Origin of the sequence: Mycolicibacterium aromaticivorans JS19b1 = JCM 16368 (assembly GCF_000559085.1) — a bacterium.
GTDB lineage: Bacteria > Actinomycetota > Actinomycetes > Mycobacteriales > Mycobacteriaceae > Mycobacterium > Mycobacterium aromaticivorans.
The window spans coordinates 2459686-2516309 of record NZ_JALN02000001.1; the positions used below are offsets into that span (position 1 = coordinate 2459686).

Sequence of the window (56624 nt, forward strand, 5' to 3'; positions counted from 1 at the left end):
CCCCGGCGATGATGACGTTCTGAATGCCCATGTGCGCGGCCGTCATCGCCGCTTCAGCTTGGGCCTGCTCGGCTTCGGCCGATTTCACTTGCGCGGCAAGCTCTTTGGCGTGCTCGAGCAGCGCGGGCCGATCATCGGGGGACGCCGAACCGACCTTCTTGCTGGCGGCCTTCTGCTCGGCGCGCAGTGAATCGGCTCTCGATATCGCCGCGCGGCGCGCAGTGTCGGCATCCAGCAGGGCGTCGACGAGGCCCGGATCCTCACCACGGCTGAGCTGGGACCGCCGTACCGCATCGGGGTCGTCGCGCAGCAGTTTCAGGTCGATCACGCCCTGAACCCTAGCTAGTTGGCCTCAGCGGCGCGTCGGCCCCTCCGGCCGACGACACAGCACAACCCCATAACATTACAACTGCATCACTTGTCACACGCCTCGCCGCGCCTGCCACAATAGAGGGCGATGCTGCAGCTATCCGAGCGGGACGACGTGACGCCTGACCAGCCCGAACCGGGCACATCGAGGCGAACGTTTCTCGGCACGTTCCAGGCCACGTCGACCCGGCGGGCCCTCCTACTGACCGCGCTCGGCGGCCTTCTGATCGCGGGTGTCGTCACCGCATTGCCGATCGGCTACAACAACCGGCTGGCCGGCTACGCCGGCTCCAACCCGCTGTCGGGCACCAAGGGCACGGCGGCCTTCGCCAACGCCAAGTCCGGCAGCTGTTTGACCTGGGACAAGAGTCCCGACGCAGCCACCATCGTCGACTGCAAAGACGACCACAAGTTCGAGGTGGCCGAGTCCGTCGACATGCGCACCTATCCGGGCAGCGAATACGGTCCCAACGCCGCGCCGCCGAGCGCCGCCCGCATTCAGCAGATCAGCCTCGAGCAATGCCAGCCGGCCGTCGAGCGCTACCTGGGCGACAAGTTCGATCCGAACAGCAAGTTCACGATCAGCATGCTGTGGTCGGGCGACAAGGCCTGGAAGCAGGACGGCGAGCGGCGCATGCTGTGCGGTCTGCAACTGCCGGGGACCGACAACCAGCAGGTCGCCTTCAAGGGCCGGGTGGCCGAGGTCGACCAATCGAAGGTCTGGCCCGCGGGCACGTGCCTCGGCATCGATCCGCCCACCAACCAGCCCACCGACATCCCCGTCGACTGCGGCGCGCCGCACGCCATGGAGGTCACCGGTGCGGTGAACCTCGCGGAGAAGTTCTCCGCCGGGCTGCCGTCGGACGCCGACCAGGACGCCTTCATCAAGGACGCGTGCACCCGGATGACCGACGCCTACCTGGCGCCGGTGCAGCTGCGCTCGACCACCCTGACGCTGATCTACAGCACGATCTCGCTGCCCAGCTGGACCGCCGGCAGCCACCAGGTGGCATGCAGCATCGGCGCCACCCTGGGCAACGGCGGCTGGGCCACGCTGATCAACCCCGCCAAAGGTGCACTGCTGATCAACGGCATGCCGCCGGTCCCGCCTCCGGACATTCCGTCCGAGCGCCTGAACCTTCCGTCGATTCCGTTGTTGCCCGACGTCCCGACGACCACGTATTCGCCGTCGGCCACTGACAACAGCAGCCAGTCCAGCCAGTCCACCCAAACCCAGCACCTGCCGCAGCAGTCGACGGCGACCGCGACCCAAACTCAGACGCCCAGCTCGACCGCGGCACCCACCACCCCCGCCGCCGTGCCCCCGCCGGCCGACGGCAACGTGGTCAACGGTGAACCGGTGCCCCCCGCACCACCGCCACCAGCCGACGCCCCGCCCATGGACAGCCCTCCGGCCCCGGCGGCACCCGCGGGGCCGCCGCCCGGGCCCGCCGACGTCCCCGTTCCACCGCCGGCCTAGTGCCCGTCCGGATGGACCCCGCACGGTTCGAGGAATTGGTCGGTGACGCACTGGACCTGATTCCGCCCGGACTGGCCAAGGCGATCGACAACGTCGTGATCATGGTCGAAGATCATCACCCGGACGAGCCGGACCTGCTGGGTCTCTACGAAGGCATCGCGCTGACCGAGCGCGATTCCAGTTACGCCGGATCACTTCCCGACACCGTCACTATCTATCGCGAACCGCTGCTGGACATGTGCGACACCGAAGCAGATGTGGTCGAGGAGGTGGCGATCACCGTAATCCACGAGATCGCACACCATTTCGGCATCGATGATGGCCGACTACACGAATTAGGTTGGGGCTGAAGCACTTCAGCGCGGCGGGTCACCCTGCCAGGCAAAGCTGTTGACGTATTTGCCCATGTCTTGGGCGATCTGCAGATTGGCACCTGACGGGAGGCCGGGGCCGAAATCGGGGCCGAACGCGTGGTACGGGCCGACAGCGCCGGCAACCAGCGCCAGATCGTTCTTGATCGCCACCAGCAGCACGGTGCGCAGGCGGATGTAGCTGTTGGACGTCCCCTGAGGCCAGGTGTCGGCGACTTCGCCGTAACCGGGTTGATAGCCGACCATCGCGTTGGGGATCTCGTAGGCGATCTTGGCGTCGGGGAACTTTTTCTTCAACAGATCACGCGCGACGGTCTGCGGGTCGCGGCCATTCGCCGGCTCGGAAAATAGTTGCAGCACACCGGTATCCCCGCCGGTGAACTTTGCTGTCACGCCGTTGTCGGCGGTGGAGACCTCGTAGGCCGAATTCGCCGTCGGATACGACACCGAGAATGAGCCGTTCGCCGCGGTGAAACGGGGAAGCCCCGTCACGGGCGTGCCCATCGGCGGGGCACCGCATTCAGGCGGGCACATATAGCGCGGGGCCTTCTTGGTGACCGACAACGACACCCCGACCAGAATCAAAGCGACGACGACGATCCCCGCCATCCAGACCCCGACCGTACGACTGAATCTGGGGCGCCGCATTTCCGAGGCGACGTACAGGCCGGCCGGCAGCGCATATCCGACGAACTTCTCCTCGCCGGACGCGGCCGAGGGTATGGTCACGGCCCCTCCGCGGCGACCTGCCGGACCGGGCGCACCTCACGCCGCTCCTGTCGCGACGCGCGCGACGATGCTCTGGTGGCCACCCCGCACGCCGGGCAGAACGCCATGTCGGGAACCACGTGCTGACAGTGGATGCACAACAGCGGCTCGCCCAGCTCGATCGGATCTTTCGCTTCGTGAAGAAGCGCAAGCTGCAACGCGATCCGCAGCAGAACCAGCACCACCAGCGTCATGACGATGTGGACGGTCAGCATCCGAAGCTGTTCCATCCCCATGATGTCGGTGACCGCGCCTCCGGTGTGAGCCAGCAAGACCACGACCGCCAGCGCGAACAGCACAGCACGAATCCGGCCAGGGTGCTCGTGCGGGTTGGAGTTCTGGCCCTTGAACCACAACGCGATACCGATCATCCCGCCGGCCACCGCGGCGGTCAGCGGAATCGTCACGCCACACAACAACGCCTCGACGAGCAAGCCCTTCATCGGACGACCACGTGCCAGCAGTCCGGTGGCGAACTGCGGCGCCAGCCGGGTCAAGGTCGCGCCGGCGGCGAACATCAGAGCGGACAGCGCGCCGACGACGAACCCGTCCAAGGACTCTCGCGAGTTCGGCCGCAGCAGCCGCACCAACACCGTGGGCACCAGCATCAAGATCATGCCGCCGGCGGGGATGATCATGCCTTCGCGCACGAGGTGCTGTAGGGCCATGCCCGCGGCCATCGGGACACCATAGGCGCGAGCCACCATCTGACCCGTCAACAGCGTCCAGCCCACGCCGAGCGCGGCCCCCAAGGTGCCCGCGAGCACCAGCGACCACGAGGACATGTCGCGGTACACCGCCGATTCGGCAAGGTAGAGCACGAACAACAACGGCAGCCCGAGCGCGGCGACGGTGATCAGGGCCGCGGGCATCTTCACGACGGCGAACACGACGAGGCCGACGAGCACCAGTGCCAGCCCCACCCGGAATGGCGTCCGGGATCGCTGCGGCAGATGTGGGAACAGTGAGCTGGCGATCGCCGGGAGTAACACGCTCTCTCCGGGTGACGCGCCGAACGTGTCGCCGCGCAGCCGTCCCAGCCACCGCGGGCCGCGGTGGGGTTCGTCGGACGCGTGTGCCCCGCAGTACCCGCAGAACGCGCCGGCCGGGACCTCGATCTGGCAGACCGAGCATTCCATCGTCGGAACGTCGTCGATGCCGTTCTCCGGCGAACTCATCCGACCACCTTCTGGGTCACAAGGATATTCTGCGCCAGGTTCTCGACATTGGGAGTGCCCAGCCCTGTCACCAGGTCATAGCCCGGCCCGGCGTTGGCCACCGCGTTACCGCCGAGCACGACGTCCCGAAAGGCGGGCAGTGGCGTGCCCTGGGCGATGGCGTAGAGCACCGGGTTGATGTTGCCGATCAGGGAGCCGCCCTTGTCGACGACGAACTGATTCATCAAGGCGGTCAAACCGGCCCAGATGGGCGCCGCCAGCGAGGTGCCGCCGCCGACGATCACCTGCTGGTTGAACACGATCTGCACGCCGGTGAAAGGGTCGGCGACGGCCGCGATGTCGGGGGTCAGCCGTTTGCCGTCACCCTTGGGTGCGCTGAGGTGCTGCTGCCACTCGGGGCGCTCGAAGAGCGCCGACACACCGCCGCCGGTGCCTTGCGACAGTGGCGGGTCGAACCAGGACTGCTCGGCCAGCCAGTCCCCCTTGTCGTCGGTCGACACCGTCGTGCCGCCGACGTCGGTCATCTCCGGCATCGACGCCACGGCGTCCAGACCGATGTCGTTGTCGCTCGGCGGTGACGACCATTCGTCGCCGCCCTTGCAGTCCAGGCCGGCCAGGTCACCGCTGGCATCGAAAGCTGTTGTGCCCGAACGGTGTGCGGCCGACAACGCAGCCCGCACCGGCGCAAGGTCGGCGGCGGTTATCAGCTTGTCGCAACCCCAGCCGATGGAGAAACTCCACACCGCGCCGGGGTAGGTACGTTCGGTATCCTCCATGAGTTTGGCGATCTTCTCGTAGGAGCCGTCACCCTCGACGGTAGACCGCGCATTGACGAGCACTTTCTTGGCGCCGGGGGCGATCGCGTGGATCGCCTCGAGGTCCATCGTCGCCTCGCCTCGCCGTGCCGACGGCATGCCACCCACCACGTCTGGGGTGAACTTCGGCAGGTTGAAGGTCGTCGCGAAGGTGTCGAGGTCGGCTTGGTCGAAGCCGTCGAACGCGAACACCACGACCGTGGTGCCCTTGCCGGTGTAACCCTTGTCGCGCAAGGGCATCGCGTTGTAGGTGCGCAGCAGCGCGCTGGGACTGAGCCCTTGGTCGGGCACCTCCAGCGGCAGCATCCAGACCTTGGACTCGCGGTGCGGCGTGTAGCCGAGGATGCGGCCCAAGCCGGCCACCTCCACGCTGAGCGACTGCGGTACCGACGGCTGCTGGGGTGAGGCGTAGAACACCTGGCCGCGCTTGCCGCGGTAGTCGTGAACATCCACATCGAATGCACCGGAGACCGCGTCGGGCGCACCTTCGAGGATCGCCCAGCTGTCGCCGGGGCGCCACCGCACTGAAAGGTTTTGTTGGACAGCCCATCCCATCAAGAGGTCGGGCCGAGAACCATCACGCAGCGCAGCAGTCAGCTGAACGTGATCGGTGCGCGCCGGACCGAGGTCGACGGAGCTGGCGAGCAGAGACGCGTACGGGCCGCTGATCGCACCGATGTCGGCGGGTGCCGGTGGACGGTGCAGATCAGCGACCAGTACTACGGCGGCGGTCAGCAGCCCAAGCAGCCCCACCGCGGACAGCGCTCGGAGGCGGTTGACCCCGATCACTGTCGGCGGAGGGTGGCTGTGGACGGATGCCGACCGAGCGGCTTAGTTACCGCCGGTGATGACGTTGCCGGGCAGCGCGGTCGGAGCCGGCGGAGCCTTGACCGTCGGCGTGAAGGAGTTGGGGCCACCAGGCGACACAGCCTTCTCCGTGGGCGACGGCGCAGGAGCGCTGGTAGTGGTGGTCGACGTGGTGCTTTCCGGCGCCTTTTCCTTGTTGTTACCGCAAGCGGTCAGCGTGCCCATCCCGACAATCGCGAGGCCGCCAGCAAAAAGCGCAATCTGTCGAGTCAAACGACCTGACATCATGATCAGTCCTTACTTCGTGTTGCCGGGGTTGATCGTCGAGTTGCTGGCTGGCCCGGCAGTTAACCAGCCCACCCCCGAAGGGCCGAGGACACTCAAGATATCTCACCACACCAGCTATTGCATAGCTAATTTCGCGACGGGCGAAAATTAGCTTGCTGGCGTCAGCGTGGCAACCGTGCAGTGTCGGACCGCAGTGCTAGGAACGAACCATGGAATCGAGCTGCCGAGAATGCGCTGCTGGCCTGGCACATTGCCACGGTACCTTGATCGTCCACGACCTGCATCGCGGCGAGTGCACCGAGCCGGATTGCGACGGTCCCGAGCTGGCACTTCACCTGTTGGTAATCGATTGCGACGCGGTCGGGTGTTCCTGCTCTCAGCAAACGAGTCACTCGTTGGCTGTGTGAGGTCTTCTCAGCCCATCGGGTCGACCGATTCGAGCGCATCCTCGACCGGATGTGCATCGGGCTCGGGGTAGAACGGCGGGCTGAGCGATCCCCACTGCACGCAGCTCCACCGCCCGTCGGTGATCGGCGCCAAGACCACCGATTCGGCGTTGGCCAGATGATGGTCGAGCACGAAACTGCTCTCCACTCCCGCAAGGGTCGCCGCGATCAGCCGGATCGCGGCGCCGTGGCTGACCACCACGATGTCCTCGGTCCAGGCGTGGTCGTCGAGGTAGCGCAGCCGCAGATCGGTGATCGGCGGGAGGTACCGCTCCAGCACATCAGTGGCGCTCTCACCGCCGGGCATGGGCACCGTCAGTTCCCCTTGGTGCCAACGCTGGTAGATCGCATTGAACTCCGCGATCGCGTCGTCGTCGTTGCGGTTCTCCAGTTCGCCGGCCTGCACCTCATGGATGCCCTCGAATTCCTCTGCGGACAACCGAAATTGCGCACCGATCTCCTCGGCGGTCTGAGCGGCCCGCCGGGCGACGGAGTGCACCAGGAGCCCCGGACGCCGGCCGCGGGACAAGGCGAATTCGCGCGCCTGCTCACGGCCGAGGTCGGTCAGGTCCGCACCGGGCGGACGGGTGTCGAGGCGGCGCTCGACGTTGCCGTGGGATTGCCCGTGCCGCAACAGGATCAGCCGACCACTCATATCGGGTCCCCGTCCCGGAGCCGGATCAACCAGCGATCCGCCTCGTCCGGCTGCGGCGGTGTCGCGCCGGTCGCTGATTCCGTCGGCCACGATCCCAGGAAGCGCACATCGGCGCAGCGGCGGTGCAGCGCTTTGAGCGCCTCGGCCACCGCAGAGTCGTCGATGTGGCCTACGCAATCCAAGAAGAACACGTAAGTGCCCAATTCGATTCGGGTGGGCCGGGATTCGATCCGGGTCAGATCGATGTCGCGGATGCCGAACTCGGTCATCGCCGACACCAGCGCCCCGGGGGTGTTGTCGATCCGCAACACCACCGACGTGCGGTCGGCGCCGGTGCGTGGCGGTGGCGGGCCGGGCCGGCCGACGAGTACGAAACGGGTCCGGGCGTTGGGCTCGTCGACCACGCCGTCCGCCAAGGTGCCCAATCCGTAACGCTGCGCGGCAAGTGCCGTGCTGACACCCGCGTCGGCGCGGCCGGCGGCCACGTCCTGAGCGGCGGCCGCGTTCGAGTGGGCCGGGACCAGTTCCGCATCGGGCAGATGTTCGCTCAGCCAGCGGCGCACCTGCGCGGCAGCAATCGGAAACGCCGCAACGGTGCGCACCGCGCCGCAGTCCAGGCCGTCACGCATCACGATGCTGAACGCGACGTCGAGAGTGAGTTCGGCGTAGATCTGCAACGGCACACCGGTCGCCAGGCTGTCCAGGGTCGGCAGCACGGTTCCCTCGATCGAGTTTTCGATCGGCACACAAGCGAAATCCGCCGTGCCGGCCCGGACTGCCGCCAGTGCCGCCGGGGTGCTGTCCGTCGGCTCAGGCTGCGCGGCACCGTCACCCGGAACGACACCGGCCGCGCACATTTTGAGCAGTGCCGCTTCGGTGAACGTGCCCTCTGGACCGAGGTAGGCGATGCGGGCCACGGTTCAACCCTATCGGTTCCGTCTCGCGGGAAAGCCTTGCGCGACCACACGTCGATAGTTAACTTAGGCTTACCTCACTAACTGGAAGGTGCGCGATGACCTCAGCGACGCTCACAACACCAACCACCGCCGAACGCGTCCGCAGTGCCTGTGCGCGGGCGACCGGAGCGATGCTGGTCGCCGACGACGTCGCCCCCGCCACCACACCCGTGCACCATCTCCTGCCCGGCGGATCCTTCGCGGTCAGCCTGGATTCCGAGTCGGCGCTGGCAGCTCGCGCCCGCTGCGCCGGTACCGGTGGCATCGCGGCCATGCTCGAGCTCACCGATTACGCCCCGCTGCCGTTGCGAGAGCCGGTGCGGTCCCTGGTGTGGATCCGCGGCCGAGTCCACAGCGTGCCCGGACACGCAGTGCGCGCGATGGTCGACATGATCGCGGCCGACCACCCCAACCCGGCACTGCTGGACATCGGGTCCGGGCAGGCGCTGTTCCTACTGGAAGTGGAGTCCGTGGTCGTCGCCGACGCCGCCGGTGCCGAAACCGTCTGTCTGCACGAACTGCTGACCGCGCAACCAGACCCGTTCTGCGAGTTCGAATCGGCCTGGCTGCGTCATCTGGACAATGACCATCCCGAGGTCCTCGCGCGACTGGCCGGCAAGCTGCCCGCCCAACTGCGGCGCGGGCGGGTGCGCCCGCTCGGCCTGGACCGCTACGGCGTGCGGCTACGCGTCGAGGGCACCGACGGCGATCACGACGTCCGCCTGCCGTTCGCCGCGCCGGTGCAGGACGTCCCCGCTCTGGGTCGCGCGATCCGGCTGCTGATGGGCTGCCCGTTCGTCAACGGGCTGCGCGCCCGTCGCATGTAGGGCCGTTACCGTGTCGGGGTGACCGCGCCCCGCGACGACTTCCTCGCCACCGACCGGCGCGGGCTGCGAATCGAAATCGGCGTCATGCTCGCCGTCACCTTCGGTGTCAGCGCGGTCACCGCGATCCTGCAGTTGCTCGACGGTGTCCTGTCCGGACTAGCCGGACGCCGAGTTCGGTTGAATCCCAACCTGTCTCGCTACGACCTGATCAACCTCGGCCTGAACCTGGCCTCCGTCGCGCAGCTGGTGGCCTGGGGCGCTCTCGGCCTGTATCTGTTGTGGCGCAGCGGAACCAGCCCGGCACGGCTCGGGCTCGGCCGGCTGCGCTGGCGTTCGGACATTCTGGGCGGTCTGGGCCTGGCGGCGCTGATCGGCCTTCCCGGCCTGCTGCTGTATCTCGCCGCGCGATGGCTGGGGATGAACGCCCAGGTCGAGCCGTCGGCGCTGCACGACACCTGGTGGCGCATCCCGGTACTGATCTTCTCCGCGTTCGCCAACGGCTTCGCCGAGGAAGTGGTGGTGGTCGGGTACCTGATCACCCGGCTGAAGCAACTGGGGCTCAGCCAGAACCGCGCGATCCTGATATCCAGTGTTCTGCGCGGGATGTACCACCTCTATCAGGGGTTCGGAGCGGGTCTCGGCAACCTGGTGATGGGCCTGGTCTTCGGCTACGCCTGGTGCCGGACGGGGCGGCTGTGGCCGTTGGTGATAGCACATGGGGTCATCGACACCGTCGCGTTCGTGGGTTACGTCGCACTCGCCGGTCATGTTGGCTGGCTCACGTGAGTCCGGCACGTAAATTGACCTGGTGAGCGACGACTGGCGACGGCGCCCCGCGCCGGATCCGCCGACCGAGCGGATACCGCGTGCCACACCGCCGCGCCGCGAGCCCTCCGAGGTGATCCGCCGCGATCCCGGCTATCGGCCACCACCACCGCCGTCGCGCCAGGCGCCGCCGCCTGCGCCCCCGCCCCGTCAACCACCTCAGCGCCAGGCCACGCCCCCGCCGCCCTCACCTCGGCGACCTCCGCCGCCACCACCACCGCCGCCAGCGCGGCCACCGGTTCCACCACCGGCGGCAAAGGCGCCACCGAAACGCAAGAAGCGCTGGGGCCGAAGGATTTTCGCCACGCTGATCGTCGTCGTCCTCCTCCTGGTCGGCGGACTCGTCGGCGGTGCCGTCTGGATCGACACCTCACTGCACCGGGTCACTGTGTTCGACTACGCCGACCGGCCGGCAGTGGGTTCGGGCACCACGTGGCTGCTGGTCGGGTCCGACAGCCGGGCCGGTCTGACTCCCGAGCAACAAGCCCAGCTGGCCACCGGCGGGGACGTCGGCAACGGGCGGACCGACACGATCCTCGTGGTTCACATCCCGGCGTTGGGCTCCGGCGGACCGACGACGATGGTGTCGCTGCCGCGGGACTCCTACGTGAACATTCCCGGCCACGGCAAGGACAAGATCAACGCCGCCTTCGCCGAGGGCGGCGCGCCGCTGCTGGCGCAGACCGTCGAAGAAGCGACGGGGCTGCACCTCGACCACTACGCCGAAGTGGGTTTCGACGGTTTCGCCGTGTTGGTCGACGCGCTCGGCGGTGTCGACGTGTGCCCGGCCAACCCGATCGATGATCCGCTGGCCGGGATCACGTTGCCCGCAGGCTGCCAGACCCTCGACGGGAGCAAGGCGCTGGGCTATGTACGCACCCGCGCGACGCCACGTGCCGACCTGGACCGGATGGTCCATCAGCGCGAGTTCATGGCTGCAGTGATGCACCGGGCGAGCAGTCCTCTGGTGTGGCTCAATCCGTGGCGCTGGTACTCGGTGCCGGACGCCGCGGTCGGGTCGCTGACTGTCGACACCGGTGACCACGTCTGGGATCTGGCTCAGCTGGGCTGGGCGCTGCACGGCTCGACCACCGCGATCACGGTGCCGATCGGTGAGTTCACCGGAAACGAAGTCGGCTCGGTGGTGGTGTGGGATTCCGACGCCGCCGGCCAGCTGTTCCAGGCGTTGCGCACCGATTCGGCCATCCCGAAATCGGTGCTCGACAGTCAGCCCTAGTCGCCGGGCACTGCCAGCGGGTTCTGCAGCCAGGCTTTGGTCCGCCCTGGATGGTTCGTGGCGATCCAGCCGACGCCGAGGTCGCGACAGTACCCGACGTCCTCGTAGTGGTCGACGGTCCAGCAGTACATGGCCCGGCCCTGGGCGGCCGCGCGGTCGACGAGTTCGGGATGCTCGCGCAGCGTGGTGATGGACGGGCCGACGGCGGTGGCCCCGACTGTCGTGGCGGCGCTGCCGCCCAGATAACGCGACGTCTCCCCCAGCAGCACCGTCGGTAGCAGCGGTGCGGCACGGCGGATCCGCCAGACCGCCGCGGCCGAGAACGACATCACCACCGCGCGGGACAGATCGGCGGAGGCCGGGGCGGCGATGCCATAGCGATGCAGCAGCGCCAGCACCTTGCTCTCCACCAAACCGCCATAACGCACCGGATGTTTGGTCTCGATGAACATCTTCACCGGCCGGTTCCAGTCCAGAACCAGCCGGACCAGGTCATCGAGGGTGAGCAGCCCGGTTCCCTCCGGCGGGTTCTCGGCGACGGCGCTGCTGTGCCAGGCACCCCAGTCCAGCCGTTTGAGTTCAGCGAGTGTCATCTCGCTGACCAGGCCGGTACCGGTCGAGGTGCGATCCACCCGGCGGTCGTGCACGCAGACCAGATGACCGTCGCGAGTCAGGCGGACGTCGCACTCGACTCCGTCGGCACCTTCGGCCAGGGCGAGTTCATAGGCGGCCAAGGTGTGCTCGGGACAATCGGCCGACGCGCCCCGGTGGGCCACCACGAACGGGTGCCCGCCGTGCGGATCGCCGGCCGAGTGCATACGCCTATGCTGCCGGTTCCCGTTGGTCGGACTCAACCGCTGGGGACATTTCCGATTCGACGGGCCCCGGCTGATCGGTGCTTGGCTGTCCTTGTCCGACCATCACCCACCGGTGCAGCGGCCGTTCGACGGGCTTGCGCACGAACGCGTTGAACACCTGCCACAACAACACCAGCACCGCTGCACCCAGCAGATAGGCGATGACGACCGTCACGGTGTTGTCGGCGATTCCCTGCGGCTTGGTGGTGAAACTGGTGGCGATGCCGAAGATCGATACCGCGGTCGACAGCACCCACGTGATCCACCACGCCGCGATCGGTCCACGCAGCCGAGCCTCCGACTGTTCGGCGTGGGCAAGTTCGATGACGTACACCGGCGCCCACACCAGATTGACGATCGGCACCAGGGTGCCGACCCACAGCGCCCAGGCCGGCCGCGGGTCGTCCTGCCCCAGGTGGGTATAGACCGCCGCGCGGCGGGTGATCAACCACCACGCCAGGACAGCCGCGGTCAGGATCACCGACACGATGGCGGCCAGACTGAGCAACACGCCGAGCCACAGCGCCGCGCCGGCAACCAGCGGGGGCAGCAGCGTCGTCCGATTGATCAACAGCAACACGTAACGGACGATGTGGATCGCGGCGGCCAGGCCGAAGATGGCGATCGCCGACAGGAGCGCGGCGCGGACGGTGAGGAGTGCCGGCCCCTCTTTCGCGGTGGACTCGCCTTCCAGGGGGGCCTGCGCAAGGTTGTCGGCGAGACTCCAGCGCGGGATGTAGGCGTACCGGGGCGTCGGTCCGAGGTGGCGACGACGACGGCGCGGGGGCGGGGGCGGCCCGGGCCGGACCGCTATCCAGCGGAATCCTGACGGCAGACGCGACGCACCGGTCTGTGGTGCGGGACTGCGCGTCGGCGGATGTGCGGTGGCGCCCGGGCTCCAGCGAGGATCCGGCGGACCGGTCGGTGCCATCAGGGCGCCATTGCAGCGTGGGCACCAGGCGCGCTGGCGGTCGCGCACGTTCCACCGCGTTCCGCATTGGGAGCACACCTGAATCACGCGGACCAGCCTAGCGAGCGCGAGCGCAAGTCGGAGCGACCGGCGGGCCGTCGCCGAGCCGGAATTGTGGCACGCAGTGCAGGTACGGCCTTTCGGGACGTGCAGCAATGATCGGCTATCCACAGTTTCCACAGGTTTATCCACAGCGCTCTACCCCGGTTAATGGGCGTTGAGCGCACCTTCTCGCCATGGAGACGGGCAGTATCTGTGGATAACAGCGCGGTCGTAGAGCGCCCTGATCAACAACTTGGTTACGCGCGAGCGAAATCGGTTGGCACGCTAACCGTCCGATGAAGGGCCGCGACGCGCCGAACGACACGCCGACACCTTCGCGCTGACTGTGATCTTCAATACCCCGCGCCGCGAAACCGTAAACCAAAAATTTCTGCGCGCTGGTCAAGGCGGTGGGCCAATTTTCCTACAGCTACAGATGGGGTTATGATCGCGCTCACAGTTAACCTGTGACGATTTTCACTAGGGGCGGTAGTTGAACATGCTGGTCAGGACGGTGTGATGGCATATCAGCAGCCATTCCGGGCTCAGTCCGGGTCGCAGCAGTCGCATTGGTACGCCCCGTCTGCGACCTGTAACCGCTCGTACATGCTGGCCGCGTTGCGGGCCGGAGTCATCGCTCTCGTGCTGCTGGGCATCCTCGCCCTCATCGTTCTGTTCTGAGCCCGCGCCCGGGCGTTTGCATCCCGCGGCGATTTCTCTCGTTAGCACTCGTGTCCGCTTGCGTGCCAACCGTGACGTACCGCATCCTGAATCGAACCGACCCACTGTCGAGTCGCACTGGCATACCGAGTGTCGCGGAGGCGAGATGGAAAATGGTTCCGGGCGTTCGGTCGAAGTCGCCCCATTTCATTCCCGTGGTGCCCTCAAGGGGTTTGTGGTTTCCGGCCGCTGGCCCAACTCCACCAAGGAGTGGGCCCAGCTTCTGATGGTCGCGGTCCGCGTCGCCTCTCTGCCCGGATTGCTCTCCACGACAACGATTTTCGGCGTCAGGGAGGAGCTCCCCGACAAGCCGCAGCCGGGCACCGTCGGCCTGGTGCTCGCCGAGGGCACAGTGGTCGGTGAATCCGCCGTTCCGCCAGGACATTTCGCTGAACGTCAGCCGCCGGCACTGCTGATGCTGCATCCTCCCTCGGAGACCACGCCGTCGCTACCGGAATGCACGGGTGCAGCGTCGGGGTGCGTTCTGCTGCCTGGCATTCCGCATCTGGGGTTGGAACACCGCGCCGCCTGGGTGGAGGCGGAATCCGACGGCACGATCACCGGCATGGTCAGCCGCGTCGGCGTAGACCCGATCAGCCATCCGGACACGGCGATCCTGGCGATGTTGCTGGCCGCTTAGAGTTGTGAGGGTACCCGAACTTTCCGGCACGGTGCCCCAAATTTATTGCTGCGGTTGGGCTTTCGCGAAACACGAGTTGCGGGTGGTGCGTCGCTGCACGTAGAGTTGGCGCCAGCGAAGGGGAGTAGCCCCCAATCGGACAATCGACATACTGGCCTGGCGCACATCGCGGGCCCGGTTGTCCGGCCGGCGTACGTTTCCGGTGGGCGAGACCTTCGGCCGTTAGACCGTTAGTGGTTGTCGGCCGGAGGCATCTGTACCGCCCCTGACGACAGCCACCCGACCGAGGAGTCTCGGGTGCTTGCCGCTCTGATCCTGAGTTTCGCCGTCATCTTCGTCGCCGAGTTGGGCGACAAGTCGCAGTTGATGGCTATGACGTTCGCACTGCGCCATCGCTGGTGGGTGGTGCTGTCCGGCATCACCGTGGCGACCACAGCGGTGCACCTGATCTCGGTCGCCGTCGGACACTACCTGGGCGCGGCCCTGCCGACGCACCTGCTGGGCATCCTCGCCGGCGTCGCCTTCGTCTTGTTCGGCCTGTGGACGCTGCGTGGCGACAAGCTCTCCGAGGACGAGGCCAGCAAGGCCCAACGCAACAGCGCACCGGCTTTCTTCGCCGTGACGTCCGCGTTCCTGCTGGCCGAGCTCGGCGACAAGACGATGCTCGCGACGATCACCCTCGCCGCCGACAACGACTGGGTCGGCGTCTGGATCGGATCCACTATCGGCATGGTGGCCGCCGACGCGCTGGCAATCCTGGTCGGCGCCCTGGCCGGCAAGCACCTTCCCGAGCGGTTGATCCAGCTCGGCGCGGCAGCGCTGTTCCTCGTGTTCGGCGTGTCGATGCTGATCGAGGGCGCGTTCCCGGCGGCATCCGGCATCGTCATCGGCGCGATATCAGTCGCGGTGGTCGCGCTGGCCGCAGCCGCACTGCGGGCGCTACCGCCCCGTCTGCGCCCCGCCGCCCTGCGGCCGGCACCCCAGGTGGCACCGGCTCCTGAGGACGCCCCCGAGTCGGCGCCGTCGTCGGTGGGCGGTGACGGTGGCCGGGCAGCGGCGCCGAAGCCTTCCGACGAGCCTGCATAACCGCACTTACAGCAAAGCGGTTTTCGGCAACTGCCCACTCCAGGCGCAGTTGCTCAGGGTACTCTCAGGTTCTTGACTGAGCGATTACCGATCACGCGCTGTGCCAAAATGCGCCCAACCTTGCGTTTCTTTGCCTAACGCCCCGCTCCGAGTACGCGCTCACCACGCGAAACTCCGGCGTAGATGTTTGCCGCATCTCGGAAAAACCACGCGTGCGTCAATTATCTAGTAGTTTGCACTTGGTTGTCGGCGGATGTGTCGCTACGATGATCAGCAAATAAGCCAACGGAAACGACAGCTCCTGGCGCATGTGGAGGTCAAGAAGATGAGCACGACGTTCTCGGCGCGACTGAATCGCCTGTTCGACACGGTGTATCCGCCCGGCCGGGGTCCGCATACCTCCGCGGAAGTCATCGCCGCACTGAAGTCCGAGGGCATCACGATGTCGGCTCCCTACCTGTCTCAGCTGCGTTCAGGCAACCGGACTAACCCGTCGTCCACCACAATGACGGCGCTTGCCAACTTCTTCCGTATCAAGCCGGCCTACTTCACCGACGACGAGTACTACGAGAAGCTCGACAAGGAACTGACCTGGCTGGCCAACATGCGTGACGAGGGTGTGCGTCGCATTGCCGCGCGTACCGTCGGGCTGTCTCCGGAGGCCCAGCAGGACATCGTGACCAAGGTCGACGAGCTGCGTCGCCGGGAACACCTCGACGATTAGCCCGCTGCTCCCTGAACGGGATAGTCGGCAACGTTAGATTTCTTTCACAGCTCAACAGTTGGCTTGCGCTGCTCCAGCGCGCGGTACTGCCGTGCGATTTCGAGGATCCATTCCCTGTCCGAATAGCTTTCGGGCTGCCCGAGCCAGCTCATTCCGGGGAATTTCCCTTGACCCGCGGGCCGCGCCACGCGCGGTGTGCGTCGGCCGGCGTGGATCCATTTCGCGATCGCCATCGCCTGCGCGTCGGGACTGACGCCGGTGCGCTGGACATCAGCAAGCACGTCCACCGTCGCGGCGTCCGGCCCACCGGCGCGCAGGTGCTCGGCCATGGTGGCTTCCATGTACAGCGCGTCGGAGATCAGCGACAACCGCTCGGCCACCCGGAAAACCAGTGGCCCGCGCGGCCGTTCACCGATCCCGACTTCTGGCTGCCGCCGCTCCAGTTCGGTCAGCAGGGGGTCGATGAGACGTAGTTCGCGCCGCCCACCGAACCAGTCCTCGATCGCGGGCAACAGCGACCCGGCCGCCACGATCGCCATTGCCGCGCCCAGCAGCGTCGCCGCGGTGCCCACGCTGACCAGCCGCGAGGTGCCCACCGCGCGGATGAGGAAGAACGCGGTAGCCGCCACCAGCAGTGCGATGCCGAGGGTGAAGACGAACAGTGCTCGACCGCGGCGGGTCCTATTCGAGTGGCGCATGCCCGCCCACAGCACGAGCGTGAAGGCCAGCATCACGTACAGCAGCGGCAACAGCCACGGCAACGAGGTGTTGGTCGACCCGAGATTGCGCCCGAGATACTCCTCCGGCGACATCTCCGGCTGCTGCCCGGACAGGAAGAACAGCACCAGGCTGGCGACACCGATCACCGCGGCCACGGCGTACTGGACGGCGGCGATCCGGCGGACGGCGGCGGGGCTGCGCGTCGACGCGACGCTGGTGATCATCACGCAGCTGCCGGCCGCGCAGCCGATCAGGGCCAGCTGGCTCAACCCGATGGAGATGTTGGACCAGTGCAGGGCGCTGTCGATCAATAGCGTCAGCGGTGGCCAGTTCAACGCGGCGACCGCAGCCAGGCTGCCCAGGGCGAGGATCATCGCGGAGCTCACCACCGACTGCTTGTTGACCAGTGCCCACCCGATGCGCAGGCCGGTTGCCATCCCGAGCAGACCGGCGATCAACCAAACGATCAACCAAACGCCTCTCCGAGGCGAACTTGCACGATCGACGACCGATCCGACGGCGACCGGCCCAGTCGGTACAACAGCAGAGCGGCGAAATCCTCGGCCTCCTGCTCGATGTCCTCTCCCCCGGGCCCCATGCACCCCGTGCGCTGGTTGAGCATGTAGCCGATGAGATCGTCGCTGGCCAGCTCGGCGACGTCGCGGGCGGCTTCGGTGACCGGTATGCCGTAGTGCCCGAGCACGAGATGGCCGAGTTCGTGGGCCAGCGTGCGGTCCCAGGTCGGCAGCCCGTTCTGGATCATGAACACGTCGTGATCGGCGTATTGGCGCCACTGACCGCACACCCCGGGCGGCAGGTCGGCCATCGTGACCTCGATGGGACGGCCCCGGTCGGCGCTGACGGCTGCCACCAGCCGGGTCAGGGATATCTCCCCCCGGCGGGGCGCGAGGTCAAGGACGTCGTTGACCGCAGTCGTGACGCGGCGACTGGCCGACATCTCGTCCCCTTCCCCGACGGCGGGTTGCGATGCGAACTGCGCTATTGCATGAACCGCGTCGTCCCGGCGGCCCGTACGAGATGGCCGGCCTTCGCTTGGCGGTATCCGAGAAATCCGCCGAGTCCGGTGAGAGCGAGGAGCCCGGCGAAACCGGGTAAGGCTACCGCCGCGACCTCGCCGATCTTGGCATCTTGGAGGTATTTCGGATAGCCAACCCTAGACGACGGCGGCGCTTCTGTACCGGCTCCCGCAGACGTGGCGGGTGGCCGCTCACGCGGTGACGAGGTATCCCTCCCGGGGCCGCTTCGCGGGCCTGGCTCGGAACCCGGACCGACCGGACGCAGCGGCACCTCGAGCACCGGAGGCAGTCCGATCAGCGGCGGCATCGTGATGGGTGGCGGTGTCAATCCGCTCGCTCCCGCCGCGCCGCTCTCGGCGCTGACCACAGGCGGCTCACCCGGCTGACCCGGCTCCGAGGGCGGCGGAATCGTCCGCGGCGCGGCGTCGATCAGGCCCCCGCTGCCGCCACCGCCGCCACCGGCCTCGGGCGGCGGTGCGATCCGCGCACTCGGCGGCGCCGCGACGCCGACCCCGTCTCCAATCGCAGCCCGAGGCCAATGCAACGGCGGCAGCGGGGGTAGCGGGGGTAGCGGCGGCAGCACGATCGGCGGGAAATGCGGTAGCGGCAGACACGGCCAGCTCGACGGCCCACCGGGATCGCCGGGATGCCAACTGCCGCCGGGGATTTGACCGGCCGGGATGAGGACCCGGCGGGGGCCGGACGCGAGGCTGCCGGTCGTCCGGTCGATGCCGCTGCCGCGTGGTTTGTGCGGCCCGTTGTGTCGACGGCCGCTGTCCGGCCTGCCGTTCGGCGAGATGTTGCTGTCCGGGCCGGGCTGCGTCCCTTGCTCGCCGTCGCTGCTACCGACCGTGCTCGGGCTGCCGGCGGCCGGCGTCGCCGCGAGCATGGACCCGCCACCGCAGAGCAAACCGCAGGCGATCACCCAGCTAATAGCTGCGGCACCCTTCGGCGAGCGGTTCACGACGTTCCTCGAGTTAGCGGTGCAGGTCGGCGCCGCGTCGGACGGTTCGCGATCATTGTGGCATATCCGCAGGTCGTGATAGGCCCCGTTGAGCCGGGCGATAGGGTTAGCTGACCCGATCGCGAGCGCGTCTCGCCGATCGCCGACGACCTACTCGGGAGGCATCAGGTATGGGCCTGTTCACCAAGCGCAAAAGCCGTGCGACGCGCCGCGCGGAGGCTCGTGCGATCAAGGCCCGCGCCAAGCTCGAGGCCAAGCTGTCGGCGCGCAACGAGGTCCGCCGCATCAAAGCCGCCGAGCGCTCCGAGAACAAGGTGCTCAAGGCGCAGCTGAAGGCCGCCCGCGACTCCGATCGTGCGGCGGTGAAAGTGGCCGAGGCGCAACTAAAGGCGGTCCGCGAGGGCAAACTTCTGTCGCCCACCCGGGTACGGCGGGCGCTGACGGTGTCCCGGCTGCTGGCCCCGGTCATCGTCCCGGTGGCCTACCGCGCCGCGATCGCGGCCCGCGGTGTCATCGATGAGCGGCGCGCCGACCGGCTCGGCGTCCCGCTGAGCCAGCTCGGACAGTTCTCCGGTCAGGGCGGCCAGTTGTCGGCCCGCATCGCCGGGGCGGAGAACTCACTGCGGATGGTTGCCGAGAAGAAGCCGAAGGACGCCGAGACCAAACAGTTCGTCGCGGCGATGACCGAACGGCTCAATGCCCTGTCGGCGGCCATCCCGGCCGCGGAGAACATGCCGGGGCAACGCCGCCGCGATGCACACGCCGCGATCGCCGAACAGCTCGACGGAATCGACGCCGATCTGATGGCGCGCCTCGGCGTGCTGTGATGGCGCGCCATCGGGTGGTGACCCGTGCGCTGGCCCTGGCCGCCCTTCTGACCCTGAGCTCGTGGACGGTCGCCGCGACGGCCGGCGCGCACGTCCATGTCACCGCCGATCACGCCGTGCGCGGCGACTACGCGCTGGTGACCTTCCAGGTTCCCAACGAGTCCGAAAAAGGCGTTCCGACAACGAAAGTCACGATCACGCTGCCCGGGGTCGCATCAGCGAGCACCGATGTGATGGCGGGCTGGACCGCCACCCTGGACCGCGACCCGGCCAGCGGTGCGTATCGATCCGTGACGTTCACCGCGGCGCCCAACGCGGGTATCGGCGCCAGCCAGTTCGAACTGTTTCCGCTGTCGATCAAACTGCCAGACGCCGATTCGGTGTCGTTCCCCGTGGCTCAGACCTACGCCGACGGCACGCAAGTGAACTGGGACCAGCCGCCACTGCCCGGCGGCGGCGAGCCCGACTATCCCGCTCCGGTCTTGCCGCTGGCCGCCGGCCCGCACGAGCCGGCGGAGCATCACGCGACCCCAACGGGGACCGCGAGTCCTTCGGTGAGCGCCGCTCCCGCGGCCGACGCGCAGGCCCCGAGGCAGGGTGGTGCCGACAACACCGCGCGCGCATTGGCCGGCGGAGCGCTACTGGTGGCCGCGATCGGCGTCGGCGTCGCACTGGCCCGCCGGCGGACATGACCGCGCTGCGGCGGTTGGTCGCCACGGCGTTGCTGATCACCGCGATGGCGATGGGCGGAACGGCGGTGGCCTGGGCGCACGCCGTGCGGGTGTCCGCCGACCCGGCACCGGACGCGACGCTGGCCACGGCACCGACGCGCATCACCGCCACCTTCAACGAACGGCTGCAGGGCGATTTCGCCGCGATGACCGTCGTGGGCCCCGACGGCAACCTGTGGTCCGACGGGACCCCGCAGGTGCAGGGCGCCACGGTCAGCGTCGGGGTGCGTCCACTCGGCCCGGCCGGGTCCTACACCGTGAACTACCGAGTGACCTCGGCCGACGGCCACGTGGTGTCCGGTTCCTGGGCGTTCACCATGACCGTCGCGGGCAGCGGCTCACCGGGCCCATCGGCGACGGCGTCGACACCATCTGCGGACCGCGCGCTGCCGGTCTGGCCGTTCATCGTCGGTGCCGTGGCGGTCATCGCCCTCGGGGTGATCTGGTCGCGGCTTCGCCGAACCTGACCCTGGCATGATGGGTGCCACTGCCGGCCACGAGTGATTGAAGAGGAGCGCACCTGATGGCAGACGCGCAGGACCTGCCCGACGAGGGTCGCGGCCCCACGCCGCCGGGACCGCAGCCTCCGGAATCGGCCGCCGCCAAGAAGCAGCCGGCCAAAAAGGCGCCTGCCAAGAAGGCGGTGAAGAAGGCCCCGGCGAAGAAGGCGCCCGCGAAGGCTGCCGCGCCGGCCAAGAAGGCCCCGGCGAAGAAGGTGGCCCCACCGCCACCACCGCCGGTTGCCGAACCAGCCACGACCGTCGGGGGGAACGGCTCCGCGCCGCTTACCGAGGGCGCACGGGCCGCGGCGTACAGCGCCAAGTCGTCCGTCGAGCAGGCCACCGACCCGGTTTCCACCCCGGCCATCGTGCCGGCACCGGAATCCTCGCGCTCGCCGCTGCCGTTCGCGGTGGCCTTCGCCGCGACGGTGCTGATCGCCCTGCTGGTGCGCAGGTTGCGCCAGCGGAACGCGGAGTGAGCGTGGCGGTAACCTTCCGTCCGACCGCCGATCTGGTCGACGACATCGGCCCGGACGTCCGCAGCTGCGACGTGCAGTTCCGGCAGTTCGGCGCTTGTACCGAATTCGCCGGGCCGATCAGCACGGTGCGCTGCTTCGAAGACAACGCGCTGCTGAAGTCGGTGCTCTCCGAACCCGGCGACGGTCGGGTCCTGGTGATCGACGGTAAAGCCTCGGTGCACACCGCCCTCGTCGGGGACGTGATCGCCGAGCTGGGTCGCTCCAACGGCTGGGCCGGTCTCATCGTGCACGGTGCGGTCCGCGACGCATCTACGCTGCGAACCCTCGAGATCGGCATCAAGGCACTGGGCACCAATCCGCGCAAGAGCACCAAAACCGGCGACGGTGAGCGTGATGTTCCGGTCAGCTTCGGGGGCGTCACCTTCACCCCCGGCGAGATCGCCTACAGCGACGACGACGGGATCGTCGTCACCTCCGCCGCGGACTAAACACTGACTGCGACAAGGTTTTTGGTGAAGCTCAGCGCTTCGTCGGCGACTTTGCCGTGCCGGATCAGTCGCAGGTCCAGCAGGTAGTTCTGCTTGAGCCGCCAGGGTGCGCGGGAGCCCGCCTTGGGCAACCGATCCAGCGCCCGCAAGACGTAGCCCGGCGTGAAGTCCATCAGCGGCCGTTCCTCGATATCGGCCGACGGCTGACTCGGAGCCACCCGGTCGTATCCGTTGGCATCCATGTAATTGAGGACACGGCAGACGAATTCGGACACCAGATCGGCCTTGAGCGTCCACGACGCATTGGTGTAGCCGATGGTGAACGCCATGTTGGGCACGCCGGAGAGCATCATGCCCTTGTACGCCATCGTGGTGTTCAGATCCAGCGCCTCACCGTCCATGGCGATCTCGGCGCCGCCGAACAACTGGAGGTTCAAACCCGTTGCGGTGACAATGATGTCGGCCGCCAGCTCCTGGCCGGACGCAAGCATGATCCCCGTCGGCGTGAATCGCTCGATGGTATCGGTCACCACCTCGGCCCGGCCCTTGCGGATCGTGCGGAACAGATCGCCGTTGGGCGCCAGGCACAGTCGCTCGTCCCACACTCTGTAACTCGGGCCGAAATGCTTGTTCACGTCGTAGTTTTCGGGCAACCGGCGCTTCGCCATCGTCATCAACTGCTTGCGCATGAAGTTGGGGAATCGCCGCGCCAGCCGGTATTGCATGGACTGGAACACAATGCTCTTCCACCGGTTGGCCACGTAGGCGGGTTTGGCGGGCAGCAGCTTGTTCATCCGTACCGCGAACGGGTCGATGTCGGGCAGCGACCCGATGTAGGTGGGTGAACGCTGCAGCATCGTGACGTGTTCGGCTCCCGAATTGGCAAGGGCAGGAATGAGAGTCACGGCAGTGGCACCGCTGCCGATGACGACGATCCGCTTGCCGGTGTAATTCAGATTTTCCGGCCAGTGCTGGGGGTGAACAATCGTGCCGGTGAACTCGTCGGCGCCGGGGAACTGCGGCGAGTAGCCCTCGTCGTAGTTGTAGTAGCCGCTGCACGCGAACAGGAACGAGCAGGTGATGTCCTTCTGTTCGCCATCGGCTTCCACCCGGACCGTCCACAGGTTGTCGGCGCTGGACCACTCGGCGCGCTCCACCCGGTTGCGAAAGCGGATGTGCTTGTCGATGCCGTACTCGTGCACCGTCTCCTTCAGATACGACATGATCGACGGCCCGTCGGCGATCGACTTCTCCGATGTCCACGGCTTGAACCGGAAGCCCAGGGTGAACATGTCGGAGTCCGACCGGATCCCGGGGTACTTGAACAGATCCCACGTGCCGCCCAGATTCTCGCGGCGCTCCAGAATCAGAAAGCTCGTGCCGGGGCAGCGGTCCTTCAGATGCCAGGCGGCGCTGATGCCGGAGATGCCGGCTCCCACGATCACCACATCGACGTGTTCAGTCATGGCGGCGACGTTATCAACACGGTGTTGAATAGGTCAACAGTCTGTCGAGAAAATCAACACGCTGTAAAGTAGAGCTCGTGCCAGCTGTCCGCCCGGCCCGCATTCGCGGGCGCCGCGCCGCCCGCCCATCCGGTGACGATCGCGAAGCGGCCATCCTGCGCACGCTCGAGGAGATGCTGACCGAGCGGCCGTTCGCCGAGATCTCGGTGGACGAACTCGCCAAGGGCGCCGGCCTGTCCCGACCGACGTTCTACTTCTACTTCGCGTCCAAGGACGCGGTGCTCGTGCGGCTGTTCACCCGGGCGATCACCGCTTCCGGCGCCGAACAGCAGCAGAGCGCCGACGTCCCCGGGCAGCCGCAGCAGGCCTGGCGTGACGGTATCTACGCCTTTTTCGATTCCCTGCGCCCGAACCGGGCGGTGGTGCTTGCCGGGCTCGGCGTCATGGCCACCAACACCGAACTCCGTGAGGTGTGGGCGAGCTTCATGACCGGCTGGATCGACTACACGGCAGCACTGATCACGCGGGAACGGGAGCGCGGCGCCGCACCCGACACCATCCCGGCGCGGGATCTCGCCACGGCGCTAAACCTGATGAACGAGCGGGTCGTGGTCGCCGCCCAGGGCACCCAACAGCCGACGCTGGCCGAGGACGCCGCCCTGGAAACCGTCGTCCACATCTGGATCACCAGCATTTACGGCGGGGCCCCGGACTCGGTTTGATTCCGGCTTCGCATATTCGAATTCACCGCCGAAGTGGCTGGCCCTAGTCTGGCGGCATGTCGGAGCCACACCCATCGAGGGGTGCCACCGTTGGCAAGCTCGCGTTGTACTGCGTGCTGGCCGGTGTGTTGGTGGCGGCCATGTTGTTTCCACTGGCCGGTGGCGCGGGCATCGTGGTGAACCACGCCTCCGACGTGGCGGCGCAGGATTCCGCGCAGTTAATGCAGGGCGAGGTGCCCACGGTCTCGACGATGGTGGACGCCGCCGGGAACCCGATCGCCTGGATCTATGCCCAACGCCGGTGGCCGGTGCCCAGCGACCGGATCGCCGACACGATGAAGCTGGCGATCGTTTCGATCGAAGACAAGCGCTTCGCCGACCACAACGGCGTCGACGTCCAGGGCACCCTGACCGGTCTGGTCGGCTATCTGAGGGGCGACCTCGACACCCGAGGTGGGTCGACGATCGAGCAGCAGTACATCAAGAACTACAACCTCTTGGTCAACGCGCAGACCGACGCCGAGCGGCGGGCGGCCGTCGAGACCACGCCGGCGCGCAAGTTGCGCGAGATCCGGATGGCGCTGGCCCTGGACCGGGCGATCTCCAAGCCCGAGATCCTGACCAGGTACCTGAACCTGGTCTACTTCGGCAATGGCGCCTACGGGGTGCAGGATGCGGCCAAGACGTATTTCGGGATCAACTCGGCAGACCTGGACTGGCAGCAGGCCGCGCTGCTGGCCGGCATCGTGCAGTCGACCAACGCGCTGAATCCCTACACCAACCCCGAGGCGGCGCTGGCCCGCCGCAACGTGGTTCTCGACACGATGATCGAGAACCTGCCGGACCGGGCCAAGGAGTTGCGCGCGGCCCGTGAGGCGCCGCTGGGCGTCTTGCCGCAGCCGAACTCACTACCGCAGGGCTGCATCGCCGCCGGCGACCGCGGGTTCTTTTGCGACTACGTGCTGCAGTATCTCGCGCGAGCGGGTCTGTCCAAGGACGACGTGGCCCGCAACGGCTACCTGATACGCACCACCTTGGACCCGAAGGTCCAGAACAGCGTGAAGAAGGCGATCGACACCGTCGCCAGCCCGCAACTCGACGGGGTGGCCAGCGTGATGTCGGTGATCCAGCCGGGCAAGACCAGTCACAAGGTGCTCGCAATGGGCGACAACCGCAACTACGGTCTGCAGCTCGACGCCGGTCAGACGGTCCAGCCGCAGCCGTTCTCACTGGCCGGTGACGGCGCCGGATCGATCTTCAAGATCTTCACCACCGCCGCCGCCCTGGATATGGGCATGGGGACCAACGCCCAGCTGGAAGTTCCGGCGCAGTTTCAGGGGAAAGGCCTGGGCAGCAGTAACACCCCGGGTTGTCCCAAGGAGACCTGGTGTGTGAAGAACGCAGGCAACTACCGCAGCCCGATGAGTGTGACGGACGCGCTGGCGCAGTCACCCAACACCGCGTTCGCGCGATTGATCGGCCAGATCGGCGTGCAGCGCGCGGTGGACATGGCGGTCAAGCTGGGGTTGCGCTCCTACGCCGAGCCGGGCACGGCGCGCGCCTACCAGCCGGACAGCAACGAGAGTCTGGCCGACTTCATCAAGCGCCAGAACCTCGGCTCGTTCACGCTTGGGCCGTTCGAGCTCAATGCCCTCGAATTGTCCAATGTGGCAGCCACATTGGCATCGGGTGGCACGTGGTGCCCGCCCAGCCCGGTGGACAAGATCTTCGATCGGCACGGCCGCGAGGTCGCCGTCGAGACGCAGGCCTGCGAGCAGGCTGTTCCTGAGGGCTTGGCCAACACGCTGGCCAACGCCCTGTCGAAGGACGCCACCGGCGGTACCGCGGCCGGTTCGGCAGGTTCGGTCGGCTGGAGCCTGCCGGTGTCAGGCAAGACCGGCACCACCGAATCACACCGCTCCTCGGGCTTTCTCGGCTTCACCAATCATTACGCCGCCGCCAACTACGTCTTCGACGACAGCACCAATCCCGGTGGACTGTGCTCGTTTCCGTTGCGCAAGTGCGGATCCGGCAACCTGTACGGCGGCAATGAGCCCGCGCGCACCTGGTTCCTGGCGATGAAGCCGGTCGCCGAGGACTTCGGCCCGATCGCGCTGCCGCCCACGGACAAGCGGTACGTCGAGGGCGGACCGGGTAGCACGGTGCCGAGCGTGAGCAGCCTGAGCTTTGAAGAGGCGCGGAAGCGCCTGCGGGAAGCCGGTTTTCAGGTCTCCGATCTCCCCACCCCGGTCAACAGCTTCTCGTCGCGGGGCACGGTCGTGGGGACCACCCCGTCAGGCAAGACCATCCCGGGCTCGATCATCACGATCAATACCAGCAACGGGATACCGCCCGCGCCACCGCCGGATCTGGCGCCGCCGCCTCCTCCCCCACCGCCGGACTCCCCGCCGCCGGACGTCAACGTCATCAACATTCCGGGCCTGCCGCCGATCACGCTGCCGATGTGGCCGCCACCGGCACCGCCGCCACCCCCGGCGCCGGAACCCCCGCCACCGCCGCCCCGCCGCCCGCACCTGAACCGCCGCCCCCGCCGCCGGCCGGCGGCCCCGGACCGCCGTAGGCAATTGTCGTACCGGCATGCGAACATATGTTCGTGTCCGGCGGCCGGGCGACCATCCTGCACGCTGATCTCGACTCGTTCTACGCCTCGGTCGAGCAGCGCGATGACCCGACGCTGCGCGGTCGTCCGGTGATCGTCGGCGGCGGCGTCGTGCTGGCCGCCAGCTATGAGGCCAAGGCATACGGGGTGCGCACCGCGATGGGCGGCCACCAGGCCCGCCGGCTATGCCCCGCAGCCGTGGTCGTCCCGCCCCGGATGTCGGCCTACAGCCAGGCCAGCGACGACGTCTTCGCGGTGTTCCACGACACCACACCGCTGGTGGAACCGCTCTCGGTGGACGAGGCCTTCCTCGACGTCGCCGGGCTGCAGCGGCTGTCCGGCGATCCGGTGCAGATCGGGGCGCGGTTGCGGGAAGAAGTTCGCGACCGCGTAGGGCTACCGATCACGGTGGGTATCGCGCGCACCAAGTTCCTGGCCAAGGTGGCCAGCCAGGAAGCCAAACCCGACGGGCTGCTGCTGGTGCCACCCGAGCGTGAGCTGGAATTCCTGCGCCCGCTGCCGGTGCGCAGGCTGTGGGGGGTGGGACCCAAGACGGCCGACAAGTTGCACGCGTACGGCATCGAGACCGTCGCCCAGGTCGCCGAGCTCGGGGAGCCGATGCTGGCGTCGATGGTCGGGCCGGCAATGGGCAGGCAGCTGTATTCGTTGTCGCGCAACATTGATCGGCGCCGGGTGGACACCGGCCGGCGTCGCCGCTCGGTGGGCGCCCAGCGCGCGCTGGGCCGGCGCCGGATCAGCCCTGGCGAGCTGGACGCCGTGGTGATCGGCTTGGTGGACCGGATCACCCGCCGGATGCGCTCAGCGCAGCGCACCGGCCGAACAGTGGTGCTGCGCTTGCGTTTTGACGACTTCGCCCGAATCACGCGGTCGCACACCATGGCCAGGGCCACCGGGTCCACCGCGCCGATCCTGGCCGCTGCCCGTGACCTGGTCGCTGCCGCCGAGCCGCTGATCGCCGAGCGCGGCATCACGCTGATCGGCTTTGCCGTCAGCAATATCGATCCCAGTGGCGCTCAGCAGCTGGAGCTTCCGTTCGACGGCGGGCGCCCCGAGACGCTGGACCTCGACGCGGCCGTCGACCGTGTCCGGCGGCGGTATGGCAACGCGGTACTGACTCGCGGTGTCCTGGTGGGGCGGGATCCGGATCTGGAGATGCCGCACCTGCCGGATTAGCGCGGCAATCAGCTTGCGGCCCAAGCCAACAGCTTCTCAACGGGCCAGGTGTTGACGATCCGTTCGACCGGGACCTCGCTGTCGACGGCGCGCTGCGCACCATAGCCGAGGAAATCCAGCTGGCCCGGGGCGTGGGCGTCGGTGTCGATCGAGAAATCGCAGCCGATACCCAAGGCCAGTTTCAGCAGCCGGGTCGGCGGGTCGCGACGCTCGGGCCGCGAATTGATCTCCACCGCGGTGTTGTTGTCCCGGCACGCGGCGAACACTTTCTCTGCGTCGAACTTCGACTCCGGCCGCAGGCCGCGATTGCCGGTGACCAGCCGGCCCGTGCAGTGGCCGAGGACGTTGACCCGCGAGTTGGTCACGGCGCGAACCATCCGCCTCGTCATCGATGGTTCATCCATGGCCAGCTTCGAGTGCACGCTGGCGACGACGACGTCGAGGCGGTCCAGCAACTCGGGCTCCTGGTCCAGCGTCCCGTCGTCGAGGATGTCGACCTCGATGCCGGTGAGGATCCGGAACGGAGCCATCTTGTCTCGCAGCTCGTCGATGACGTCGAGCTGATGGCGCAGCCGGTCCGGCGAGAGCCCGTTGGCGATGGTCAGTCGCGGCGAATGGTCGGTCAGCACGCAGTACTCGTGGCCGAGCGCGGCCGCCGCGGCCATCATCTCGGGAATCGGCGCCGACCCGTCCGACCAATTGGAATGCAGGTGCAGATCGCCCCGCAGCGCCGCACGGATATCACCGCCGCCGAGGTCCTCAGCCGAGGCGCGCAATTCGACCAGTACATCGGGTTCCTGGCCGGCCCAGGCCTGCGCGATCACCTTCGCCGTCTTCGGTCCGATGCCGGGCAGGCTCTGCCAGCTGTTGGCCCGGCCGTGCCGGTCGCGGGTCTGCTCGTCCAGCGCCTCGACGATGTCGGCGGCCTTGCGGTAGGCCATCACCCGCCGGGAGTCTTCGCGCGCGCGGTCCTTGAAGTACGCGATCTCGCGCAGCGCGGCCACCGGGTCCATGACTCCAGTGTGCCCCGCGCGTGTGATGGCGTTTTGGCGCCGGGGCGCAGCCGCGCTACGCTGATTGCGATTTTGTTCAATCCATCAAGTCATCAATTCGAGGCGCATGGTGCCCACCAATTTTCCCGGCGGCGACGAGCGGCCGCTCTACGAGATCAAAGCCAACCTCTTCAAGGCGCTGGCGCACCCCGCGCGTATCCGCGTGCTCGAGATCCTGTCGGCCAATGACCGGCCGACCCCGGTCAGCGAGATTCTCACGGCCACCGAGATCGAACCGACGCTGCTGTCGCAGCACCTGGCTGTCCTCAAACGCCATCACGTCGTGTCGGCGGAGCGAACCCGCAATACCGTGCACTACGAGCTTGCCCACCCGTCGATCCGGGATCTGCTCGTGTCTGCGCGCGGCTTCCTTGCCGACACCCTCAGAGCCCGCCACGAACAGCTCTCGGCCTTCGACTCGTTGCCTCCGGTGGGGAATCCGCAGTGATCACCAAGGCCGCCGGTCAGCTGTCGCGGCTGCTTCCTCGGCTGAGTGACTACGCGGACCTGCCCCGGTCGTGGCGTCGCGACATCCTCGCCGGGATCACGGTGGGTGTGGTGGCCTTGCCGCTGGCGTTGGCGTTCGGTATCAGCTCGGGAGTCGGGGCGGGCGCCGGTTTGGTCACTGCGGTGATCGCGGGGGTGGTCGCCGCGATCTTCGGCGGGTCCCATGTCCAGGTATCGGGGCCGACGGGAGCCATGGCGGTGGTGCTCGCGCCGATCGTGGCACAGCACGGCATCGGCAGCATCGCGCTGGTCACGGTCCTGGCGGGGGCGATCGTGCTGGCCGCAGGCATCACCGGCCTCGGCCGCGCGGTCACGTTCATTCCCTGGCCGGTGATCGAGGGCTTCACGCTCGGCATCGCGGCGATCATCTTCCTGCAGCAGGTGCCCGCGGCGTTCGGCGTCGAGGCCCCCAGCGGTCGACGCACGCCGGTCGCCGCCTGGACGGTCGTCGCCGGCGCCGAGTGGTCGTCGGCATGGCGCACCCTCGCCGTCGTGGTGTTCGTCGCCGCGGTCATGGTCGGCCTCCCGCGCGTGCACCGGGCAATTCCCGAGTCGCTGACAGCGGTCGTCGTCAGTACCCTGCTCGTCGTCGCCTTCCACTTCCCGGTGGGCACGATCGGGACCCTGCCTGCGCATCTGCCCGCGCCGCTGGTGCCGCACGCCGATCCCGCCGCGCTGCGCACACTGCTCGGCGCCGCGGTGGCCATCGCCGCGCTCGCCGCCATCGAATCGCTGCTATCGGCGCGGGTGGCGGCAGCCATGTCGCCGACCGGCCCCTACGATCCGGACCGCGAACTCGTCGGCCAGGGTCTGGCCTCGATGGCCTCCGGCCTTTTCGGCGGCATGCCGGCCACCGGCGCGATCGCCCGCACCGCGGTCAACGTGCGGTCAGGAGCTCGCACCCGGCTGTCGGCCATCGTGCACTCGCTGCTGTTGCTCGGCGTCGTCTATCTCGCCACCGGCCCGGTCGCGGCGATTCCGTTGTCCGCGTTGGCCGGTGTTCTGATGGTGACGTCGTTTCGGATGATCTCGCTGAGCACCGTCGCCAAGATCGTCGGCTCCACCCGCTCGGACGCGCTGGCATTCACCCTCACCGCAGTCGTCACGGTGTGCTTCGACCTGATCGAGGCGGTCGAAATCGGCATCCTGATCGCCGCGTTCTTCGCGCTGCGGACGGTCGCGCGGCGCAGCAGCGTGGTCCGCGAGGATCTGCCCGGCCCGGCTCAGCCCGGCGACGAGCGCATCGCGCTGCTGCGACTGGATGGCGCAATGTTCTTCGGCGCCGCGGAACGACTCTCCACCGCGATCACCAACTATCCCGACGTGTCGGTGGTCATCATCCGGATGTCCCAGCTGGGAATGCTGGACGCAACCGGGGCGCACACCCTCGCCGAGATCGCCGAAGACCTCGAGGCGCGGGGCGTCACCGTCATCATCAAGGGAGTGCGACCCGAGCACATGGCGTTGCTGGCCAACATCGGAATCGTCGACGCGCTGCGCCACGAGAATCACCTGATCGATTCCCTCGACGACGCGATCGCCCACGCCCGCTCCCACGTGGCCCGCGCGGTTTATCCCTGAAAGCGATCGGGTACAAATTTGCCATGTCAGCTCTGCAGTGGGTGGTCGCGTACATGTGCGCCGCTGCTGTCGTCGCGGGTGGTGCGATGGTATTTGCCGCCTGGTCGCGCCAGAGCCGACTGACCACACCCGCCGTGACGATCGGTCCGGCCCTGCTCGCCGGCGCGCTCTGGCCCCTGGTGATCGCCGGTCTGGGTCAGTGGCTTCTGGTCCACGTCCTCGGCAAGGCCCTACGCCGTGAGCCCGTGCGTCGCAGCGAACTGACCAGCATGGACGCCGCCTGACAGGTGCCGGTCATTTAACCGGACTAGGCTCGGCACAGTGCAATTCGCCTTCAAAACCTCACCCCAAAACACCACGTGGGCCGATATGTTGGCCGTCTGGCAGGTCGCCGATGACATCGACGTCTTCCACTCCGGCTGGACCTTCGACCACTTCTATCCGATCTTCTCGGACTCCAGCGGCCCCTGTCTGGAGGGCTGGACCACGCTGACCGCCCTGGCCCAGGCCACCACCCGACTACGGCTCGGGAACCTGGTCAGCGGCATCCACTACCGCCATCCTGCGGTGCTGGCCAACATGGCGTCCGCCGTCGACATCATCTCCGGCGGTCGCCTCGAACTCGGCATCGGTGCCGGCTGGAACGAAGAGGAATCCGGCGCGTACGGCATCGAGCTGGGCAGCGTCAAAGAGCGGCTGGACCGCTTCGAAGAAGCCTGCCAGGTGTTGATCGGCCTGCTGAGCCAGGACACCACCAACTTCGACGGGGCCTACTACCAACTCAAGGACGCGCGCAACGAGCCCAAGGGGCCGCAGCGGCCCCACCCGCCGATCTGCATCGGCGGCAGCGGCGAGAAGCGCACGCTTCGCATCGTGGCGAAATACGCCCAGCACTGGAACTTCGCCGGCGGCACCCCTGAGGAGTTCGCCCACAAACGCAGCGTTCTGGCATCGCATTGTGCGGACATCGGTCGCGACCCGAGCGAGATCATGACCTCCGCTCACGTCCGGCTGAGCGAGGACCACGACTACGCCAAGGCGATCGACGAGGCCGCGGCGCTGGCGGCCGAGGGCCTGGACCTGGCGATCGTGTACCTGCCGCCGCCGCACACGCCGGCCGTGCTCGAGCCGCTGGCCGAAGCGATCCGGAGTTCAGGGCTCTAGATAACAGCCTGGTAACGGCCGGCAAAGCTGCGCCTGCGTCAACTATTGCCGCAATCAGTTGCTAGAAACCGAAGCGGACGAGCTCGTCGGCCGTGACCAGGCGCTCGTGCTTGGCTGGCCACTCGCGGCTTCTTACCGGGTGGCGGAAGAAGGACCAGGCAATACGCCCGACCCGGAAACGAGATATCGGGTTGAGGTACACAAGGATCACTCCTGTGGTCGGATCTCAGCTCAGGCGGAGCCCCACGTTACCGCAACGCTCACTCCAGCAATTAGACACAGATCACACGGCAAACGGCAAGAGGCGCGCCGCCGATTAATCCGATGATTCTAATGGGGCTGGAGTTACCAGTGTGCCCGAGTTGGTCAGCGCTGCGGGGCCGCGGTCGGCTTGATCGGTGCGGGCAACGCGGAGTGACCCATCAGGTAGCGGTCCACACCCTTGGCGGCGGCGCGGCCTTCCGCGATGGCCCAGACGATCAGGGACTGGCCACGGCCCATGTCGCCGGCGACGAAGACACCGGGCACGGAGGTGCCGAACTCGTTGTCGCGGGCGACATTGCCCCGATCAGTGAGGTCCACACCCAGGTCGGTGAGCAAGCCGGGCTTCTCCGGTCCGACAAAGCCCATCGCCAGCAGCACCAGATCCGCCTCGAGCTCGAAGTCGGTGCCGTCCACCTTCTCGAACTTCCCGCCCTTCATCACCACTTCATGCGCGCGAAGACCGGTGACCTTGCCCTCGTGGCCGACGAACTTCTCGGTGTTGACCGAGAACACCCGCTCGCCGCCCTCTTCATGAGCCGAGGACACCCGGAACATCAGGGGGTAGGTCGGCCAGGGGGTCGAGTCCGCCCGGGTCTCGGGCGGCCGCGGCATGATCTCGAACTGGTGGATGCTGGCCGCGCCCTGCCGATGGGCGGTACCCAGGCAGTCGGCGCCCGTGTCGCCGCCGCCGATGATGACGACCTTCTTGCCCTTGGCGGTGATCGGCGGCTGACCGTTCTCGTCGAGTACCGGATCGCCGTGGGTGGCCTTGTTGGCCCACGGCAGGTACTCCATGGCCTGATACACGCCTTCGAACTGGCGGCCCGGAATCGGCAGATCCCGCCAGTCGGTGGCACCGCCGGCGAGGACGACGGCGTCGAAGTCGGCGCGCAGCTGGTCGGCGCTGATGTCGACCCCGACGTTGACGCCGGCGCGGAACTTGGTGCCCTCGGCTTCCATCTGAGCCAGGCGCCGATCGATGTGGCGCTTTTCCATCTTGAATTCGGGGATCCCGTAGCGCAGCAGTCCACCGATGCGGTCGGCCCGCTCGAAGACGGTGACGTCGTGCCCGGCGCGGGTCAGCTGCTGGGCAGCCGCCAGCCCGGCGGGGCCGGAGCCGACGACGGCGACCTTCTTGCCGGTAATGACGTGCGGCGGCATCGGGACGACCCAGCCCTCGTCGAAGGCGTTGTCGATGATCTCGACCTCGACCTGCTTGATGGTCACCGGATCCTGATTGATGCCCAGCACGCAGGAGGCCTCACACGGCGCCGGGCACAGCCGGCCGGTGAACTCCGGGAAGTTGTTGGTGGCGTGCAGCCGCTCGATCGCATCACGCCACCGATCCCGGTACACCAGGTCGTTCCACTCCGGGATGAGGTTTCCCAGCGGGCAGCCGTTGTGGCAGAACGGAATTCCGCAGTCCATGCAGCGCGAGGCCTGCTTCTCCAAAGTGTCCTGGGAGAAGTCCTCGTAGACCTCTTTCCAGTCTTTGAGTCGCAGATCCACCGGTCGGCGCACCGGCGTCTCACGCGCGGTGATCTTCAGGAAGCCACTCGGGTCACCCATGAGCGGCCGCCATGATCGCCTTGTCGACATCATCGCCGGCAGCCTCGGCGTCGGCGATGGCCTGCAGCACGGCCTTGTAGTCGCGCGGCATCACTTTCACGAAATTACCTACCTGTCCGGACCAGTCAGCCAAGATTCGCTGGCCCACAACCGAATCGGTGGCGTCCACATGCGCGACGATGATGTCACGCAGCCACTCGACGTCGGCGTCGTCGAACTCGTCGATATCGACCATCTCGGTGTTGAGGTTGGCCGGCAGCTTGCCGTCGGGGTCGTGGACATAGGCGATGCCACCGGACATGCCCGCCGCGAAGTTGCGGCCGGTCTCGCCTAGAATGACCACCCGTCCACCGGTCATGTACTCGCAGCCATGGTCACCGACGCCCTCGACAACGGCGTGCGCACCGGAGTTGCGCACCGCGAACCGCTCGCCCACCGTGCCGCGGATGAACGCGGTACCACTGGTGGCGCCGAAGAGGATCACATTGCCGCCGATGATGTTGGCTTCGGCCACATAGTCTTCCGGCGCCTTCTCCGAAGGCCGTAGCACGAGCCGACCGCCCGAAAGACCCTTGCCGACGTAATCGTTGGCGTCGCCGTAGACCCGAAGCGTCACACCCTTGGGCACGAACGCACCGAAGCTGTTGCCCGCCGAACCGTCGAACGTGATATCGATCGTGCCGTCCGGAAGTCCATTGGCGCCATAGGCTTTGGTCAGCTCGTGGCCGAGCATCGTGCCGACGGTGCGGTTGGTGTTGGCGATCGTCGTCGAGAAGCGAACCGGAGTGCCGGAATCCAGCGCCTCGCGGCTCATCACGATCAGCTGCTGATCCAGCGCCTTGTCCAGGCCGTGGTCTTGGCGTGAGCTGCAGTACAGATCCTGATTCATGAACGCCGAATCCGGCTCGTGCAGAACCGGAGTCAGGTCCAGCTTGTGTGCCCGCCAGTGCTCGGCGGCCTCGGCGGTGTCCAGCGCGTTGACCTGGCCGACCATCTCGTTGACGGTGCGGAAGCCCAGCTGAGCCATCAGCTCGCGAACCTCTTCGGCGATGAACATGAAGAAGTTCTCGACGAATTCCGGCTTGCCGTCGAAACGTTGGCGCAACACCGGGTTCTGCGTGGCAACACCGACCGGGCAGGTGTCGAGGTGGCAGACCCGCATCATGATGCAGCCCGACACCACCAGCGGCGCGGTCGCGAAGCCGAACTCCTCGGCACCCAGCAGAGCGGCGACCACCACGTCGCGGCCGGTCTTGAGCTGGCCGTCGACCTGCACCACGATCCGGTCACGTAATCCGTTGAGCAGCAGCGTCTGCTGGGTCTCGGCCAGGCCGAGCTCCCACGGTGCGCCCGCGTGCTTCTGGGACGTCAGCGGCGTCGCGCCGGTGCCTCCGTCGTGGCCGGAGATCAGCACCACGTCGGCGTGCGCCTTGGACACACCGGCCGCGACCGTGCCGACTCCGTTCTCGCTCACCAGCTTCACGTGCACGCGGGCCTGCGGGTTGGCGTTCTTCAGATCGTGGATCAGCTGTGCCAGATCCTCGATCGAATAGATGTCGTGGTGCGGCGGCGGCGAGATCAGGCCGACCCCGGGCGTGGAATGCCGCACCTCGGCCACCCACGGGTAGACCTTGTGGCCCGGAAGTTGGCCGCCCTCACCTGGTTTGGCACCCTGGGCCATCTTGATCTGGATGTCGGTGCAGTTCGTCAGGTAGTGCGACGTCACACCGAAGCGACCGGAGGCCACCTGCTTGATGGCGCTACGGCGCCAGTCGCCGTTGGGCTCGCGGTCGAAACGGCTGACCGCCTCGCCACCCTCGCCTGAGTTCGACCGCCCGCCCAGGCGGTTCATCGCGATCGCCAGGGTTTCGTGCGCCTCGGCCGAGATCGAGCCGTAGCTCATTGCCCCGGTGGAGAACCGCTTGACGATCTCGCTGACCGGCTCGACTTCCTCGATCGGGATCGACGGACGCACACCATCTTTGAACTTCAGCAGACCGCGCAGCGAGGCCATACGCTCACTCTGATCGTCGACCAGCTGGGTGTACTCCTTGAACACCTTGTACTGCCCGGTGCGGGTGGAGTGCTGCAGCTTGAACACCGTGTCCGGGTTGAACAGGTGGTATTCACCCTCGCGGCGCCACTGGTATTCGCCGCCGACCTCGAGCTCGCGGTGTGCGCGCTCGTCGGGGCGGTCCAGGTAAGCCAGCTGATGGCGGGTGGCGACGTCGGCGGCGATGTCGTCCAGATCGATCCCGCCGACCGGGCAGTGCAGCCCGGTGAAGTACTCGTCGAGCACCTGCTGGGAGATGCCGATGGCCTGGTAGAGCTGCGAGCCGGTATAAGAGGCCAGGGTGGAGATGCCCATCTTGGACATCACCTTCAGCACGCCCTTGCCTGCGGCCTTGATGTAGTTCTGCAGCGCCTTCTCACGGCTGATGCCCTCGATCACCCCACGGCCGATCATGTCGTCGATCGACTCGAACGCCATGTACGGGTTGATCGCGGCGGCCCCGAAGCTGACCAGGGCGGCCATGTGGTGCACCTCGCGGGCGTCGCCGGCCTCCACGACCAGGCCGACCTGGGTGCGGGTCCGGGTGCGAACGAGGTGGTGGTGAATGGCCGCGACCGAGAGCAGCGACGGGATCGGCGCCAGGTTCTCGTTCGACTCGCGGTCGGAAATGATCAGGATCCGGGCGCCGTCGGCGATGGCCTTCGACGCCGCATCACGAATGTCGTCGAGCGCACGGCGCAAGCCCTCGCCGCCCTTGGCGACGGGATATAGACATCGGATGACGGCAGAGCGCATGCCGTGCTTGCGGCCGCGAACGGTGTCGTCCGGGTTGAGGTTGATCAGCTTGGCCAGTTCGTGGTTGCGCAGGATCGGTTGACGAAGCCCGATTTGATGGCACGACTCCGGCTGCGGGTTGAGCAGGTCGCCTTCCGGGCCGACGGTGCCCTGCAGGCTGGTCACGACTTCTTCGCGGATGGCGTCCAGCGGCGGGTTGGTCACCTGGGCGAACAGCTGCTGGAAGTAGTCGAACAGCATCCGTGGCCGCGACGAGAGCACGGCGATCGGGGTGTCGGTGCCCATCGAGCCCAGCGGCTCCGCCCCGGTCCGCGCCATCGGCGCGACCAGCAGGTTGAGCTCCTCGTAGGTGTAGCCGAAGGCCTGCTGGCGCAGCACCACGCGGTGGTGTGGCATCCGCACGTACGGGCCCTGGGGTAGATTGTCGAGGTGGAACTGCTGGTCGTCCAGCCATTCCTGGTAGGGCTCGCCGGAGGCCAGTTCGGCCTTGATCTCCTCGTCGGAGACGATGCGGCCCTGGGCGGTGTCGACCAGGAACATCCGGCCGGGCTGCAGGCGCATGCGTTTGACCACGGTGGCCGGGTCCAGATCGAGCACGCCGGCCTCCGAGGCCATCACCACGAGGCCGTCCTCGGTGACCCAGATGCGCGACGGACGCAGGCCGTTGCGGTCGAGCACCGCGCCGACGACCGTGCCGTCGGAGAAGCACACCGAGGCCGGTCCGTCCCACGGCTCCATCAACGAGCTGTGGTACTGGTAGAACGCCCGCCGGGCGGGGTCCATCGACTCGTTGCGCTCCCAGGCCTCCGGGATCATCATCAGCACCGAGTGCGCGAGACTGCGCCCACCGAGGTGCAGCAGTTCGAGTACCTCGTCGAAGCGGGCGGTATCCGAGGCGCCGGGGGTGCAGACCGGGAAGATCTTCTCGACGTCGGTGCCGAATATGTCGGTCTTGATGAGCGCCTCACGGGCGCGCATCCAGTTCTCGTTGCCGGTGACGGTGTTGATCTCGCCGTTGTGGGCGACCCGCCGGAACGGGTGGGCCAGTGGCCACGACGGGAACGTGTTGGTGGAGAACCGCGAGTGCACGATTCCCAGCGCGCTTTCCAGCCGGTCGTCCTGCAGATCGAGGTAGAAGGCCTTGAGCTGCGGGGTGGTCAGCATGCCTTTGTAGACGAAGGTCTGACCGGAAAGGCTTGGGAAATAAACGGTTTCGCGACCCGGACCATCCTGGCCGGGGCCCTTGGAACCAAGCTCGTGCTCGGCACGCTTACGGATCACGTAGGCCTTGCGCTCCAACTCGATACCGGACGCACCGCCGATGAACACCTGGCGGAAGGTCGGCATCGCGTCCCGGGACAGCGCACCCAGCGACGAGTCGTCGGTGGGGACGTCGCGCCAGCCTATGACGTCGAGGCCCTCGGCCTCGACGATCTTCTCCACGCCCTCGCAGGCGGTGGCCGCGTCGCGGGACGACTGCGGCAGGAAGGCGATGCCGGTGGCGTAGGAGCCTTCGGCGGGAAGGTCGAAGTCGACCACGGCACGCAGGAACGCGTCGGGAACCTGAAGCAGGATGCCTGCGCCGTCACCGCTGTGCGGCTCGGCGCCTGCCGCGCCGCGGTGCTCGAGATTGAGCAGCGCGGTGATCGCCTTGTCCACGATGTCGCGGCTGCGACGGCCGTGCATGTCCACCACCATGGCGACGCCACATGAGTCGTGCTCATATGCGGGGTTGTACAGCCCGACACTCCTGGGCATTCGCACCTGACCCTTCACAAGCTTTTGCGCGCGGTGGTTCGTCGACGTCACCGCGCCCCGCCAGGGATTCCTCCGTGCGTCACTGAACGGGGCTCCACTGTGGTGTCAACAAGTCGTAAAACGATATGTCAAACCCCGCCTGACATGCCAACTTAGTCTAGGCTTACTTGGTTGCTCTGCCGCGGGAATCGAAGACGCGATCGCGGGGGCCATTTGGCTGCGGAATCCGTTGTCCACGACCCCTTTTGATGGCTAGATGCCCGGTTCCCGCACCAGAGGACCGACGGGGAGCTCCGTTCGCCGTGGCGATGGTTGTTTGCTGAGGGCGTAGGGCGCTCGCCTGGCGGCTGCGGTGTACCTCACATCAGCCGTCGTCACCGGCACCACGAGGCAGCTGGCGCTCCGGCGCGAGACTTTGCGCAAACTCTGGTCGGATTCTTAGCTTTGCCTCGTCCAAACCGACAGATCGCCGAGAAAGCCCCGGTGAAGCCCGGCAAAACGTCGATCTCGACCGACCAGCGATACTGAATACGATGACCGACCGCGACGACTACCGCGAGCGATACCGGCAGGCTCCGCCTTCGCCGGAGTACGGCGGCCCGCCCACCGAGCGGCTGCCCCGTATCGAGGTGCCACCCACGCGCCCGATGCCGCCGATGCCGCGGGCGCCGTACCCGCCGGTGCCGACGCCGTCGCCGGTCCGGCGGGCCAAGCCCAAGCCGACCCGGGGTTGGCGCCGCGGCGTCCATGCCGCGACGTTCGGGCTGGTGAACCCCGGTCCGTCGCGCGAGGACAAGCGTCAGGCCGCGATGGAGGCCATGGTGGCCGCCCCGTTGCGTGGCCATTACAAGATCGGCGTGCTGGGCAAGGGTGGTGTCGGTAAGACGACGGTGTCGGCCAGCGTGGGGTGTGTGCTGGCCGAGTTGCGTCGCGGGGACCGGGTGGTGGCGGTGGACGCCGACACCGCGTTCGGCCGGCTCGGCAGCCGGATCGACCCGCGCGCCGACGGCTCCTACTGGGAGCTCGCCAAGAACAAGAACCTGCGCTCGTTCGCCGAGGTGCTCACCCGGATGGGCAGCAACTCGTCGGGATTGTTCGTGCTGGCCGGGGAGAACGGCAGCCGCCGCGGGATTCTGGACCCGGCGATCTATCGCGAGGCCACCATGCGGCTCGACCGGCACTTCACGATCTCCATCGTCGACTGCGGTTCGACGATGGACGCTCCGGTCACCCAGGAGGCGATGCGCGACATGGACGCGCTGATCGTGGTCTCCTCGCCCTGGCCGGACGGGGCGTCAGCGGCCGCGCAGACCATGGAATGGCTTGCCGCCCATGGCAAGACCGGCCTGATGCAGCGCTCGGTGATCGTGCTCAACGATTCCGACGGGCACTCCGACAAGAAGACGCGCGGGGTGCTGGCCGACCAGTTCCGCTCCCGGCGGCAGGCGGTGGTGGAGGTGCCGTTCGATCCGAGCCTTCGCCCGGGAGGTGTCATCAACAGCACCGCCGAGATGTCGGCGCCGACCCGCCGGGCGTTCGTCGAAGTGGCAGCAGTCATTTCGCAGTTCTTCGCGACCATTCCGCCCCGTGGACCTCGGTAGTATCGGCGGCTACGTCGTCGAATCCGTGCTGGGCACAGGCGCTGCGGGCACCGTGTACCTGGCACACGATTCAGGCCGGCGCGTCGCGCTCAAGGTTAGTGCATCCGGCGCACCCCCGACTCTTGTCCATCCCAATATCGTGCCGGTGTACGCCCACGGCACCGCCCAGGACGGAAAGCACTGGCTGGCAATGCAGTACGTGGCCGATGGGGATGCCGACCGCGAACTGCGGGCCGGTCGGATGTCACCCGATCGGGCGGCGCACATCATCGCCGACATCGCTCGCGCGCTGGACTTCGCGCACCAGCACGGAGTCGTGCACGGCGACGTGAAGCCGTCGAATTTCCTTCTGGCTGAGAATGACCGCGCGCTGCTGGCCGATTTTGGGTCGAGGCCGTTCGCGGCAGCCGGAATGGTGCTGACGTCGGCAGCGTACGCGTCGCCGGAGATGTTGCGAGGCCACGAGGTCGACGGGCATGCCGACGTGTACTCGTTGGGCTGCTCGCTGTTCCGGCTGCTGACCGGTAAGCCGCCGTTCTTCGACGCCGAATCCAAGGACGAGGTGGTGCACGCACACCTGTACCGCGAGCCGCCTCAGGTCACCCGGTTCGCACCGTGGTTGCCTTCGGCGATGGACGACGTCATTGCCGCGGCGATGGCGAAGGATCCGGATGCGCGTTACCCGAGCGCGGGTGCGCTTGCGCGCGCAGCTGATGCGGCGCTACCCATCAAAGACTAATGGGTACATGCTTTTCCGCGCATGCATCGGCCACCGCGGCCATCAGGTCCTGGGTTCGCAGTGTCTCGAGGTCCTCGACCGTCACCGAGCCGCGGCTGGTGCGATTCTGGGCGGCCACCCGTGAGTCACGGAGCCGCTCCGCCCGCTCCACGACGTTGCGGGCGAACCGGCCATTCTGCATGACGTCGATACCGTGGGTGCCGTCCGGAGCGAGGTAGGCCCGCAACTTGCGGCAGGCCGCGTTCAGCGCGTCCTGCGCGGCGGGTTCGATCACGGTGGCGCGCGGCCCGCCGTAGCGGACGGCGATCTGCACCAGCTCGTCGGGGCTATACGACTCGAACCGCAGCTTGCGGTTGAAGCGTCCCGCCAAACCGGGGTTCACGGTGAGGAATTCGTCGACTTCCTTCTCGTAACCGGCGCCGATGAAACAGAAGTCGAAGCGATGCACCTCCAAGGCGACCAGCAACTGGTTCACCGCCTCCATGCCAATCATGTCGGGGCGCCCGTCGTGATGACGCTCCACCAGGGAATAGAACTCCCAGCGCTCGGCAGCCTCGCTCAGCTCCTTCAAGACCGCGTCGACAAGATCTCTGTCGCTAAGCTCGCGACCGCTGCCCGATCCCGCCACGTCACAAGTATGTCGACCGTCGCTACCTGCGTCAATTCACTTTTACAGCATCGACGATATCCGGTGGTGAATATCGCTCCAGCAACCTCGCACCATAGGTTGAGTTATGGCGCGGTGCCCCACTGGCTGGCCGGCGGGGCGCTGAGCGCCTCGAACCAGCCGAAGTGATAATTCGCAGAGACCTCGTCGCTCAGGACGATCGCCTCGGTCGCTGCCAACAGCAGGCAGTTGCTCAGCAGGGCCGCATCGACGTCTGGATACTGGGCCATCAGCTGGTAGCGCGCGGTGTCGGAATGCACTCGCAGGACGTCGACCTCGGCGTCGAGCACACCGGTGCGGGCCGCGCCGGCCTTCGCCAGGGTGTGCACGATTCGGGGCAGTCCGTCCCGCCAGTGGGTGGCCTCCACCAACTTCCAGCCCAGGTCGTGGACGCGGGGCAGTTCGCGGGCCTCGAGCGAAGTCGCCGTAGCGGTGCGCCCGCCGCCGAATGGGTCACCGGGGTGATACACCGCGGATCGGACGACGTCACCGAGCAGTTCGCCGACCCGCCCACCGCGCCTGGCCGGCGGCAGCAGACCGACACCGGCGGGCACTGCGACGCCGGGCGGGATCCAGCCGTGCGCGAGATCGGTGACCAGCACAATGGTCCCGTCCGCGCGCTCCCCGACCGCCCACCTCAATCCCGGCTCCTGGCGGGCGACGAACTCGAGCACGGACTCCAGCCGCCGATCGACGGGTGGCGGTTCGGGTGCGCGTACCAATTCGGGTTCGGGTTTGATCTCGACGGGTTCGACCACCGGCGTCGGGATCACGTCCACCTCGCGCACCTGCTCAGGTGTGATCTTCGGAATCGCCGGGTCGGTATCGAAATCATCTTTCGCAGAACGCAATAGACGAATCGTCGACGCGACGCGCTGCACCGCATAGGTTCTGGCCGTCTCGATGATCCGGACTTCCTCGGCCCGCCGCGCGAAGTCGGGGACATCGGCGTGACGCAGCGCGTGCAACCGCTCGTTGGCCGAGTCCGCGATGCGCTGCAGGTCGTTCTTGAGGTGCGCGGCGACGGCGGCGGTCCCCAGCGTGACAGTCGCCAGCTCCGCCGGCCACAGCCCCCCGATCACCCACGGCGTGGCGTCCGGCGGCGTGTCAAAGGTCGGCGCGGAGAGCGCTTGCCGCGTCGCCCTCTTCAGGCGCTGGCGCGCCGTGTTCCGACCGAAGATCGCCACTTTGAGGAGCCTACCGCCGATCCGTGCGCTGTCAGTTCGGCGGTGGACCGCTCACCAGGGCCGTTCAGCTCAGCGGCTGATTCCGTCGGACCCCTTTGTAAATGCCGCGGCGCACGATCCACGGCATCAACACCCGGTCGATCGACCAGGCCGGGAATCGGTAGGCGGTGCCGTTGGGAGCGAACACTTCGAGCCCGTCGGCCTGGATCCCCACGATCGAACCCCACCGGCGCCGCGGTGCGCGGTACTTCTTCAACGGCCGGTCGGTCAGCGTCGCGCGGATGTTTTGCGCCAGTAGCGAGTCGGCCCGCGCGCGAGCCGAGGCGCGCAGCGGGTCGGTGGCGGCCACGTCCCCGATCGCGAAGACGTGGTGGTGACCGCACAGCTGCAATTCTGGGGTGACCTTGACGAAGCCCTGCTGGTCGAGCAGCTCCGGCGGCAGCCACTCGGTATTGGGCTTGACCCGTCCGATCGCCCACAGCACCGCGTCGGCCGTCGACTCCGGCTGCCCGGTGCTCCACTGCACCGCGCCATCGGTGATCTCGTCACCGTCGAACCCGTCGGGCAGCACCGCACGGTGCCCGGGATGCACGCCGACGCCCAAACCGATCAGCTTGTCGTGCAACCGCTCCCAGGCCCGGTGGTGATGCTCGGTGAGTGCCCGCTCACCCGGGAAGTACAGATCCACCGTCTTGCCCGGCCATGCGGTGGCGACGTTGGCGGCGGCACTGACCGCCGCGGCCCCACCCCCGATGATCATCACCGACTCGGCGGCCGCCAGGCGTTCGTGCGTGGCGGTCAGATCCGCCGCGATCTCCTCGGGGGTCTGCAGCGTGGGTTGACGCCAGAAGCCGTTGCGCACTCCGGTCGAAATCACAAGCACGTCATAGGTTTCGGTGACCGGCGAGCCGTCGGGAGCGCTGCCCAGCACGGTGCGGTTCTCCAGATCCAGACCGGTGAGCGTGGCCTGCACGGTGCGCACCGGGTCCAGACCCCGGTACTTGTCGAACGAGATCCAGTTGTCGCGGGCCCAGTCCTTCGGCCGGGCCAGCCGCAGCCCGAGCTCCTGACCGCTGACCAGAGCCGGCTTGACCGAGATGCCGACGACGTCCGCATGACGGGCCAGCTTGATCGCGGTGAGCAGACCACTGTCACCCAAGCCGGCGATCACGACGCGGGGCTTGCGGCTCATACATCTCCTCCTACGCTGGCCTTTCGGGGCGGGCGGGGAATCAGCATGGGCACTCTGTCGATGACGTCCTGGTACTGCGGGCGGCGAGCCAGGCTGCGCTTCTCCATCATGGGGATGCTGGCGCCGAGGAACATCGCGACCATGGCCACCACCCCGACGAACAACCACCAGGCGTCGGCGGGCGCGGCGGCGACGCCGAACAACGCCATCGCGAACCAGAAGCCGATCTCGCCGAGATAGTTCGGGTGCCGCGACCAGGCCCACAACCCGCGGTCCATCACCGCGCCGGGCTTCTTGTCACGGACGAAGCGGTGCATCTGGGTATCGGCCACCAGCTCGAGAGTCACCGCACCGACGCCCACAGCGAATGCGACCCAGCTCAGCCAGACCACGCCGTCGCCCGGTCGGGTCACCGCGACGTAGACGGGCAGCATGCCCAAGAACACCTGCACGGTCGGGATCAGGTGGATGCCGAAGAGGTCGGCCACAAATTCCCACCGGCCCGCCCCGGCACGCAGCTGCGGGTACCGCCAATCCTCGTGGTGCAGGCCGGGGAAGCTATACACCCAGTTGCCGGTCAAGCGGATCGCCCAGTACATGACGACGATCGCGACCAGCCAGCACCGTACCGAATCCAGGCCGAGCGGCCCGGCGGCCCACCAGTAGATCAGCAGCAGCGGCGGGATCACGCTCCAGAAGGCGTCGTAGAAGCTGGAGTTGCGATACGCCCGGCTGAACACGAACACCACCAGGGTGGCGATGACGTCGGCGATGAACGCATCTAGCCACAACCGCCCGGTCGCCGGCGGGCCGTACAACAACCAGCCCGCGCCGGCCGCGACCGCGACGACGTAGGCCGCAGTGACCAACCACAGCGATTTTGCTTTGCTTCGGTCCACCATTTTCCAGCCTCCTACCGCGGCCGAACTGTAACACGTTCTAGTTGCCTGGCGACTGGGCGATCTCACGTCCGGACCCACAACTTGACACCTGCCAACAACGGCCGGCACGGGGTTCCTTATCGTGTCGGAATGAGCACCGTCGCTGATGCCGAGCGGGTCGAAGACCTGGCCCGGCGGGTCGTGGCAGACCACGACCCGAAGAAAGTCCCGATTCCGGAATTCCTCGGCGCCTGTTACGACGCCGGCCTGTCCTGGGTGCACTTCCCTGAAGGTCTCGGCGGGCTCGGCCTGTCGCGCGGCCTGCAGGCAGTCGCCGACCGGATCCTGCAGGGCGCCGGCGGACCGGTGCCGCTGGGCCTCAACCCGATGGGCTACGGCATGGCCGCGCCGACCGTGCGTGAACACGCCCAGTCCGACGACCTCAAGAGGGCGCTGCTGCGGCCGCTGGCCACCACCGACGACATCTGGTGCCAGCTGTTCTCGGAGCCGGGCGCGGGCTCGGACCTGGCCGGCCTGGCCACCACGGCGGTGCCCGACGGCGACGAATGGGTGATCAACGGCCAGAAGGTGTGGACCAGTCTGGCGCACCGCGCCCGGTGGGGTCTGCTGCTGGCCCGGACCAATCCCGACATCGCCAAGCACAAGGGCCTGACCTACTTCGTGCTCGACATGCACGCCTCCGGCGTGGAGACCCGTCCGCTGCGCCAGATGACCGGGCAGGCGGAGTTCAACGAGGTCTACATGACCGACGCCCGCATCCCCGACAGCCACCGCCTCGGCGCGGTCGGCAACGGCTGGAACGTCGCGATGACCACCCTGATGAACGAGCGCAGCGCCCTGGGCGCCAGCGGCAGCCGCCGCGGCAGCGGCACCATCAAAGAAGCCACCTCGTTGTGGGCTTCGCGTCCCGACCTGCAGACCCCGGTGCTACGAGACCGACTGTCGCAGTTGTGGTTACGGTCCGAAGCTCAGCGGTTGACCTCCGAGCGCTCCCGCGCCTCGGCCACCGCAGGCGGCCCGGGCCCGGAGGCTTCGGTCGGCAAGCTGGTGGGCGCCTTGCTCAATCAGCACATCTACGAATGGTGCATGGATCTGCTTGGGCCCGAAGGCATTCTGTACGACCGCTACGCATTGGCCGATGACGCCGGTGACGCGGGCGACTGGCGCGGGCCGATTCAGCAGCGCTACCTGCGCAGCCGCGCCAACACCATCGAGGGCGGCACCACCGAGGTGATGCGCAACATCCTCGGCGAGCGGGTGCTGGGCCTGCCCGGTGATCTGCGTGCCGACGCCGGCATGCCCTGGAAGGAGATCCCCCGTGGCTGAATTTTCGTTCACCGAGGAACAGCAGCAGCTGCGCGCAGCGGTGCGGAAGTTCTGCGCCGACAACTTCGACGAGTCGACCGTGCGCCGGTTGATGGAGTCCGAGGTGCCCTTCGACGCCAAGGTGTGGAACCGTCTGGGCGCCGAGCTCGGCGTGCTCGGGCTCTCGGTTCCCGAGGACGACGGCGGTGTCGGCGGCTCGCTGGTCGATCAGGCCGTCGCGGTCGAGGAATTCGGTGCGACGCTGGCCTGCGGACCGCTGTTCGGGACCGTCTACCTCGCCGTGCCGGCGCTGGTCGCCAGTTCCGCCGGCTCGGCGCGTGACGAATTGCTGGCCCAGTTGGTGGAGGGCACCGCCACCGCGGCCTTCGCCGTCACCGACAAGGCAGGCGCGTTCGACGCCGCCGCGGTGACCGTGACAGTCGCCGGTGACACCGTCTCCGGCACCGTCAAGCGCGTTGTCGACGGTGCCGCCGCCGACGTAATCCTGGTCGCGGCAACAGGTTCCGATGGCGTCGGGCTGTACGCAGTGGACGCACAAGACGTTGTGCGCACCCCGTTGTCGACCCTGGATCTGACCCGGCCGCAGGCCAACATCACCTTCTCCGACTCGCCCGCCCGGCTGCTGGCCGGCCCGGAGGATGCCGAGCGGGTGATCACTCACGCACTGCAGGTGGGTTCGGCGCTGCTGGCAGTCGAGCAGGTCGGCGCAGCACAGCACCTTCTGGATCTGTCTGTCGAGTACGCCAAGTCCCGCCTGCAGTTCGGCCGCCAGATCGGCTCGTTCCAGGCGATCAAGCACAAGTTGGCCGACATGCTCGTCGATGTCGAGCATGCCCGCTCGGCCGCCTACCACGCGGTGTGGGCGTTGACCGACGGCTCCGATGATCCGGCGCTGGCGACCAGCATCGCTCAGGCCGCGGCGTCAGCCGCGCTCAGCCACGTCGCCGCCGACACCATCCAGGTGCACGGCGGGATCGGCTTCACCTGGGAGCACCAGGCGCACTTGTACTTCAAGCGCGCAGCCACTGTTGCTGCGCTGCTCGGCAATGCCGAACAGCACCGGGCCAGGATCGCCGACATCGTGCTGGACGAGGCCAGTGCCGAGGACGCCACCCGGGTGGCCGACGGCCTGCCTGTCTGAGGCCTGGATACGAGAGTTCGGGTGCGAGAAGTGCTGAGAACTTCTCGCACCCGAACTATTTCGTGGTGCGCCCGGCTCGTCAGCCGCGATGGCGATTCCACTGGTGATGGTGATGGATCGAGGTCCCCGGCTGGGGCTGATTGGTCTGATGCGGGAACGCCGGGTGCGGCGCCGGGTGGCTCATGTTGGGGCCGCCTGCGTCGGCGAAGCTCGCAGGTGCCGCGCCCAGGGCGGCCAGCGCGGAGCCGGTGGCCAGGATCGCGCTTGCGGCGATGCGCTTGAACCAGATCGTGGTCGAGGTGTTGGTGGTCGTGATGGTCATGTCGTCATGCTCGTTCTCTTCGTGCTTCACCCGGTTTGCCGGGTAAGACAAGAATCGCGCACGACAACCCCGATGTCTGTCGGCTGACCAGCCCCAAGCAGGGGTGAAACCGGTGTCCACCGATCGGGGGACGACGACCGCTTCAGCGGCCTGCCGGCCGTCTGCCGTCAGATGCCGGCCGCTTCGCGCAATTGCTCGTAAGCAGCGTCGATGCGGCTGGCCAACCCGGCGATGTCGGGCAACGCAGTCGGATCGGTACACAGACCGATCCCCATGTCGCCTGCGCACGAGATCGCCGAAATCCGCAGCGCGTGATGAGCGGCCGGTTCCGAGGACGAGAACAGGTGCGCAACGCGGCGCCCCGCAACGTGAACCGGGTCGCGGGGTCCGGGAACGTTGGAAATCGACAGGCAGAATTCCTCTGCGCTGCCGGCCAGTCGGCGGACCGCGGATTCCAGGCGCGGGACACAGCCCAGGGCATGGAACAGGTCGTACATCTCGTCGGCGTCATCGAGGCGCTTGCGCTCACGCGTCTGCGCACTGATCCGGTCCAGCCTGGTCAGCGAATCCGCTTCCGCCAGCGGCAGATCGATGTTCAGGAACGAGTCGCGGTTGCCCAGACCGGTTTCGCCGCGATGATGCAGACTCACCGGGATCTGGGCGCGGAGATCCCGCACCCGCGATTCGCCCAACCAGCGCCGGAGACCACCGGCGATCACCGCCAGCAGGACGTCGTTGACGGTTGCCGGGTTGGGCCGTGATGCACCGATGGCCTTGAATTCGGCCAGCGGAGCAACGGAGAAGGCCAACTCCCGCGCAACGGTGACGGGTAGGTCGAACGGCGAACCGCCGGTGGGATGACCCAGCTCGCGCACCAGCGCCGAGGGCATTCGCCAGGCTTCTTCCAGCGGCGTCAAGCTGGGTGAATCATGTTGTCCAGGAGTCCTTCCCGGCGTATCTCTGTCGCGGTGAACATCGAACAACACCGAGTCCAGAAACCGCACACCGGCGATGCCGTCGGCCATCGCGTGGTGGATGCGTGCTGCGATCGCTTCTCGACCGTCAGCCAGCGGCCCGATGACGTCGAAGGTCCACAGCGGCCTGCTGCGATCGAGGTGCTCCGCCATCAGCGCGCTGACGATGCGCCACAGGTCCTGCCGGCCGACACAGTTGCTGTCTGTTCGGAGCCGGACATGGTCGGCGATCTCGAAGTCGGGGGCAGGTACCCATCGTGGATCGGGTCCCGAGGTGTCCACGCGGTGGGTGGCACGCGGCTGACTCGGCAGGCGCGCGGCCACTGAGGCGCGCAACGCGTCGATGTCGAGCGCTCCCGCACCGGGCTCCAAAACGATCAGTTTCAGCGTGTGGCCGGTGATCGCCGCGGATTCCATGCGCAGAATGCGCGCGTCATCAGCGGAGAGAGATTCGGCGTCGTCGGGCCCCACGAGTGCCAGCCTAAGACCGGAACCGTTCGAGGTAGGCGTGCTCGTCCCAGGTCGACAGGAACGTCGTGGCCGCCTCGTAGCCCTCGGTGTAGAGAGCATCGATCTGCGGCTTTTTGATCTCGAAATCGAGCACACCGACATCGGTCGCATCCACCCGAATGGTCCTGGCACTGACCCAGGGCAGGTTGAGGTAGGCCTGGTCGCGGCCGACGAGGATCGTGGTGATCACGTCCTCGAGCAGGCTCGGGCCGCCGAACAATTGCAGCGGAGCCAGCGCCGGGATCACCTTGTGGTTGTTCTCCGGCAGGTCGGGCAGCAACGTCACCCCGAGCGTCGGCCACCGGGGTCTCTTCCCGTCGCAGCGGTCCAGCGAGTCGATCGGGTAGTTCGACAGCAGCCCGCCGTCGACGAGGGTCGATTCCCGCCCGGTCACGCTGGTGAGGGTCACCGGTCGGAAGACGAACGGAATCGACATCGACGCACGCACCGCGTCGGCGACCGGTTGCTCGTCCGGGTCGAGGCCGTAGAGCCGGTGGTAGTCCCACGGCAGGCGAACCAACTGGCCCGTCGTCACGTCGGCCGCGGTCACCACCAGCCGATAGCGCTGTTCCGGGGGCAGCTCGTCATCGTCGAGCCGCAAGTCACCGAAGGTGCTGACGCCGAGGTCGCGGAGCTGGTGGGCGATGAAATCGTGCGCGTAGTCGCCCCGGTAGACGCCGGTGCCCTGCAGGATCGCCCATCCTGCGCCGAGCAGCGGCACCCGCTCGACCGGGCCGGGATCCAGGAACTTGCGGTAGTCGATACTCAGGGCGAGATCCCGGAAATTGTCGGGGGTCAGCTGGTCGTTCTTCGCGGCCGCGGCCACGATAGAGCCGACGATCGATCCGGCCGAGGAGCCGGCGACTCGGTGGGCCCGGTAGCCGGCCTCCATCAGCCTGACGACGGCACCGGCCAGACCGATACCTTTCACCCCGCCGCCGGCCAGGACCAGGTCGACGGGCTTCGTCACGATGGGGGCCATCGCCCCATGCTAGGAGCGACCCGCTAGCTGTACTCGGCTTAGACATTGGTGACGGATCGCTATTGCTGTAGGGAGGACCTCCGGGCTTAGTGGAGATGTCTGACGTCTTCACCAGTCCACGGAGGTCCTCGTGTCCCACGCTAATGCCCGTTTGACCGTTCATGGTCGTCTGCTGCTCGTTGAGCGGATCGTTAAGGGACACCGACCGGTGTCTCATGTCGCTGCCGAATTAGGAGTGTCGCGCCAGTGCGCTCACCGATGGGTGCGCCGGTTTCGCGATGAAGGCGTTGCCGGGTTGTCGGATCGCTCCTCACGACCACACCGCTGCCCGCGCCGCACATCAGCTGTCATTGAAGATGCGGTCCTCGAACTGCGCCGCGCCAGTAGGCGGGGCCAGGACTGGATCGGCGCCGAACTCGGTCTGCCGGCCCGCACGATCTCGGCGATCTTGCGCCGCCACCAGCTGCCGTATCTGAGGGACTGCGACCCGCTGACCGGTGACGTGATCCGGTCATCGAAAGCGACCGCGGTCCGCTACGAACGGGCACGCCCCGGAGAACTAATTCATATGGATGTCAAGAAGATTGGCCGCATCCCTGACGGAGGCGGATGGAAGGCTCACGGCCGAGCCAAGAGCAGATCTGCTGCACAGAGGAACGCGCGCATCGGGTTCGACTACGTGCACTCCGTCGTTGACGACCATTCGCGGCTGGCCTACTCAGAGATCCTGCCCGATGAAAAGGGAGCGACGTGCGGTGAGTTTTTAGCCAGGGCCGCCGAGTACTTCCGCGCCCACGGCATCCCGACCATCGAGAGACTCATCACCGACAACCACTGGAGTTATCGACGCTCCGCCGATGTCGCGGCTGTCATCGCAGGCCTGGGCGCCAAGCACGTCTTCATCAAGCCGCATTGCCCCTGGCAGAACGGGAAAGTGGAGCGCTACAACCGCACCCTGCAGACCGAGTGGGCCTACCAGCAGATATTCACCACCAACGACGCTCGCAGCGCTGCCCTTGCACCCTGGCTCGAGGACTACAACAATCGACGACGCCACTCAGCCCTCGGAGGCCAACCCCCGATTAGCAGACTGACGCCAACGTCCTAGCCGAGTACAGCTAGCCGGCGTGGTTCCACTGGTGATGGTGGTGCTCGGCGGAGCCGGGCACCGGCTGGTTGTGCTGGCCGGGGAAGGTCTGGTGGTGGCCGGGCTGGTTCATGTGCGGGCCACCATTGAAGGAACCGAAGGAGCCGCTCTCGGCGAGGGCGTCGGTGGCGGAGCCGAAGGCGAACAGTGCAGAGCCGGCGGCGAGGGCGCTACCGGCGGCGAATCGCTTCATCCAGGTCATGGTGCTCATCTCAGGGTTTTCCTCTTCGTCGTCATCAACTGTGTTTGTGTCGGCCTTCGCGTTTCGCCAGTGCCTAAACGGTCTCGCATCCTGGCAACGTTGTCTGTCGGGCAGCCGGCGGATAGCAGGGGGGAATAAGTTGTCCCCCGATCGGCGGACACCGCTCAATTTCTGCCAACCGGCGATCATCTGCTGCCAGTGGAATTACCGCGCCCTAACGCGGCGTTAACACAGTCAGCGCACCGGAATCCCCCACTGACGGGCGCAGAGGAAGAGGGAAAGAAAAATGAGGAAGTACGCAATCACCACAGCGATCGCAGGCGCGATGACCGCAGCCGTTCTCGGCCTCGCCGGACCCGCCCAGGCCGACCTCGGTCACAACGACTGGGTCAACAACATCGGCCCGACGGCGACCGCGCCCCATGTAGACACAACTGTGCATGGAAGTCGTTGATCGACCACGAACTCCATGGGAGGGGCACCCTAGTCGGGTGCCCCTCTTTCGTTGTCATGCCAGTATCGCGTCGATGGCGCGGTAGATCCGTTGCTCACTGACCGGCCGGGAGGTGCCCAACTGCTGCGCCCACAGGCTGACCCGTAACTCCTCGATCTGCCACCCGATGTCGCGAACGTCGGAGGCGGCGGCGCGGGTGGGCGAGAGCGCCTGCAGCAGCTCGGTGTAGGCGTCTTCGACGGCGTGCACACGGTGCATCCGCTCGCGGTCGGCCTGCGGCGCCTGGGCCAGCCGGTCCAGGCGGCGAACGATCGCCGTCAGATAACGGGTCAGATCGGCCAGGCGCGCGGCCCCGGCGCTGGTGACGAAGGGCGTGGCGACCAATCCGGCGAGCTGCGCGCGGATGTCGGCGACGGCATCGGCTTGCGCCGCAGGCGGATTGTCGGGAAGGGCCAGATGCACCTCCTGCAAAGCGGCAAGCACCTTTTGCACCCGGGTCACAAGTTCTTTGGTGGTCGAGGGCAGTGCTTCGGCCACCCGGTCCCGCAGCGCGGCGAAATCTACTCTGGTCCATACCGGCTTGGCGGCCAAGACATCGACCGCGGCGTCGGCACAGTCGTCCAGGAGCGCGGTCAAGGACCCATCGGGGTTGGCGCCCAGCACCAGTCGCGTACGCGGGTCCAGTCCTTTCTCCACCGCCTTCACCGGAGATGGCACCGCCAGGCGCAGCAGCCGCCTGGTGCCCCCGCGCATCGCTGCCTCGCGTTCGGCCTCGGTGGCGAAGACCTTTACGTCGACGCCCTTGCCGGCATCGACCAACGCCGGATAGCCGCGGACGATGTGGCCCCCGACAGTGCGTTCGACGCGACGCGGCAACTCTTCGAGGTCGTCGGGCCACGCACGCAGGCCCGTTCGTTCCCAGTCACCGGCCACCGCGTCGGCCACCGCCTTGCGGGCCGAGCCTGCGAGCTTGCGCTGCAGCATGTCGAGGTCCTTACCGCGGGCCACCTCGGTTCCGTCCGGCCCTTCGACGGCGAAGGTCACCCGCAGGTGAGCGGGCAGCTTGTCCAGATCGAACGCTGTGATCGGCACGAGAATGCCGCTGCGCCGGTGCAATTCACGCTGGAGAGCCTCTAGAAGCGGTTCGCTTCCGACCTGAATACCGGCAAGTACCGCCCGTGCCGTATCGGGGGCGGGAACAAAGTTGCGCCGCAGGTCTTTCGGCAATGACTTGATCAGCGCGGTCACCAGTTCCTCGCGCAGCGCGGGTACCTGCCAGCCGAATTCATCGCCGCCGAGCCGGGCGAGCACGTCGACTGGTATGTGCACGGTGACGCCGTCGTCGGCGGCGCCGGGCTCGAATCGGTAGGTGAGTGGCAGAGACAAGTCGCCGGCCTGCCAGCTGTCCGGCCGTTCGGCGTCCTCGTCGTCGACACGCAACAGGTCGTCACGCGTGAACGTCAGCAGATCCGGGGTGCGATGCCGCTGCTTTTTCCACCAGCCGTCGAAATGCCTGCCGGAGACCACCTGGGGCGGAATCCTGCTGTCGAACCAGGCGTAGATCTCGTCGTCACCGACGAGCATGTCGCGACGGCGTGCGCGCTCCTCCAGTTCGGCCAATTCGGTTCGCAGCCGCGCATTGTTGGCGACGAAGTGGTGGCGGCTCTGCCACTCGCCCTGCACCAGTGCGTGCTCGATGAACAGCTCGCGCGACACGACCGGGTCGACGGCGGCGTATCCCACCCGCCGGCGCGGAACGAGCGGAAGCCCGTAGAGCGTGACCCGCTCGAAGGCCATCACCGCACCGCGCTTGGCGTCCCAGTGCGGTTCGCTGTAGCTGCGCTGCACCAGGTGTCCGGCCACCCGCTCGACCATCTCGGGTTCGACGCGAGCCGCGATGCGGCCGTACAGCCGGCTGGTCTCCACCAGGTCGGCCACCACGAGCCAGCGCGGCGGACGCTTGGTCAACACCGATCCCGGGGCTAGTACGAACCGGGTGTTGCGCGCACCGGTGTATTCCCGCGAATCCCCTTCTCGCAGTCCGATATGCGAGAGCAACCCGGCGACCAGGGCAGCGTGCACACGCGCCGGATCGGCCGGCTCGGGGTCGTCGGATTCCCGAATGCCGATGTCTCGGGCGATGCTGCGTAACTGCCCGGTCAGGTCCTGCCACTCCCGGATCCTCAGATAGTGCAGGAACTCCTCGCGGCACATGCGCCGGAAAGCGCTGCCGGAACGGGCCTTCCGCTCATCGCGCAGATACTGCCAAAGATTCAGGAAGGACACGAAGTCCGAGTGCTCGTCGGCGAACCGGGCGTGTTTCTGCCGGGCCGCCTCTTCCCGCTCGGCCGGCCGCTCGCGCGGGTCCGGAATCGACAACGCCGCGGCCAGCACCAGGACCTCGCGCACGCATCCCTCGGTGTCGGCCTGCACGATCATCCGCGCCAGCCGCGGATCGACCGGCAACTGCGCCAGCCGCCGACCCACATCGGTGATGGCGCCGGCGGCGTCGAACGCGCCGAGCTCCTGCAGCAGCTGCACCCCGTCGCGGATGCTGCGTTGCTCAGGCGGATCCAGGAACGGGAAGCTCTCGATCTCGCCGAGCTGCAGCGCCGCCATCTGCAAGATCACCGCAGCCAGGTTGGTGCGCAGGATCTCCGGGTCGGTGTAGCGCGGCCGGCCCGCGAAATCCTCTTCGGAGTAAAGCCGAATGCACACCCCGGGCGCGGTACGACCCGACCGCCCCGCGCGCTGCGCGGCTGAGGCCTGAGAGATCGGTTCGATCGGCAACCGCTGGACCTTGGTGCGTCTGCTGTAACGGGAGATCCGCGCGGTGCCGGGGTCGACGACATACCGGACGCCCGGTACGGTCAGCGATGTCTCGGCGACGTTGGTGGCCAAGATGATTCGCCGACGGGTCCGCGCGGGCTGAAACACCCGCTGCTGCTCGGCGGTGGGCAGCCGCGCGTAGAGGGGTAGCACCTCGGTGTTCGAATCGACAATGCGGCTCAAAGCATCACTGGTGTCCCGGATTTCCCGCTCCCCGGACAGGAACACCAACACGTCACCGGGCGGCTCCGCCTCCAGCTCGCGAACCGCGTCGACTATCGCCTCTGTCTGATCGCGAATCTCGGTGCGCACGATCTCGTGGTCGGGATCGTCGGGGTCGTCCGAATCATCGACCTGTACAGGCACTTCCAGCGGCCGATAGCGTATCTCCACCGGATAGGTTCGGCCGGAGACCTCGACGATGGGTGCGCCGTCGAAGTGCGCGGCGAACCGTTCCGGCTCGATCGTCGCCGACGTGACGATCACCTTGAGATCGGGCCTGCGTGGCAGTAGTTCGCGCAGGTAGCCCAGCAGGAAGTCGATATTGAGGCTGCGCTCGTGCGCCTCATCGAGGATGAGGGTGTCATAGCGCAGCAGGCGCCGATCGCGCTGGATCTCGGCGAGCAGGATTCCGTCGGTCATCAGTTTCACCAGGGTTCGGTCGCTGGCCTGGTCGGTGAAGCGGACGGTGTAGCCGATCGTCTCACCAAGCGGGGTGCCGACTTCGTCGGCAATGCGCTGAGCGACCGTGCGCGCGGCGAGCCGACGCGGCTGGGTGTGGCCGATGGTTCCGCGGATCCCGCGGCCGAGTTCCAGGCAGATCTTGGGCAGCTGGGTGGTCTTGCCCGACCCGGTCTCGCCCGCCACCACGACCACCTGGTGGTCGATGATGGCTCGGGCGATCTCGTCCCGGCGGTCGCTGACCGGCAGATCCGGGTAGGTGATCACCGGAACCGCGGCTTGACGGGTGGCGACCAACGCCTCGGCGGCCGCGATCTGGTCGGAGATCTTCTTCATGGCCTCCGCCGGCACATCGCCGCGCAGAGATTTCAGCCGCCGCCCCAACCGGGCCGCATCCCGAAACGTGACGCCGTCGAGGCGGGCGCGCAGCTGACGCACCTGCTCAGCGGAGACCTCGGACACTGGCGCCACAATAGCGGCGAGCGCCGCCGGAGGCGTCGTCGTCTGCGTAGGCTCGACGGCGATGACCATTTGGATCGTCTTGGGTCTGCTGCTGGTGGGCCTGGGAATCGTGGCCAGCCAGTTGTTCCGGCTGAAGGACTGGCTGAACAGGCCGACCCCGCCAAGCGAGCCGGCCGGCGAGCACCCGGACGAACCCGGGACGTGATCGATCTGCCCGCCGGGGTGCGGGCGATGGCCGCTCGCGGCCCGCAGTGGGCGACGTGGGTCGACGCACTGCCCCGGCTCACCCGTGACGTCGTCGCGCAGTGGCAGCTTCGGCCGGACGGTGTCGCCACCCACGGGTATTGCTCACTGGTGGTGCCGGTCCGCACAGCCGACGGCACGGCCGCGATCCTGAAGCTCGGCTTCCCCGATGACGAGTCCGAACACGAGCACCTGGCGCTGCGCCGCTGGGGCGGCGAGGGTGCCGTCCGGCTACTGAGCGCCGACCCGCACCGGCGGACGATTCTGCTGGAACGGCTCGGCGACGACCTCACCAGAGTCGACGACATGGAGGCCTGCCGGATCGTCGCGGGTCTGTATCGGCACCTGCACGTCCCCGCGTTGCCGCAACTGCGGCCGCTGACGTTCTACCTCGACCGCTGGACCGCCGAACTCGCCGACCTGCCGCGCAGCGCACCGATTCCACACCGGCTGGTGGAGCAGGCGCTGAGCCAGTGCGCGGACCTGACGACTGACGCCGAGGCGACGGCACGGGTCCTGCACAGCGATCTGCATTACGAGAACGTGCTCG

Annotated in this window: 54 protein-coding genes and 1 pseudogene (2 of these 55 only partly in view); 30 read left to right on the top strand and 25 right to left on the bottom strand. The window is 67.4% G+C overall.

The genetic code is table 11. The annotated features are described in order from the left end of the window. A protein-coding gene (serS, locus tag Y900_RS11950; RefSeq protein WP_036342016.1) for a serine--tRNA ligase crosses the window boundary here: on the bottom strand, positions 1 to 328 show its 5' end (the start). 926 nt of this gene lie to the left of the window's left edge; only the first 328 of its 1254 coding nucleotides appear in the window; it begins with the start codon at positions 326 to 328; its stop codon lies off the left edge, out of view. 129 nt (positions 329 to 457) lie between these two features. On the opposite strand from serS, the gene Y900_RS11955 reads away from it, so the two are divergent. Beyond that, positions 458 to 1849: a septum formation family protein gene (locus Y900_RS11955; RefSeq protein WP_036342017.1), complete on the top strand. Its 1392-nt coding sequence runs from the start codon at positions 458 to 460 to the stop codon at positions 1847 to 1849. Continuing rightward, complete coding sequence (locus Y900_RS11960; protein ID WP_036342018.1) at positions 1849 to 2199, top strand: metallopeptidase family protein; 351 nt, start codon at positions 1849 to 1851, stop codon at positions 2197 to 2199. Before Y900_RS11955 ends, Y900_RS11960 begins: the two co-directional genes overlap by 1 nt. 6 nt (positions 2200 to 2205) lie before the next feature. Here the strand turns inward: Y900_RS11960 and Y900_RS11965 are convergent, their stop codons facing one another. The 4 genes from Y900_RS11965 to Y900_RS11980 are packed head-to-tail and all read right to left on the bottom strand — an operon-like array spanning position 2206 to position 6013. Continuing rightward, complete coding sequence (locus Y900_RS11965; protein ID WP_081845077.1) at positions 2206 to 2949, bottom strand: hypothetical protein; 744 nt, start codon at positions 2947 to 2949, stop codon at positions 2206 to 2208. Continuing rightward, the gene (locus Y900_RS11970; RefSeq protein ID WP_036342019.1) at positions 2946 to 4166 is read right to left on the bottom strand and encodes a zinc ribbon domain-containing protein; all 1221 of its coding nucleotides are present in this window, start codon (positions 4164 to 4166) and stop codon (positions 2946 to 2948) included. The genes Y900_RS11965 and Y900_RS11970 overlap by 4 nt, the downstream gene beginning before the upstream one ends. After that, on the bottom strand, positions 4163 to 5770 hold the full coding sequence (locus tag Y900_RS11975) for a S53 family peptidase (protein ID WP_081845078.1): 1608 nt from the start codon (positions 5768 to 5770) through the stop codon (positions 4163 to 4165). The genes Y900_RS11970 and Y900_RS11975 overlap by 4 nt, the downstream gene beginning before the upstream one ends. A gap of 42 nt (positions 5771 to 5812) precedes the next feature. Continuing rightward, positions 5813 to 6013 carry a hypothetical protein gene (locus Y900_RS11980; protein WP_420329759.1) on the bottom strand — a complete coding sequence of 67 codons (201 nt, stop codon included), beginning with the start codon at positions 6011 to 6013 and terminating at the stop codon, positions 5813 to 5815. Positions 6014 to 6285: 272 nt separating this feature from the next. Between Y900_RS11980 and Y900_RS33025 the strand changes: the two genes are divergently transcribed. Then, on the top strand, positions 6286 to 6483 hold the full coding sequence (locus Y900_RS33025) for a hypothetical protein (protein ID WP_081845079.1): 198 nt from the start codon (positions 6286 to 6288) through the stop codon (positions 6481 to 6483). Between the two features lie 7 nt (positions 6484 to 6490). Here the strand turns inward: Y900_RS33025 and Y900_RS11985 are convergent, their stop codons facing one another. Together Y900_RS11985 and pheA are read right to left on the bottom strand one after the other, a co-directional pair. Next, positions 6491 to 7177 carry a histidine phosphatase family protein gene (locus tag Y900_RS11985; RefSeq protein ID WP_036342021.1) on the bottom strand — a complete coding sequence of 229 codons (687 nt, stop codon included), beginning with the start codon at positions 7175 to 7177 and terminating at the stop codon, positions 6491 to 6493. Further along, the gene (gene pheA, locus Y900_RS11990) at positions 7174 to 8094 is read right to left on the bottom strand and encodes a prephenate dehydratase (RefSeq protein WP_036342022.1); all 921 of its coding nucleotides are present in this window, start codon (positions 8092 to 8094) and stop codon (positions 7174 to 7176) included. Before pheA ends, Y900_RS11985 begins: the two co-directional genes overlap by 4 nt. Before the next feature lie 95 nt (positions 8095 to 8189). Here pheA and Y900_RS11995 point away from each other — a divergent pair, with 95 nt between their 5' ends. The 3 genes from Y900_RS11995 (at position 8190) to Y900_RS12005 (ending at position 11022) form a co-directional block, all read left to right on the top strand. Further along, the gene (locus Y900_RS11995) at positions 8190 to 8960 is read left to right on the top strand and encodes a DUF2470 domain-containing protein (RefSeq protein WP_036342023.1); all 771 of its coding nucleotides are present in this window, start codon (positions 8190 to 8192) and stop codon (positions 8958 to 8960) included. A gap of 18 nt (positions 8961 to 8978) precedes the next feature. Continuing rightward, complete coding sequence (locus Y900_RS12000) at positions 8979 to 9746, top strand: CPBP family intramembrane glutamic endopeptidase (RefSeq protein ID WP_036342024.1); 768 nt, start codon at positions 8979 to 8981, stop codon at positions 9744 to 9746. A 73-nt stretch (positions 9747 to 9819) separates the two neighbouring features. Beyond that, positions 9820 to 11022, top strand: coding sequence for an LCP family protein (locus Y900_RS12005; protein WP_420329812.1), 1203 nt, complete (start codon positions 9820 to 9822; stop codon positions 11020 to 11022). Here Y900_RS12005 and Y900_RS12010 read toward each other — a convergent pair. Beyond that, positions 11019 to 11840 carry a glycerophosphodiester phosphodiesterase gene (locus tag Y900_RS12010; protein WP_036342025.1) on the bottom strand — a complete coding sequence of 274 codons (822 nt, stop codon included), beginning with the start codon at positions 11838 to 11840 and terminating at the stop codon, positions 11019 to 11021. The genes Y900_RS12005 and Y900_RS12010 overlap by 4 nt on opposite strands. Before the next feature lie 4 nt (positions 11841 to 11844). After that, positions 11845 to 12897: a DUF4328 domain-containing protein gene (locus Y900_RS12015; protein WP_036342026.1), complete on the bottom strand. Its 1053-nt coding sequence runs from the start codon at positions 12895 to 12897 to the stop codon at positions 11845 to 11847. 513 nt (positions 12898 to 13410) lie between these two features. Here Y900_RS12015 and Y900_RS32720 point away from each other — a divergent pair. The 4 genes from Y900_RS32720 to Y900_RS12030 all read left to right on the top strand — a co-directional run bounded on the left by Y900_RS32720 (position 13411) and on the right by Y900_RS12030 (position 16061). Further along, entirely contained in the window at positions 13411 to 13572 is a 162-nt protein-coding gene (locus tag Y900_RS32720; RefSeq protein WP_192827502.1) for a hypothetical protein, read from the top strand. 145 nt (positions 13573 to 13717) lie between these two features. After that, positions 13718 to 14251 (top strand): hypothetical protein, encoded by a 534-nt coding sequence (locus Y900_RS12020; RefSeq protein WP_036342027.1) that lies wholly within the window; start codon positions 13718 to 13720, stop codon positions 14249 to 14251. 297 nt (positions 14252 to 14548) lie between these two features. After that, positions 14549 to 15337 (top strand): TMEM165/GDT1 family protein, encoded by a 789-nt coding sequence (locus Y900_RS12025; RefSeq protein WP_036342028.1) that lies wholly within the window; start codon positions 14549 to 14551, stop codon positions 15335 to 15337. 325 nt (positions 15338 to 15662) lie between these two features. After that, the gene (locus Y900_RS12030) at positions 15663 to 16061 is read left to right on the top strand and encodes a hypothetical protein (RefSeq protein WP_036346519.1); all 399 of its coding nucleotides are present in this window, start codon (positions 15663 to 15665) and stop codon (positions 16059 to 16061) included. A gap of 44 nt (positions 16062 to 16105) precedes the next feature. Here Y900_RS12030 and Y900_RS12035 read toward each other — a convergent pair whose 3' ends face one another. From Y900_RS12035 to Y900_RS30240, 3 genes are read right to left on the bottom strand one after another with little or no spacing between them, the layout of a single operon-like run. Beyond that, on the bottom strand, positions 16106 to 17251 hold the full coding sequence (locus Y900_RS12035; protein ID WP_036342029.1) for a membrane protein: 1146 nt from the start codon (positions 17249 to 17251) through the stop codon (positions 16106 to 16108). Then, on the bottom strand, positions 17248 to 17739 hold the full coding sequence (locus tag Y900_RS12040) for an ImmA/IrrE family metallo-endopeptidase (RefSeq protein ID WP_036342030.1): 492 nt from the start codon (positions 17737 to 17739) through the stop codon (positions 17248 to 17250). The genes Y900_RS12035 and Y900_RS12040 overlap by 4 nt, the downstream gene beginning before the upstream one ends. 41 nt (positions 17740 to 17780) lie before the next feature. Next, a complete protein-coding gene (locus Y900_RS30240; RefSeq protein ID WP_131536156.1) occupies positions 17781 to 18782 on the bottom strand; it encodes a hypothetical protein in 1002 nt (333 codons plus the stop codon). A gap of 170 nt (positions 18783 to 18952) precedes the next feature. Here Y900_RS30240 and Y900_RS12050 point away from each other — a divergent pair, with 170 nt between their 5' ends. The 5 genes from Y900_RS12050 to rraA are packed head-to-tail and all read left to right on the top strand — an operon-like array spanning position 18953 to position 21807. Further along, complete coding sequence (locus tag Y900_RS12050; protein ID WP_036342031.1) at positions 18953 to 19609, top strand: DUF6474 family protein; 657 nt, start codon at positions 18953 to 18955, stop codon at positions 19607 to 19609. Continuing rightward, entirely contained in the window at positions 19609 to 20301 is a 693-nt protein-coding gene (locus Y900_RS12055) for a YcnI family copper-binding membrane protein (protein WP_036342032.1), read from the top strand. Before Y900_RS12050 ends, Y900_RS12055 begins: the two co-directional genes overlap by 1 nt. Beyond that, the gene (locus tag Y900_RS12060; protein WP_036342033.1) at positions 20298 to 20807 is read left to right on the top strand and encodes a copper resistance CopC family protein; all 510 of its coding nucleotides are present in this window, start codon (positions 20298 to 20300) and stop codon (positions 20805 to 20807) included. Before Y900_RS12055 ends, Y900_RS12060 begins: the two co-directional genes overlap by 4 nt. Positions 20808 to 20863: 56 nt before the next feature. Then, complete coding sequence (locus Y900_RS32385) at positions 20864 to 21319, top strand: hypothetical protein (protein ID WP_036342034.1); 456 nt, start codon at positions 20864 to 20866, stop codon at positions 21317 to 21319. Between the two features lie 2 nt (positions 21320 to 21321). Next, a complete protein-coding gene (gene rraA / locus Y900_RS12070; protein ID WP_036342035.1) occupies positions 21322 to 21807 on the top strand; it encodes a ribonuclease E activity regulator RraA in 486 nt (161 codons plus the stop codon). Here the strand turns inward: rraA and Y900_RS12075 are convergent. Then, complete coding sequence (locus tag Y900_RS12075; RefSeq protein ID WP_036342036.1) at positions 21804 to 23273, bottom strand: flavin-containing monooxygenase; 1470 nt, start codon at positions 23271 to 23273, stop codon at positions 21804 to 21806. The genes rraA and Y900_RS12075 overlap by 4 nt on opposite strands. A 77-nt stretch (positions 23274 to 23350) precedes the next feature. Here Y900_RS12075 and Y900_RS12080 point away from each other — a divergent pair, with 77 nt between their 5' ends. Genes Y900_RS12080 through dinB form a run of 3 tightly spaced genes read left to right on the top strand, consistent with a single transcriptional unit; the run spans position 23351 to position 27809 of the window. Next, positions 23351 to 23995, top strand: coding sequence for a TetR/AcrR family transcriptional regulator (locus Y900_RS12080; protein WP_036342037.1), 645 nt, complete (start codon positions 23351 to 23353; stop codon positions 23993 to 23995). A gap of 56 nt (positions 23996 to 24051) precedes the next feature. Then, entirely contained in the window at positions 24052 to 26709 is a 2658-nt protein-coding gene (ponA2, locus tag Y900_RS12085; protein WP_157838248.1) for a transglycosylase/D,D-transpeptidase PonA2, read from the top strand. Continuing rightward, positions 26604 to 27809, top strand: a complete 1206-nt coding sequence (gene dinB / locus Y900_RS12090) for a DNA polymerase IV (protein ID WP_036342038.1) — start codon at positions 26604 to 26606, stop codon at positions 27807 to 27809. The genes ponA2 and dinB overlap by 106 nt, the downstream gene beginning before the upstream one ends. A gap of 8 nt (positions 27810 to 27817) precedes the next feature. Here dinB and Y900_RS12095 read toward each other — a convergent pair whose 3' ends face one another. Next, a complete protein-coding gene (locus Y900_RS12095) occupies positions 27818 to 28822 on the bottom strand; it encodes a PHP domain-containing protein (RefSeq protein WP_036342039.1) in 1005 nt (334 codons plus the stop codon). A gap of 109 nt (positions 28823 to 28931) precedes the next feature. Here Y900_RS12095 and Y900_RS12100 point away from each other — a divergent pair, with 109 nt between their 5' ends. Genes Y900_RS12100 through Y900_RS12115 form a run of 4 tightly spaced genes read left to right on the top strand, consistent with a single transcriptional unit; the run spans position 28932 to position 32113 of the window. After that, the gene (locus Y900_RS12100) at positions 28932 to 29309 is read left to right on the top strand and encodes an ArsR/SmtB family transcription factor (RefSeq protein ID WP_036346526.1); all 378 of its coding nucleotides are present in this window, start codon (positions 28932 to 28934) and stop codon (positions 29307 to 29309) included. Next, entirely contained in the window at positions 29306 to 30949 is a 1644-nt protein-coding gene (locus Y900_RS12105) for a SulP family inorganic anion transporter (protein WP_036342040.1), read from the top strand. Before Y900_RS12100 ends, Y900_RS12105 begins: the two co-directional genes overlap by 4 nt. Positions 30950 to 30972: 23 nt before the next feature. Continuing rightward, positions 30973 to 31233, top strand: a complete 261-nt coding sequence (locus tag Y900_RS12110; protein WP_036342041.1) for a hypothetical protein — start codon at positions 30973 to 30975, stop codon at positions 31231 to 31233. A 37-nt stretch (positions 31234 to 31270) separates the two neighbouring features. Then, on the top strand, positions 31271 to 32113 hold the full coding sequence (locus Y900_RS12115) for an LLM class F420-dependent oxidoreductase (RefSeq protein WP_036342042.1): 843 nt from the start codon (positions 31271 to 31273) through the stop codon (positions 32111 to 32113). Positions 32114 to 32479: 366 nt separating this feature from the next. Here Y900_RS12115 and Y900_RS12120 read toward each other — a convergent pair whose 3' ends face one another. Together Y900_RS12120 and gltB are read right to left on the bottom strand one after the other, a co-directional pair. Next, the gene (locus Y900_RS12120; protein ID WP_036342043.1) at positions 32480 to 33946 is read right to left on the bottom strand and encodes a glutamate synthase subunit beta; all 1467 of its coding nucleotides are present in this window, start codon (positions 33944 to 33946) and stop codon (positions 32480 to 32482) included. Further along, entirely contained in the window at positions 33939 to 38513 is a 4575-nt protein-coding gene (gltB, locus tag Y900_RS12125; RefSeq protein ID WP_081845304.1) for a glutamate synthase large subunit, read from the bottom strand. Before gltB ends, Y900_RS12120 begins: the two co-directional genes overlap by 8 nt. 533 nt (positions 38514 to 39046) lie before the next feature. Between gltB and Y900_RS12130 the strand changes: the two genes are divergently transcribed. Together Y900_RS12130 and Y900_RS12135 are read left to right on the top strand one after the other, a co-directional pair. Further along, positions 39047 to 40114: a MinD/ParA family ATP-binding protein gene (locus tag Y900_RS12130; protein WP_036342045.1), complete on the top strand. Its 1068-nt coding sequence runs from the start codon at positions 39047 to 39049 to the stop codon at positions 40112 to 40114. Continuing rightward, entirely contained in the window at positions 40101 to 40853 is a 753-nt protein-coding gene (locus Y900_RS12135; RefSeq protein ID WP_051660017.1) for a serine/threonine-protein kinase, read from the top strand. Before Y900_RS12130 ends, Y900_RS12135 begins: the two co-directional genes overlap by 14 nt. Here Y900_RS12135 and Y900_RS12140 read toward each other — a convergent pair. The 4 genes and pseudogenes from Y900_RS12140 to Y900_RS12155 form a co-directional block, all read right to left on the bottom strand. Further along, positions 40843 to 41391: pseudogene (locus Y900_RS12140) on the bottom strand (type VII secretion AAA-ATPase EccA); the annotation flags it as partial. The gene Y900_RS12135 and the pseudogene Y900_RS12140 sit on opposite strands and share 11 nt — an antisense overlap. Before the next feature lie 194 nt (positions 41392 to 41585). Further along, complete coding sequence (locus tag Y900_RS32135) at positions 41586 to 42707, bottom strand: DUF5631 domain-containing protein (RefSeq protein WP_036342046.1); 1122 nt, start codon at positions 42705 to 42707, stop codon at positions 41586 to 41588. Positions 42708 to 42771: 64 nt separating this feature from the next. Beyond that, positions 42772 to 43899 (bottom strand): FAD-dependent oxidoreductase, encoded by a 1128-nt coding sequence (locus Y900_RS12150; RefSeq protein ID WP_036342047.1) that lies wholly within the window; start codon positions 43897 to 43899, stop codon positions 42772 to 42774. Beyond that, entirely contained in the window at positions 43896 to 44801 is a 906-nt protein-coding gene (locus Y900_RS12155; RefSeq protein ID WP_081845081.1) for a DUF1295 domain-containing protein, read from the bottom strand. The genes Y900_RS12150 and Y900_RS12155 overlap by 4 nt, the downstream gene beginning before the upstream one ends. A 129-nt stretch (positions 44802 to 44930) precedes the next feature. On the opposite strand from Y900_RS12155, the gene Y900_RS12160 reads away from it, so the two are divergent. Then, positions 44931 to 46127: an acyl-CoA dehydrogenase family protein gene (locus Y900_RS12160; RefSeq protein WP_036342048.1), complete on the top strand. Its 1197-nt coding sequence runs from the start codon at positions 44931 to 44933 to the stop codon at positions 46125 to 46127. Next, positions 46120 to 47268 carry an acyl-CoA dehydrogenase family protein gene (locus Y900_RS12165; protein WP_036342049.1) on the top strand — a complete coding sequence of 383 codons (1149 nt, stop codon included), beginning with the start codon at positions 46120 to 46122 and terminating at the stop codon, positions 47266 to 47268. Before Y900_RS12160 ends, Y900_RS12165 begins: the two co-directional genes overlap by 8 nt. Before the next feature lie 79 nt (positions 47269 to 47347). Here Y900_RS12165 and Y900_RS12170 read toward each other — a convergent pair whose 3' ends face one another. The 3 genes from Y900_RS12170 to Y900_RS12180 all read right to left on the bottom strand — a co-directional run bounded on the left by Y900_RS12170 (position 47348) and on the right by Y900_RS12180 (position 50056). Beyond that, positions 47348 to 47590: a hypothetical protein gene (locus Y900_RS12170; protein WP_036346537.1), complete on the bottom strand. Its 243-nt coding sequence runs from the start codon at positions 47588 to 47590 to the stop codon at positions 47348 to 47350. 167 nt (positions 47591 to 47757) lie between these two features. Continuing rightward, positions 47758 to 48981, bottom strand: a complete 1224-nt coding sequence (locus tag Y900_RS12175; protein ID WP_051660373.1) for a wax ester/triacylglycerol synthase domain-containing protein — start codon at positions 48979 to 48981, stop codon at positions 47758 to 47760. Positions 48982 to 49045: 64 nt separating this feature from the next. After that, positions 49046 to 50056, bottom strand: coding sequence for a patatin-like phospholipase family protein (locus Y900_RS12180; RefSeq protein WP_036342051.1), 1011 nt, complete (start codon positions 50054 to 50056; stop codon positions 49046 to 49048). A 130-nt stretch (positions 50057 to 50186) separates the two neighbouring features. Between Y900_RS12180 and Y900_RS12185 the strand changes: the two genes are divergently transcribed. After that, positions 50187 to 51164, top strand: coding sequence for an IS481 family transposase (locus Y900_RS12185; RefSeq protein WP_036338172.1), 978 nt, complete (start codon positions 50187 to 50189; stop codon positions 51162 to 51164). Between the two features lie 10 nt (positions 51165 to 51174). On the opposite strand, the gene Y900_RS12190 is transcribed toward Y900_RS12185, so the two are convergent. Then, positions 51175 to 51414, bottom strand: coding sequence for a hypothetical protein (locus Y900_RS12190; protein ID WP_051660019.1), 240 nt, complete (start codon positions 51412 to 51414; stop codon positions 51175 to 51177). A gap of 277 nt (positions 51415 to 51691) precedes the next feature. On the opposite strand from Y900_RS12190, the gene Y900_RS32725 reads away from it, so the two are divergent. Further along, a complete protein-coding gene (locus Y900_RS32725) occupies positions 51692 to 51859 on the top strand; it encodes a hypothetical protein (RefSeq protein ID WP_192827504.1) in 168 nt (55 codons plus the stop codon). A gap of 54 nt (positions 51860 to 51913) precedes the next feature. Here Y900_RS32725 and hrpA read toward each other — a convergent pair whose 3' ends face one another. Further along, a complete protein-coding gene (gene hrpA, locus Y900_RS12195; protein WP_081845083.1) occupies positions 51914 to 55900 on the bottom strand; it encodes an ATP-dependent RNA helicase HrpA in 3987 nt (1328 codons plus the stop codon). Between hrpA and Y900_RS32730 the strand changes: the two genes are divergently transcribed. Both Y900_RS32730 and Y900_RS12200 read left to right on the top strand, forming a co-directional pair. Then, on the top strand, positions 55893 to 56036 hold the full coding sequence (locus Y900_RS32730) for a hypothetical protein (RefSeq protein WP_192827505.1): 144 nt from the start codon (positions 55893 to 55895) through the stop codon (positions 56034 to 56036). The genes hrpA and Y900_RS32730 overlap by 8 nt on opposite strands. Continuing rightward, positions 56033 to 56624: the 5' portion of an aminoglycoside phosphotransferase family protein gene (locus tag Y900_RS12200; RefSeq protein ID WP_036342053.1), read on the top strand. The gene runs 299 nt beyond the window's last position; the window shows 592 of its 891 coding nt (coding positions 1-592); it begins with the start codon at positions 56033 to 56035; the stop codon falls past the right edge of the window. Before Y900_RS32730 ends, Y900_RS12200 begins: the two co-directional genes overlap by 4 nt.

What these genes read in the sequence shown, in the direction of transcription:
- Y900_RS11980 (WP_420329759.1), bottom strand. Translation starts at nt 6,013, where the DNA reads ATGGGCACGCTGACCGCTTGCGGTAACAACAAGGAAAAGGCGCCGGAA.
- Y900_RS12030 (WP_036346519.1), top strand. Translation starts at nt 15,663, where the DNA reads ATGAGCACGACGTTCTCGGCGCGACTGAATCGCCTGTTCGACACGGTG.
- Y900_RS12170 (WP_036346537.1), bottom strand. Translation starts at nt 47,590, where the DNA reads ATGACCATCACGACCACCAACACCTCGACCACGATCTGGTTCAAGCGC.
- Y900_RS32725 (WP_192827504.1), top strand. Translation starts at nt 51,692, where the DNA reads ATGAGGAAGTACGCAATCACCACAGCGATCGCAGGCGCGATGACCGCA.
- Y900_RS12155 (WP_081845081.1), bottom strand. Translation starts at nt 44,801, where the DNA reads ATGGTGGACCGAAGCAAAGCAAAATCGCTGTGGTTGGTCACTGCGGCC.
- Y900_RS12055 (WP_036342032.1), top strand. Translation starts at nt 19,609, where the DNA reads ATGGCGCGCCATCGGGTGGTGACCCGTGCGCTGGCCCTGGCCGCCCTT.
- Y900_RS12180 (WP_036342051.1), bottom strand. Translation starts at nt 50,056, where the DNA reads ATGGCCCCCATCGTGACGAAGCCCGTCGACCTGGTCCTGGCCGGCGGC.
- Y900_RS11970 (WP_036342019.1), bottom strand. Translation starts at nt 4,166, where the DNA reads ATGAGTTCGCCGGAGAACGGCATCGACGACGTTCCGACGATGGAATGC.
- Y900_RS12020 (WP_036342027.1), top strand. Translation starts at nt 13,718, where the DNA reads ATGGAAAATGGTTCCGGGCGTTCGGTCGAAGTCGCCCCATTTCATTCC.
- Y900_RS12175 (WP_051660373.1), bottom strand. Translation starts at nt 48,981, where the DNA reads ATGGAATCCGCGGCGATCACCGGCCACACGCTGAAACTGATCGTTTTG.
- Y900_RS32385 (WP_036342034.1), top strand. Translation starts at nt 20,864, where the DNA reads ATGGCAGACGCGCAGGACCTGCCCGACGAGGGTCGCGGCCCCACGCCG.
- Y900_RS12040 (WP_036342030.1), bottom strand. Translation starts at nt 17,739, where the DNA reads ATGTCGGCCAGTCGCCGCGTCACGACTGCGGTCAACGACGTCCTTGAC.
- Y900_RS12150 (WP_036342047.1), bottom strand. Translation starts at nt 43,899, where the DNA reads ATGAGCCGCAAGCCCCGCGTCGTGATCGCCGGCTTGGGTGACAGTGGT.
- Y900_RS11995 (WP_036342023.1), top strand. Translation starts at nt 8,190, where the DNA reads ATGACCTCAGCGACGCTCACAACACCAACCACCGCCGAACGCGTCCGC.
- Y900_RS32730 (WP_192827505.1), top strand. Translation starts at nt 55,893, where the DNA reads ATGACCATTTGGATCGTCTTGGGTCTGCTGCTGGTGGGCCTGGGAATC.
- Y900_RS12095 (WP_036342039.1), bottom strand. Translation starts at nt 28,822, where the DNA reads ATGGACCCGGTGGCCGCGCTGCGCGAGATCGCGTACTTCAAGGACCGC.
- hrpA (WP_081845083.1), bottom strand. Translation starts at nt 55,900, where the DNA reads ATGGTCATCGCCGTCGAGCCTACGCAGACGACGACGCCTCCGGCGGCG.
- ponA2 (WP_157838248.1), top strand. Translation starts at nt 24,052, where the DNA reads ATGTCGGAGCCACACCCATCGAGGGGTGCCACCGTTGGCAAGCTCGCG.
- Y900_RS32720 (WP_192827502.1), top strand. Translation starts at nt 13,411, where the DNA reads ATGGCATATCAGCAGCCATTCCGGGCTCAGTCCGGGTCGCAGCAGTCG.
- Y900_RS12050 (WP_036342031.1), top strand. Translation starts at nt 18,953, where the DNA reads ATGGGCCTGTTCACCAAGCGCAAAAGCCGTGCGACGCGCCGCGCGGAG.
- Y900_RS12130 (WP_036342045.1), top strand. Translation starts at nt 39,047, where the DNA reads ATGACCGACCGCGACGACTACCGCGAGCGATACCGGCAGGCTCCGCCT.
- Y900_RS11985 (WP_036342021.1), bottom strand. Translation starts at nt 7,177, where the DNA reads ATGAGTGGTCGGCTGATCCTGTTGCGGCACGGGCAATCCCACGGCAAC.
- Y900_RS12010 (WP_036342025.1), bottom strand. Translation starts at nt 11,840, where the DNA reads ATGCACTCGGCCGGCGATCCGCACGGCGGGCACCCGTTCGTGGTGGCC.
- gltB (WP_081845304.1), bottom strand. Translation starts at nt 38,513, where the DNA reads ATGCCCAGGAGTGTCGGGCTGTACAACCCCGCATATGAGCACGACTCA.
- Y900_RS33025 (WP_081845079.1), top strand. Translation starts at nt 6,286, where the DNA reads ATGGAATCGAGCTGCCGAGAATGCGCTGCTGGCCTGGCACATTGCCAC.
- Y900_RS11955 (WP_036342017.1), top strand. Translation starts at nt 458, where the DNA reads ATGCTGCAGCTATCCGAGCGGGACGACGTGACGCCTGACCAGCCCGAA.
- Y900_RS12110 (WP_036342041.1), top strand. Translation starts at nt 30,973, where the DNA reads ATGTCAGCTCTGCAGTGGGTGGTCGCGTACATGTGCGCCGCTGCTGTC.
- Y900_RS12160 (WP_036342048.1), top strand. Translation starts at nt 44,931, where the DNA reads ATGAGCACCGTCGCTGATGCCGAGCGGGTCGAAGACCTGGCCCGGCGG.
- Y900_RS12190 (WP_051660019.1), bottom strand. Translation starts at nt 51,414, where the DNA reads ATGAGCACCATGACCTGGATGAAGCGATTCGCCGCCGGTAGCGCCCTC.
- Y900_RS12120 (WP_036342043.1), bottom strand. Translation starts at nt 33,946, where the DNA reads ATGGGTGACCCGAGTGGCTTCCTGAAGATCACCGCGCGTGAGACGCCG.
- dinB (WP_036342038.1), top strand. Translation starts at nt 26,604, where the DNA reads ATGTTCGTGTCCGGCGGCCGGGCGACCATCCTGCACGCTGATCTCGAC.
- Y900_RS12060 (WP_036342033.1), top strand. Translation starts at nt 20,298, where the DNA reads ATGACCGCGCTGCGGCGGTTGGTCGCCACGGCGTTGCTGATCACCGCG.
- Y900_RS12075 (WP_036342036.1), bottom strand. Translation starts at nt 23,273, where the DNA reads ATGACTGAACACGTCGATGTGGTGATCGTGGGAGCCGGCATCTCCGGC.